The 54,663-nt window shown below is 66.4% G+C and carries 57 protein-coding genes (2 of these 57 cut by a window edge); 27 read left to right on the top strand and 30 right to left on the bottom strand.

Features of this window, described 5'->3' with window-relative positions; all coding sequences use genetic code 11:
* The 3 genes in view from NF551_RS03135 to NF551_RS03145 are tightly spaced (at most 20 nt apart) and all read right to left on the bottom strand, a layout consistent with a single transcriptional unit that may run on beyond the window.
* Positions 1–165 carry the 5' portion of a hypothetical protein gene (locus NF551_RS03135; protein WP_227897603.1) on the bottom strand. 90 nt of this gene lie to the left of the window's left edge, so 165 of the gene's 255 nt are visible here — the first part of the coding sequence; the start codon lies at positions 163–165; its stop codon lies beyond the left edge, outside the window.
* A 20-nt stretch (positions 166–185) separates the two neighbouring features.
* Positions 186–875 carry an HAD family hydrolase gene (locus NF551_RS03140; protein WP_227897604.1) on the bottom strand — a complete coding sequence of 230 codons (690 nt, stop codon included), beginning with the start codon at positions 873–875 and terminating at the stop codon, positions 186–188.
* Positions 876–1,361 carry a very short patch repair endonuclease gene (locus tag NF551_RS03145; protein WP_227897605.1) on the bottom strand — a complete coding sequence of 162 codons (486 nt, stop codon included), beginning with the start codon at positions 1,359–1,361 and terminating at the stop codon, positions 876–878.
* 127 nt (positions 1,362–1,488) lie between these two features.
* On the opposite strand from NF551_RS03145, the gene NF551_RS03150 reads away from it, so the two are divergent.
* The gene (locus tag NF551_RS03150; RefSeq protein WP_227897606.1) at positions 1,489–2,466 is read left to right on the top strand and encodes an asparaginase; all 978 of its coding nucleotides are present in this window, start codon (positions 1,489–1,491) and stop codon (positions 2,464–2,466) included.
* 124 nt (positions 2,467–2,590) lie between these two features.
* Positions 2,591–2,827: a YegP family protein gene (locus NF551_RS03155; protein WP_227897607.1), complete on the top strand. Its 237-nt coding sequence runs from the start codon at positions 2,591–2,593 to the stop codon at positions 2,825–2,827.
* 92 nt (positions 2,828–2,919) lie between these two features.
* Here the strand turns inward: NF551_RS03155 and NF551_RS03160 are convergent, their stop codons facing one another.
* Entirely contained in the window at positions 2,920–3,060 is a 141-nt protein-coding gene (locus NF551_RS03160) for a hypothetical protein (RefSeq protein WP_227897608.1), read from the bottom strand.
* 210 nt (positions 3,061–3,270) lie between these two features.
* Between NF551_RS03160 and NF551_RS03165 the strand changes: the two genes are divergently transcribed.
* Positions 3,271–4,938: an FAD-binding dehydrogenase gene (locus NF551_RS03165; RefSeq protein ID WP_227897609.1), complete on the top strand. Its 1,668-nt coding sequence runs from the start codon at positions 3,271–3,273 to the stop codon at positions 4,936–4,938.
* A gap of 67 nt (positions 4,939–5,005) precedes the next feature.
* Here NF551_RS03165 and NF551_RS03170 read toward each other — a convergent pair whose 3' ends face one another.
* The 4 genes from NF551_RS03170 to NF551_RS03185 all read right to left on the bottom strand — a co-directional run bounded on the left by NF551_RS03170 (position 5,006) and on the right by NF551_RS03185 (position 8,240).
* Entirely contained in the window at positions 5,006–5,536 is a 531-nt protein-coding gene (locus NF551_RS03170) for a hypothetical protein (protein ID WP_227897610.1), read from the bottom strand.
* Between the two features lie 180 nt (positions 5,537–5,716).
* Positions 5,717–6,622, bottom strand: a complete 906-nt coding sequence (locus NF551_RS03175) for a ribokinase (protein ID WP_227897611.1) — start codon at positions 6,620–6,622, stop codon at positions 5,717–5,719.
* Positions 6,619–7,566 (bottom strand): uridine-preferring nucleoside hydrolase UriH, encoded by a 948-nt coding sequence (gene uriH / locus NF551_RS03180; RefSeq protein WP_227897630.1) that lies wholly within the window; start codon positions 7,564–7,566, stop codon positions 6,619–6,621. The genes NF551_RS03175 and uriH overlap by 4 nt, the downstream gene beginning before the upstream one ends.
* A gap of 83 nt (positions 7,567–7,649) precedes the next feature.
* Positions 7,650–8,240, bottom strand: a complete 591-nt coding sequence (locus tag NF551_RS03185; RefSeq protein WP_227897612.1) for a GNAT family N-acetyltransferase — start codon at positions 8,238–8,240, stop codon at positions 7,650–7,652.
* Between the two features lie 110 nt (positions 8,241–8,350).
* Between NF551_RS03185 and NF551_RS03190 the strand changes: the two genes are divergently transcribed.
* The gene (locus NF551_RS03190) at positions 8,351–9,010 is read left to right on the top strand and encodes a CE1759 family FMN reductase (protein ID WP_227897613.1); all 660 of its coding nucleotides are present in this window, start codon (positions 8,351–8,353) and stop codon (positions 9,008–9,010) included.
* Positions 9,011–9,015: 5 nt separating this feature from the next.
* Here the strand turns inward: NF551_RS03190 and NF551_RS03195 are convergent, their stop codons facing one another.
* Entirely contained in the window at positions 9,016–9,813 is a 798-nt protein-coding gene (locus NF551_RS03195) for a cyclase family protein (protein ID WP_227897614.1), read from the bottom strand.
* A 179-nt stretch (positions 9,814–9,992) separates the two neighbouring features.
* On the opposite strand from NF551_RS03195, the gene NF551_RS03200 reads away from it, so the two are divergent.
* Positions 9,993–11,660, top strand: a complete 1,668-nt coding sequence (locus NF551_RS03200) for a thiamine pyrophosphate-binding protein (RefSeq protein WP_423722584.1) — start codon at positions 9,993–9,995, stop codon at positions 11,658–11,660.
* Positions 11,661–11,686: 26 nt separating this feature from the next.
* On the opposite strand, the gene NF551_RS03205 is transcribed toward NF551_RS03200, so the two are convergent.
* The 4 genes from NF551_RS03205 to NF551_RS03220 form a co-directional block, all read right to left on the bottom strand.
* Positions 11,687–12,139 (bottom strand): MarR family winged helix-turn-helix transcriptional regulator, encoded by a 453-nt coding sequence (locus NF551_RS03205; protein ID WP_227897615.1) that lies wholly within the window; start codon positions 12,137–12,139, stop codon positions 11,687–11,689.
* A 43-nt stretch (positions 12,140–12,182) separates the two neighbouring features.
* The gene (locus NF551_RS03210) at positions 12,183–12,458 is read right to left on the bottom strand and encodes a hypothetical protein (RefSeq protein WP_227897616.1); all 276 of its coding nucleotides are present in this window, start codon (positions 12,456–12,458) and stop codon (positions 12,183–12,185) included.
* Positions 12,459–12,637: 179 nt separating this feature from the next.
* The gene (locus tag NF551_RS03215) at positions 12,638–15,958 is read right to left on the bottom strand and encodes a DEAD/DEAH box helicase (protein ID WP_227897617.1); all 3,321 of its coding nucleotides are present in this window, start codon (positions 15,956–15,958) and stop codon (positions 12,638–12,640) included.
* Between the two features lie 167 nt (positions 15,959–16,125).
* On the bottom strand, positions 16,126–16,902 hold the full coding sequence (locus NF551_RS03220; protein ID WP_341482287.1) for a sulfite exporter TauE/SafE family protein: 777 nt from the start codon (positions 16,900–16,902) through the stop codon (positions 16,126–16,128).
* A 131-nt stretch (positions 16,903–17,033) separates the two neighbouring features.
* Here NF551_RS03220 and NF551_RS03225 point away from each other — a divergent pair, with 131 nt between their 5' ends.
* Positions 17,034–17,636: a rhodanese-like domain-containing protein gene (locus tag NF551_RS03225; RefSeq protein WP_227897618.1), complete on the top strand. Its 603-nt coding sequence runs from the start codon at positions 17,034–17,036 to the stop codon at positions 17,634–17,636.
* Positions 17,633–18,394, top strand: a complete 762-nt coding sequence (locus tag NF551_RS03230) for a sulfite exporter TauE/SafE family protein (RefSeq protein WP_227897619.1) — start codon at positions 17,633–17,635, stop codon at positions 18,392–18,394. Before NF551_RS03225 ends, NF551_RS03230 begins: the two co-directional genes overlap by 4 nt.
* A gap of 68 nt (positions 18,395–18,462) precedes the next feature.
* Here NF551_RS03230 and NF551_RS03235 read toward each other — a convergent pair whose 3' ends face one another.
* Entirely contained in the window at positions 18,463–19,854 is a 1,392-nt protein-coding gene (locus tag NF551_RS03235) for an MBL fold metallo-hydrolase (protein ID WP_227897620.1), read from the bottom strand.
* Between the two features lie 224 nt (positions 19,855–20,078).
* Between NF551_RS03235 and NF551_RS03240 the strand changes: the two genes are divergently transcribed.
* The 4 genes from NF551_RS03240 to NF551_RS03255 all read left to right on the top strand — a co-directional run bounded on the left by NF551_RS03240 (position 20,079) and on the right by NF551_RS03255 (position 23,923).
* Positions 20,079–20,606: a gluconokinase gene (locus NF551_RS03240; protein WP_227897621.1), complete on the top strand. Its 528-nt coding sequence runs from the start codon at positions 20,079–20,081 to the stop codon at positions 20,604–20,606.
* A 32-nt stretch (positions 20,607–20,638) separates the two neighbouring features.
* Positions 20,639–22,042: a GntP family permease gene (locus tag NF551_RS03245; protein WP_227897622.1), complete on the top strand. Its 1,404-nt coding sequence runs from the start codon at positions 20,639–20,641 to the stop codon at positions 22,040–22,042.
* A gap of 72 nt (positions 22,043–22,114) precedes the next feature.
* On the top strand, positions 22,115–22,876 hold the full coding sequence (locus NF551_RS03250) for an SDR family oxidoreductase (protein ID WP_227897623.1): 762 nt from the start codon (positions 22,115–22,117) through the stop codon (positions 22,874–22,876).
* A 9-nt stretch (positions 22,877–22,885) separates the two neighbouring features.
* The gene (locus NF551_RS03255; RefSeq protein ID WP_227897624.1) at positions 22,886–23,923 is read left to right on the top strand and encodes an L-idonate 5-dehydrogenase; all 1,038 of its coding nucleotides are present in this window, start codon (positions 22,886–22,888) and stop codon (positions 23,921–23,923) included.
* A gap of 17 nt (positions 23,924–23,940) precedes the next feature.
* Here the strand turns inward: NF551_RS03255 and NF551_RS03260 are convergent, their stop codons facing one another.
* From NF551_RS03260 to ppk2, 3 genes are all read right to left on the bottom strand, one after another.
* On the bottom strand, positions 23,941–25,962 hold the full coding sequence (locus NF551_RS03260) for an HNH endonuclease (protein WP_252604979.1): 2,022 nt from the start codon (positions 25,960–25,962) through the stop codon (positions 23,941–23,943).
* 234 nt (positions 25,963–26,196) lie between these two features.
* Positions 26,197–26,943, bottom strand: coding sequence for a FadR/GntR family transcriptional regulator (locus tag NF551_RS03265; RefSeq protein ID WP_227895468.1), 747 nt, complete (start codon positions 26,941–26,943; stop codon positions 26,197–26,199).
* A gap of 53 nt (positions 26,944–26,996) precedes the next feature.
* On the bottom strand, positions 26,997–28,016 hold the full coding sequence (gene ppk2 / locus NF551_RS03270) for a polyphosphate kinase 2 (RefSeq protein WP_227895467.1): 1,020 nt from the start codon (positions 28,014–28,016) through the stop codon (positions 26,997–26,999).
* Between the two features lie 108 nt (positions 28,017–28,124).
* Between ppk2 and NF551_RS03275 the strand changes: the two genes are divergently transcribed.
* Complete coding sequence (locus tag NF551_RS03275; protein WP_423721560.1) at positions 28,125–29,063, top strand: GmrSD restriction endonuclease domain-containing protein; 939 nt, start codon at positions 28,125–28,127, stop codon at positions 29,061–29,063.
* Between the two features lie 522 nt (positions 29,064–29,585).
* On the opposite strand, the gene NF551_RS03280 is transcribed toward NF551_RS03275, so the two are convergent.
* Complete coding sequence (locus NF551_RS03280; protein ID WP_227895466.1) at positions 29,586–30,536, bottom strand: CAP domain-containing protein; 951 nt, start codon at positions 30,534–30,536, stop codon at positions 29,586–29,588.
* A 194-nt stretch (positions 30,537–30,730) separates the two neighbouring features.
* Here NF551_RS03280 and NF551_RS03285 point away from each other — a divergent pair, with 194 nt between their 5' ends.
* Positions 30,731–31,252 (top strand): GNAT family N-acetyltransferase, encoded by a 522-nt coding sequence (locus NF551_RS03285; protein ID WP_227895465.1) that lies wholly within the window; start codon positions 30,731–30,733, stop codon positions 31,250–31,252.
* Here NF551_RS03285 and NF551_RS03290 read toward each other — a convergent pair.
* Positions 31,249–31,692 (bottom strand): nitroreductase family deazaflavin-dependent oxidoreductase, encoded by a 444-nt coding sequence (locus NF551_RS03290; protein WP_227895464.1) that lies wholly within the window; start codon positions 31,690–31,692, stop codon positions 31,249–31,251. The genes NF551_RS03285 and NF551_RS03290 overlap by 4 nt on opposite strands.
* A 44-nt stretch (positions 31,693–31,736) precedes the next feature.
* Positions 31,737–32,648 (bottom strand): tRNA glutamyl-Q(34) synthetase GluQRS, encoded by a 912-nt coding sequence (gene gluQRS / locus NF551_RS03295; RefSeq protein ID WP_227895463.1) that lies wholly within the window; start codon positions 32,646–32,648, stop codon positions 31,737–31,739.
* Between the two features lie 114 nt (positions 32,649–32,762).
* Between gluQRS and NF551_RS03300 the strand changes: the two genes are divergently transcribed.
* Entirely contained in the window at positions 32,763–33,638 is an 876-nt protein-coding gene (locus NF551_RS03300; RefSeq protein WP_227895462.1) for an LLM class flavin-dependent oxidoreductase, read from the top strand.
* A gap of 49 nt (positions 33,639–33,687) precedes the next feature.
* Positions 33,688–34,131: a nucleoside deaminase gene (locus NF551_RS03305; protein WP_227895461.1), complete on the top strand. Its 444-nt coding sequence runs from the start codon at positions 33,688–33,690 to the stop codon at positions 34,129–34,131.
* A 37-nt stretch (positions 34,132–34,168) separates the two neighbouring features.
* On the opposite strand, the gene NF551_RS03310 is transcribed toward NF551_RS03305, so the two are convergent.
* The gene (locus NF551_RS03310) at positions 34,169–34,891 is read right to left on the bottom strand and encodes an MBL fold metallo-hydrolase (protein ID WP_227895460.1); all 723 of its coding nucleotides are present in this window, start codon (positions 34,889–34,891) and stop codon (positions 34,169–34,171) included.
* 210 nt (positions 34,892–35,101) lie between these two features.
* Between NF551_RS03310 and NF551_RS03315 the strand changes: the two genes are divergently transcribed.
* Positions 35,102–36,565, top strand: a complete 1,464-nt coding sequence (locus NF551_RS03315; RefSeq protein WP_227895459.1) for an alpha/beta hydrolase family protein — start codon at positions 35,102–35,104, stop codon at positions 36,563–36,565.
* A gap of 3 nt (positions 36,566–36,568) precedes the next feature.
* Here NF551_RS03315 and NF551_RS03320 read toward each other — a convergent pair whose 3' ends face one another.
* From NF551_RS03320 to NF551_RS03340, 5 genes are all read right to left on the bottom strand, one after another.
* Complete coding sequence (locus tag NF551_RS03320; protein ID WP_227895458.1) at positions 36,569–36,982, bottom strand: VOC family protein; 414 nt, start codon at positions 36,980–36,982, stop codon at positions 36,569–36,571.
* Positions 36,983–37,117: 135 nt separating this feature from the next.
* The gene (locus NF551_RS03325) at positions 37,118–37,552 is read right to left on the bottom strand and encodes a VOC family protein (protein ID WP_227895457.1); all 435 of its coding nucleotides are present in this window, start codon (positions 37,550–37,552) and stop codon (positions 37,118–37,120) included.
* A gap of 25 nt (positions 37,553–37,577) precedes the next feature.
* Positions 37,578–38,057: an SRPBCC family protein gene (locus NF551_RS03330; RefSeq protein WP_227895456.1), complete on the bottom strand. Its 480-nt coding sequence runs from the start codon at positions 38,055–38,057 to the stop codon at positions 37,578–37,580.
* A complete protein-coding gene (locus NF551_RS03335) occupies positions 38,054–38,560 on the bottom strand; it encodes an SRPBCC family protein (RefSeq protein WP_227895455.1) in 507 nt (168 codons plus the stop codon). Before NF551_RS03335 ends, NF551_RS03330 begins: the two co-directional genes overlap by 4 nt.
* Positions 38,557–38,922: an ArsR/SmtB family transcription factor gene (locus tag NF551_RS03340; protein WP_227895454.1), complete on the bottom strand. Its 366-nt coding sequence runs from the start codon at positions 38,920–38,922 to the stop codon at positions 38,557–38,559. Before NF551_RS03340 ends, NF551_RS03335 begins: the two co-directional genes overlap by 4 nt.
* Before the next feature lie 299 nt (positions 38,923–39,221).
* Between NF551_RS03340 and NF551_RS03345 the strand changes: the two genes are divergently transcribed.
* The 7 genes from NF551_RS03345 (at position 39,222) to NF551_RS03375 (ending at position 45,711) form a co-directional block, all read left to right on the top strand.
* On the top strand, positions 39,222–39,533 hold the full coding sequence (locus NF551_RS03345) for a hypothetical protein (RefSeq protein ID WP_227895453.1): 312 nt from the start codon (positions 39,222–39,224) through the stop codon (positions 39,531–39,533).
* A 39-nt stretch (positions 39,534–39,572) separates the two neighbouring features.
* Complete coding sequence (locus tag NF551_RS03350; protein WP_227895452.1) at positions 39,573–40,076, top strand: DinB family protein; 504 nt, start codon at positions 39,573–39,575, stop codon at positions 40,074–40,076.
* 157 nt (positions 40,077–40,233) lie between these two features.
* Complete coding sequence (locus NF551_RS03355; RefSeq protein WP_227895451.1) at positions 40,234–41,034, top strand: DUF4190 domain-containing protein; 801 nt, start codon at positions 40,234–40,236, stop codon at positions 41,032–41,034.
* Positions 41,035–41,145: 111 nt separating this feature from the next.
* Positions 41,146–41,643, top strand: coding sequence for a thiol peroxidase (tpx, locus tag NF551_RS03360; protein WP_227895450.1), 498 nt, complete (start codon positions 41,146–41,148; stop codon positions 41,641–41,643).
* Positions 41,644–41,797: 154 nt separating this feature from the next.
* On the top strand, positions 41,798–43,249 hold the full coding sequence (locus NF551_RS18950; protein ID WP_269438988.1) for a hypothetical protein: 1,452 nt from the start codon (positions 41,798–41,800) through the stop codon (positions 43,247–43,249).
* Between the two features lie 55 nt (positions 43,250–43,304).
* Entirely contained in the window at positions 43,305–44,177 is an 873-nt protein-coding gene (locus NF551_RS03370; protein WP_227895449.1) for a DUF4190 domain-containing protein, read from the top strand.
* Positions 44,178–44,295: 118 nt separating this feature from the next.
* Entirely contained in the window at positions 44,296–45,711 is a 1,416-nt protein-coding gene (locus NF551_RS03375) for a DUF4190 domain-containing protein (RefSeq protein WP_227895448.1), read from the top strand.
* A 169-nt stretch (positions 45,712–45,880) separates the two neighbouring features.
* Here the strand turns inward: NF551_RS03375 and NF551_RS03380 are convergent, their stop codons facing one another.
* Both NF551_RS03380 and NF551_RS03385 read right to left on the bottom strand, forming a co-directional pair.
* Complete coding sequence (locus tag NF551_RS03380; RefSeq protein WP_227895447.1) at positions 45,881–46,471, bottom strand: rhodanese-like domain-containing protein; 591 nt, start codon at positions 46,469–46,471, stop codon at positions 45,881–45,883.
* A 99-nt stretch (positions 46,472–46,570) separates the two neighbouring features.
* A complete protein-coding gene (locus NF551_RS03385) occupies positions 46,571–47,164 on the bottom strand; it encodes a hypothetical protein (protein ID WP_227895446.1) in 594 nt (197 codons plus the stop codon).
* Positions 47,165–47,503: 339 nt separating this feature from the next.
* Between NF551_RS03385 and chvE the strand changes: the two genes are divergently transcribed.
* The 4 genes from chvE (at position 47,504) to NF551_RS03405 (ending at position 51,982) form a co-directional block, all read left to right on the top strand.
* Positions 47,504–48,625 (top strand): multiple monosaccharide ABC transporter substrate-binding protein, encoded by a 1,122-nt coding sequence (gene chvE, locus NF551_RS03390; protein WP_227895445.1) that lies wholly within the window; start codon positions 47,504–47,506, stop codon positions 48,623–48,625.
* 89 nt (positions 48,626–48,714) lie between these two features.
* Positions 48,715–50,283 carry a multiple monosaccharide ABC transporter ATP-binding protein gene (gene mmsA / locus NF551_RS03395; protein ID WP_227895472.1) on the top strand — a complete coding sequence of 523 codons (1,569 nt, stop codon included), beginning with the start codon at positions 48,715–48,717 and terminating at the stop codon, positions 50,281–50,283.
* Positions 50,280–51,488, top strand: a complete 1,209-nt coding sequence (gene mmsB, locus NF551_RS03400; protein WP_423721550.1) for a multiple monosaccharide ABC transporter permease — start codon at positions 50,280–50,282, stop codon at positions 51,486–51,488. Before mmsA ends, mmsB begins: the two co-directional genes overlap by 4 nt.
* A 23-nt stretch (positions 51,489–51,511) precedes the next feature.
* Positions 51,512–51,982, top strand: a complete 471-nt coding sequence (locus NF551_RS03405) for a hypothetical protein (RefSeq protein WP_227895444.1) — start codon at positions 51,512–51,514, stop codon at positions 51,980–51,982.
* 43 nt (positions 51,983–52,025) lie between these two features.
* Here NF551_RS03405 and NF551_RS03410 read toward each other — a convergent pair whose 3' ends face one another.
* Together NF551_RS03410 and NF551_RS03415 are read right to left on the bottom strand one after the other, a co-directional pair.
* Entirely contained in the window at positions 52,026–53,606 is a 1,581-nt protein-coding gene (locus NF551_RS03410; RefSeq protein WP_227895443.1) for a serine hydrolase domain-containing protein, read from the bottom strand.
* A protein-coding gene (locus NF551_RS03415) for a M20/M25/M40 family metallo-hydrolase (RefSeq protein WP_227895442.1) crosses the window boundary here: on the bottom strand, positions 53,599–54,663 show its 3' portion. 246 nt of this gene lie beyond the right edge of the window; the window shows 1,065 of its 1,311 coding nt (coding positions 247–1,311); the start codon falls outside the window, past its right edge; its stop codon occupies positions 53,599–53,601. The genes NF551_RS03410 and NF551_RS03415 overlap by 8 nt, the downstream gene beginning before the upstream one ends.

Genomic DNA, 54,663 nt, shown 5'->3' on the forward strand with positions numbered 1-54,663 from the left:
CGGGACGGTACCTGCGGCATGTGTTCCCTGTTCCTCGCGGATGTTGCCCGCGGGCTGCTCCGTTTCTCCAGGCGTCCGCGGTGCCCCCGTGGGCTCGGGCTGCGGGGCGCTGGGACCCAGGGGATCCTCGGCGTCGTTGGCGGGTCCGGTCGGTTCAGTAGTCATGGGGTGTCCTTTCGGGTCGTTTAGCTGGCCGACTGCTGGTTCAGCAGGCTGTCCTGCAGACTCTCCAGCAGGTCCCTCGGGCTGGCGTAAACCTGTTTGGCGCCGGCCTCGAGCAGCTCCGCTTCGCTGGTTCCGCCGCAGGTGAGTGCGATCGTCGGGATTCCCAGTTTGGCGGCAGACCGCACGTCCCAGACGGAGTCGCCCACAAAAACTGTCTCCTGGGCCTGCAGCCCGGCGGAGTCCAGGGCCGCCTGGAGGATGTCCGGAGCGGGCTTGCTCTGCTCGGCGTCGGAGGAACTGGTAGCGCCGGTGATGGCGTCGTCGGCATCGATCGCGGCGCGCAGCGCGTCCAGATCCGCGGAGGAGGCAGAAGATGCCAGGACGACGGCGAGCCCGTCGGAGGCGACTTTGCGCAACAGCTCTGCCGCGCCGTCGAACGCCCGAAGGGAGGGCCAGGACGCGGAGAAGAGCGCACCGTGGCTCGAATCGAGTTTCTCCTCTTCCTCCGCGGACGGATCACCATCCAGCAGGTGGCTGACGAGCTTGTCACCGCCCATCCCGATAGCCCGGTGGATGGCCGCCATGGGAATGTCATAGTCCAGCTGGCGGAAGGCCTGCCACCAGGCCACTGTATGGAGGTAATTCGAATCAACCAGCGTGCCGTCCACGTCGAAAAGCACGCCGCGCAGGGCCTGGGTTGTCTCCGGCATTCAGTTCCCCTTCGGTTGGGTGATGGTTGCGGGCGAGTCTAGCGGGGATGATTCGGCAGCGCCCGGTGGGCCGAGGAAAGCCAGCAGCTGCGACTCAAGCACGGATGCATTGCGCATTTCGCATTCCCAGACCACCAGGGCTTCCCAGCCGGCATCGTTCAGTGCCTGGAGGGCGGCGGCGTCCCGGGCGAGCGTCCTGGCCCGTTTCGCGGCCCAGAACTCAGGATTCGTTGCCGGTGCGTGCGTCCCGGCGGGACAGGAATGGGTGTGCCAGAAGCATCCGTTGACGAAGATGACTTTGCGCCTGCCCGCGAAGACCAAGTCCGGCTTTCCCGGCAGGCTTCCCCCGCGCGTGGCTCCGTGCAGCCTGAACCGGTAACCGGCGCGGTGAAGCAGGCGCCGGATCAGCAGTTCGGGTTTGGTGTTCTTGGAGCGGATCCGGGACATGTTCCGGCTGCGCTGCTCCGGAGAGACCGTATCTGCCATGCCGCCAGTCTAGGATGCCCGCCGGCTTTGCCGCCCCGGGCTCCGCTAAAGCCGGGAACTCCTAGCCATGGCGTTCCGGCGGGCATAGCTTTGGCTGTAGTGATGCCGGCGAGAGGACAGCGGTTCAATGGCCCACATCAGGATTTTGGCGACCGGAGGAACCATTGCCTCAAGGTCCGGACAGGACGGAGCGTCCTCTGCGGAACGTGCTGAGAAGCTGGCGGCCGGGCTCTCCGGCCGGCACAGCTACTCGGCCCAGGACGTCACCAACGCCAACAGCTACCAGCTGCGCCTGGGTGAGGTTCGGCTGATCGCGGAGGCCGTCCACGCTGCGGTCATGGACGACGGTGTGGACGGCGTCGTCGTCACGCACGGCACAGACACCATGGAAGAGACAGCCTTCCTGCTGGACCTGGTGCACGACTCACCCAAACCGGTGGTCTTCACCGGCGCCCAACGGCCCGCGGACAGCAAGGTGGCAGACGGTCCGGGCAACCTGGAGGACGCCGTCACGGCTGCGGCGGCTCCCCAGCTGCGGGGCTGCGGGGTCCTGATCTCCTTCGCGGGGGAGATCCTTGGCGCACGCGGAACCCGGAAACTGCATACCCTGGCGGAGAGTCCATTTGGCGGCGGCGTTCCGGTGGCGCATTTCGTGGCGGGAACGCTGCACGTCACCGCCGTGCCGGTTCGGCAGAAACCCCTGCCGCTGCCCGGCGAAGACTTTGACAATGCCCGGGTGGAGATCATCGAGTGCGCCCTCGGAACCACGCCGGAGCTGTTCTCCTACGCCGTGCGGTCCGGAGCCAACGCCGTCGTCCTGGCTGGTACGGGTACGGGTAACGCCGGAGCCGGCTTCGCCGAAGCAGTCCAGGACGCAGTGCGCGCCGGGTGCCCGGTGATTCTGTGCAGCCGGGTGCCGGCGGGAGGCGTGGTTCCGGCCTACGGTGCCGGCGGCGGAGTGAACCTGGTCCGGGCCGGTGCCATCCCGGGCGGAGACCTGGGTCCGTCCCAGGCGCGGATGCTCGCCGCACTGCTGACCTCCCTGCCCGCTACCCAGGACGAAATCCTGCAGGCACTCACCACGGGGGCGTCCCGTGGAGCCTAAAGGTCCCGATCACAAGGTCTCGATCACGCAACGGCTGCCAAAGTTGCCGGGAAAGGGGTCCGAAAACTCGTCAGCCGACTTACCATTAATCGCACTGAAGGTACCCCTTACAAGGAGGTAAGAGATGTCGGGCTACTTCAAGCTGGTTGACGCCCACGACGGCGCATTCCGGATCAAGCTCATTTCCGGTGACGGAGCACTGATGGCAGTCTCCGCAATGTTTCCTACGAAGGAAGCTGCTGCGGCAGGGATTGAGCAGCTCCGTGAGATTGCCGGGACCGGGCCAGTGGTGGACCACAGCAAGGATGCCGACGTAATAGCTGACGCGAACAGGAACAGCGGCACGGCGAAAGCATCGTAAGTCCGCCGCTGATTGAGGTCTGTCCCTGGCCTTTCGTGCCCGGCGCCCCACACGCCGGGAACGGGAGGCCTTTTACTGTTTAACCCTGCAGGTCAGGTGCCCTGCGGGTCCTCGTCTTCACCTTCGGCCGGTTGCTGTGACCTTTCCTGTCCGGTTCCCGGATCGACGTTCGTGTCACCTTCCGCCGGGCTCTCGTTGTGGGTACGTTCCTCATCGTGTGGATTCGTGCTCATGAGTTCCTCCATCCTCGGTAAAGCGCGTCCGGTGGTGGCGGCAGCTTCCCGTCAATGCCGGAGCTGGCCGGATGGCCGATGTGTTCAAGTCTAGGAATCGCCGGGCGCTTGCGACAGGCCCTACGGGGAGTGCAGCCAGTCCCGGGGCACTGTCACAAGCGCCGGACAGCCCCTAGGCAGGACGGCGTACCTGCCGGTAGCGTTTGCCCGATGCAGCCAAAAGACGCAGATGTCATAGTGGTGGGGGCCGGGCTGGCGGGCCTGGTAGCAACGGCCGAACTCGTGCACGCAGGGCGCTCCGTGCTCCTTGTGGAGCAGGAAGGCGAACAGAGCCTGGGCGGCCAGGCCTGGTGGTCCTTCGGTGGCCTGTTCCTGGTGGACTCGCCCGAACAGCGGCGGCTCCGGGTCAAGGATTCCGTGGAACTGGCCTGGCAGGACTGGCTGGGTACGGCCGGCTTCGACCGCGAGGAGGATTACTGGCCGCGGCGTTGGGCGGAGGCCTACGTGAACTTCGCGGCGGGAGAAAAACGCTCCTGGCTGCACCAGATGGGCCACCGTTTCTTTCCGGTAGTGGGCTGGGCTGAGCGCGGAGGCTACGGCGCCACGGGTCCCGGCAACTCCGTGCCCAGGTTCCACATCACCTGGGGGACCGGTCCCGGCGTCACCGCACCGTTTGAAGCCAAGGTGCGCGACGGCGTCGCCCGCGGCCTGGTCCGCCTGGCCTGCAACCACCGGATGGAGTCCCTCGTCACCAGTGCGGGCACGGTGGCCGGGATCCGCGGCAGCGTCCTGGGGAGAACCACGACGCCGCGTGGCCGCTTGGCCTCCCGCGACGTGGTGGGGGAGTTCGAGTTCCCGGCCGGCGCCGTCGTCGTAACGACGGGCGGTATTGGCGGCGACCATGCCTTGGTGCGGGATGCCTGGCCGGCGCGGCTCGGGACACCACCCGCGACGATGCTCAGCGGTGTGCCCCAGCATGTTGACGGGCGGGGGATCCAAGCCGCCCAGGATGCCGGCGGACGGGTCATTAATCCGGACCGGATGTGGCATTACGTGGAAGGCATCAAGAACTGGAATCCGGTGTGGCCCAACCACGGTATCCGGATCCTGCCGGGTCCGTCCTCCCTCTGGCTGGACGCTGCAGGAAACCGGCTGCCCGGTCCGCTGTTCCCGGGTTTCGATACGCTCGGGACGCTGGAGCACCTGCGTAGCACCGGTCATGACTACAGCTGGTTTGTGTTGAACAAGGCCATCATCCGCAAGGAATTCGCCCTCTCAGGCTCGGAGCAGAATCCGGACCTGACCGGCAAGTCTGTCCGTGACGTCCTCAAGCGGGCCACCGCAGGCGTGCCCGGCCCGGTCCAGAAGTTCCTGGACCATGGGGAGGACTTCATCACCGCTTCCAGCGTGCCCGGACTGGTGGCCGCGATGAACACCCTGGCCAAGTCCGCCACGGACGGCCGGGCGCCGGTGCTTTCCGCCGAGTCGGTCCTGGCGGAACTGCAGGCCCGGGACCGGGAGATCGCCAACCCCTTCAGCAAGGATGCGCAGGTGACGGCGATCCGCGGCGCCCGCACCTATCTGGGGGACCGCTTGATCCGCACCGCCGCTCCCCGGCCCATCCTGGACCCCAAGGACGGACCGCTGATCGCAGTGCGGCTCTCCGTCCTCACCCGCAAGACCTTGGGCGGACTCGAAACAGACCTGGACAGCCAGGTGCTGGGCGCCAACGGTACACCCGTTCCCGGCCTGTTTGCCGCCGGTGAAGCTGCCGGCTTCGGCGGCGGGGGCATGCACGGATACCGCTCCCTCGAGGGAACGTTCCTGGGTGGATGCCTCTTCAGCGGGCGGGCCGCAGGGCGGGCCGCCGCACGTTGACGTCCAAACGCCGCTTAAAGAAACTGGGCCGGTACCGCCGCGGCGGTACCGGCCCAGTCCCGGGTGGTTATGCCCCCGGGTTGAACTTCTTGAACTGCCGGTAAGCCTTTGACGCGTTGAAGAACTCCGTGGAGGGCTTCATCCACAGAACGACGACCGCTGCAACCGGGAGCAGCACGCCCAGGACGGTCAGTACCGCCATCAGGCCGCCGGCGCCTGCGCCGGCGAGGTTGAAGATGCCCAGGACAGCGAAAACGGTCGCTACGATTCGCGCCCAGTTGTGGCCCTTGCGGATAAACAGGGCTACCAGCAGAGCGATAGCGGTGCTGACGACAGCGAAGAACAGGGTCGTCATCAGGGCGACGCCGATGATCATGTCGAGCTCTTCGGCCGTGAACTGGCCGCCCACGGTTGCCTGGTACTCGCTGGAGTTCAACCAGGAGATCCCAACCGGGATGCTGATGATGGTCAGGGCTGCAGCGGCAATCAAGAGCCAGAAGCCCAGGTCCACCTGCTTGGGGCGAACCGGTGCCGGCGGCGCTGCCGGTGCCTGGCCGCTCGAGTACGCGTTGTAGCTGTAATTGTTTGCCGGAGGCATTTGCTCGGACATTATTCCCCTCAGAATGTTCTGCAATGCGGGTGCGTGCCGATGGCTGCAGGGGCCGCCGGCGTAGGACAGAAGACAGCATAGTTACCATCCGTCACTTCTGCCTCCCCAAAACGGCTGAGTTTCCGCGAAATCCGCCCTATAGGAGTTTTTTGACCTGCTCCGGAAGGACTAGTTCAGTGTTGCCAGCGCCGGGTAGGAGGTCTGCGCGCCGGGTCCGGCCGCGGCCAGGGCTGCGGCGCGGGATGCGAACGCCGCGGCCTCGGCGAGCGTGCTTCCACGGGCCAGGCGTGCCGCCACCGCTGCCGTGAAAGCATCGCCGCACCCGGTGGTGTCCACGGCATCCACGGGTGTTGCCGGGATCGCCTGCACGGCAGGTTGGGAGGACGGATCCAGGACTACCGACCCGCCGGCTCCGAGGGTGACCACGGCGCGGCCGATACCGCGTGTGGCCAGTGACTGGGTTACTGCTGGCCAGTCGGCCGCGGGATCGCCGATTCCGCTGAGCTGGCCTGCCTCATGGACATTCACCAGCAGGACGTCGGTCAGGGCGAGCAAATCCCGCGGAACGTCCCGGTAAGGGGAGAGGTTCAGCAGGACCTGCGCTCCGGCTGAATGCGCGCTCTCGGCCGCGGCCACGACCGTTTCGAGCGGTACTTCCAGGCTGAGGCACAGCACCGCAGCGTCCGTAAAGAGGGACGCCGGCAGGTCACTTCCCTGGAGGGTCCCGTTGGCTCCGGGGGAGACGATGATGGTGTTCTCGCCGGCAGCGTCGACCACGATCATGGCCGTCCCGGTAGCGGTCCCTTCCCGGCGGACAACTGCCGAGATGTCCACTCCGGCGCCGGCAGCCGCTTCCAGCAGCAGATCGCCGTGGCCATCGGCACCAACCGCGCCGCAGAGCACGACGTCGGCACCCAGGATCGCGGCAGCAGCCGCCTGGTTGGCACTTTTACCGCCAGGAACGATCACCAGTTCCGAACCGGTAAGGGTTTCACCGGGCTGGGGGAACCGCTCGGTGCGTACTGTCAGGTCGGCATTAAGCGAGCCGACCACCACAACCTTGTTCCCGCTCACGCCTGGACCTCCCCGATCCGTTCGAGGGCGTCGATTACCAGGTCCCAGAACCGCTCGTGGTCAAGGTCCATGGCCACCGACGTCGTGCAGTCAGCCGGTGCAGGGGCCCGGAAATCGGCCACGGTCATGCCGAGGGTCTTGGTGCCCGTCAATTCGACATCGAGCGGAACCCGGCGGGTGGTCATGACCTTTGGGTCAATCACCAGGGCCACGGCACAGGGATCGTGCACGGGAGGGGCCGCAAAGCCCTGCGCGTCGCGGTAGGACGTGCGGAAGAATTCGAGCAGTTCTCCGACGAACGTGGCCGGAGCGGTGCCGACTGCTGCGATCCGCTGGACGACGTCGTCGGTCGCGAGTGCCTGGTGCGTCAGGTCCAGCCCGACCATCGTCAGCGGCCACTTCTCGTGGAAGACAATATGGGCGGCTTCGGGGTCGATGATGATGTTGAACTCGGCCACGGCGGACCAGTTGCCGGTGTGGTAGCCGCCGCCCATCAGCACCACCTCCTTCACCCGCTGCGCGATCCGGGGTTCCTTGCGGACCGCCAGGGCAATGTTGGTGAGCGCGCCGGTGGGCACCAGGGTGACGGTTCCGGGCTCGTGGGACATCACCGTGTCGATGATCAGGTCCACTGCATGCCGGGAATCGAGCTCGATGGCCGGCTCGGGAAGGACCGGCCCGTCCAGCCCGGATTCTCCGTGGATGTCCGGTGCGGTTTCCACCGTGCGGACCAGCGGGCGGGCGCAGCCGGCGGCGAAGGGCACATCGGTGATTCCGGCGACGCGGGCCACGGAGAGCGCATTCCGCGTGACCTTCTCCAGGGTCTGGTTACCCATCACCGTGGTCACGGCCAGGAGCTCGATCTCCGGGTTTCCGTGGGCCAGCAGGAGGGCAATGGCATCGTCGTGGCCGGGATCGCAGTCCAGGATGATCTTTTGCGGCATAGCTGTGGTGCTCATGTCTTTCGGTGCGGGGGCGCCTCAACGGGCACCGGGTCTGCCCTCAATCATAGGGAACTGCGCAGCGGTCAGCGGGTGGCGAGGCGGTGCTTCAAGCCGAGCCGGACCGAGGACCACTCGCTGTCCAGGATGGAAAAGACGACGACGTCGCGCCGGGAACCGTCCACCCACAGTTCGTTGCTGCGCAGCACTCCGTCCTGCTTGGCGCCCAGCCGGGCAATAGCGGTCCGGGACGCATAGTTGTGCCAGTGCGTCCGGAACTCCACAGCGATGCAGTCGAGTTCTTCAAAGGCCCGCGTGAGCAGCAGGTATTTGGTCTCGGCATTGATCGAGGTCCGCTGCGCGCTCTCGGCAAGCCAGGTGGAGCCGATCTCCAACCGGCGGTGCTCGGCCTTGATGTTCATGTACGTGGTCATGCCGCAGAGCTTTCCGGTGTCCAGGCGGCGGATGGCCCACGGTGCCATGGTCCCGGCTGCCTGGTGTGAAAGCCGCGCCTGGACCTCCGCTGCCATTCCCACCGGAGCAGGGATCCGCGTGTACCAAAGCTTCCAGAGTTCCCCGTCTTCGACCGCCTCAACCAGCTCGGGAACGTGGGCCTCCTCCAGCGGTTCAAGCCGTACGGTGCGGCCTTGCAGGGTAACGGGCGTGGAGAAGCTCATGGGCTCATCCTAGGGGTGGCGCCGGCGGGGGAATAAGAACGGCGTACCGGCAGTTCACCCATTAGATGCAAAAGCATGAAAATAGGCAGGCGTTACCGAAAGGGGCCGTTGTGGCCAAGCGCAGGATAGTCATCATCACCGCTGGGCTGGGTGTGCCCTCTTCCAGCCGCATGCTGGCCGACCAGCTGGGCGCCGCAGCCAGGGACGTGCTGACGGAGGCAGGGATCGACGCTGCCGTCACTACCCATGAGCTGCGTGAGTACGCAGTGGACATCGCGAACACCATGGTCGCCGGGTATGCACCGCCGAACCTGGAGGCGCTGCTCAACGAAGTGATCGACGCCGACGCGCTCATTGCGGTGACGCCGGTCTTCACGGCCTCGGTGTCCGGACTCTTCAAGTCCTTCTTCGACGTGATCGACAAGGACTCGCTGGACGGCAAGCCCGTGCTGATCGGGGCCACCGGCGGCAGCGCCCGGCACTCGATGGTGCTCGATTTCGCCATGCGGCCGCTGTTCGGATACCTCCGCGCCCGGCTGGTGCCCACCGCCGTCTACGCCGCGCCGGAAGACTGGGGAGCCGGTGCTTCCGGAGCCGCCGGCCTGGACCGCCGGGTGCGGCAGGCCGGCGCGGAACTGGCAGGCCTGCTGCGCGGCGGGACCGGCCTGCAGCAGGAGACTGCTCCCGCAGCGCCGGGCCGGACTGCGGTGCACGGCTCGATGGAGTCGCTGCCGTTCGAGGAGCTGCTGGCCCAGACCCAGCGGCGGTAGAGCGGCTAAGACCGTTCCACGAAGGCGAGCACGCGTGCCGGGCTGGCAGTGCCGCCAACGATCTTCAGCGGTGACACCACAACCATGGCGCCGGTGGCCGGCAGCTGGGCGAGGTTCTGGAGCAGCGTGACGCCGTACTTGTTGTTGCCGAGCAGGTAGTAATGGGCAGGGAACGGCGGGTCGAACGCGCCCGCATTGCCCGCGTCGATCCCCACCGTCTCAACGCCCAGTCCGGCGATCGGGGTTTCCTCCGCCAGCCATTTGGCGCATGCTGCGGAAATCCCCGGCGTGTGGGAACCGGTCTCGTCGATGTTCAGGAAGGCATCGGCGTCGTCCACGAATTTGTCCCAGCCGGTGCGCAGCAGCAGCCAGCCGCCGTCGGGCAGCGCTCCGTGCTCCGCTTCCCACGCCTTGATATGTTCCGGCTCCACCAGGAAATCGGGGTCCGCCGCAGCTTCGGCGCTGAAGTCCAGGACAACGGCGGGACCGGTCAGGCGCTTGACCGGGATCTCGGACACGTCGTCGCCGTCGCGTCCCGTGACCCAGTGCGACGGCGCATCCACGTGGGTGCCGATGTGCTCACCGGTATGGATGTTGTGGTGCTTCCAGAACGGACCTGGTTCATTGAAGGCGCTGACCTCTTCGAGGCTGAAGTCGATCAGGTTCACGAACGGATCCGGCAGCTTCAGCGTCGGGATCTCACTGCTCAGGGGCGCCGTGAGGTCCACGATCTCCAGCGTTCCGCCGTCGAGGGCGCCGAGGAAGTCCTGGATCACACCGGGGTTGATGCTGTTCTGCGCCATGTTCGGGTCCTGTCCTGCGGTTGCGGAAATGTTTGCCTGAGAATACCTCCCACGCCCCGCCGGAGCGGCAAAAGCGAAGTTCTGTGCCGAATCATGACGCGGGCACGGTTGGGACTGCTGCGGGCGCATCCTAGAGTCTTGGTAGGAAGTTGCGTCAGACCCAGGCAGGAGCCGCACGGATGGATCAAATGAATGTCGCCGCGCTGGTGGGCCGCACGCTCGCCAAGTTGGGGGCCGGACACGCCTTTGGCGTGGTGGGCAGCGGCAACTTCCATCTCACGAACGCCCTGCGCGGGAACGGCGTCCCTTTTACTGCCGCGCGGCATGAAGGCGGAGCTGCCACGATGGCGGACGCCTACTCCCGGATGTCCGGATTGGTCTCGGTTCTTTCCACCCATCAGGGCTGCGGCCTGAGCAACGCCGCGACCGGAATCGCTGAAGCCGCGAAGTCGCGCACCCCCATGATCGTCCTGACAGCCGACGCCGCCGGGGCTGCTGTCCGGTCGAACTTCCGGATCGACCAGGATGGTTTCGCCCGCAGCCTCGGAGCCGTTCCGGAGCGGGTGCACTCTGCCGCCAGCGCGGTTGCCGATACGGTCCGGGCGTTCCGAACAGCGCAGAACGAGCGCCGCACGGTGGTCCTCAGCGTGCCCCTGGACGTCCAGGCCCAGCCGGCACCCGACGGCACGCCGGACCGGCTGATGCCGGTTCTTCCCGGCGGCCGTATCCGGCCCGATGCCGTGCTGGTCCGCGGACTGGCCGACTGCCTCAGCCACGCGAAGCGTCCCGTGTTTGTTGCCGGACGCGGTGCCCGGGCAGCCGGATCCGAGCTGAAGATGCTCGCCGCCCACTCGGGAGCCCTGCTGGCAACATCGGCCGTAGCGAGCGGCCTCTTCGCCGGCGAGGAGTTCAACCTCGGAATCGCCGGTGGTTTCTCCACCCCGGAAACGGCCGCACTGATCAGCGAAGCTGATCTCATCATTGGGTGGGGCTGCACCCTGAATATGTGGACCATGCGCCACGGTTCCCTGATCCATCCCGACGCCGTGGTGGTGCAGGTGGACGTGGAGGACTCAGCGCTGGGAGCGAACCGCGACATCCATCTTGGCGTGCTGGGCGACTGCGCCGTCACGGCTGCCGACGTGCTCGCCGAACTGCGGGCTGTTCGTCCGGAACCCCTCGAAAACTACCGGACAGCCGATGTTGCCGGGCGCATCGCGGCGGGTTCGCGCTGGCAGGACGTGCCGGTGCAGGACATTTCAACCCCGGAGCAGATCGACCCCCGCGTGCTGACGCTGGAACTGGACCGGCTGCTGCCCGCGGAGCGCCTGGTTTCCGTGGATTCGGGCAACTTCATGGGCTATCCCTCCACCCACCTCACCGTTCCGGACGAGTTCGGGTTCTGCTTCACGCAGGCGTTCCAGTCCATTGGCCTTGGCCTGTCCACCGCGATCGGTGCCGCACTGGCCCGGCCGGACCGCCTGCCGGTCCTGGGCACCGGCGACGGCGGCTTCCTGATGGGCATCTCGGAACTCGAAACGGCAGTCCGGCTGCGGCTCCCGCTCGTCGCGATCGTCTACAACGACGCCGCCTACGGTGCCGAAGTACACCATTTTGGTGCAGCGCCCGAGCCCGTCGATATGGCTGCCGTAACCTTCCCCGACACCGACATCGCGGCCATCGCCCGCGGCTGCGGGGCGGCGGGAATTACCGTACGCAGCACCGCCGACCTGGCGGGGGTCACCGAATGGCTGGCCGGCCCGCGGGACGCTCCGCTGGTCATCGACGCCAAGATTGCCAACGACGGCGGCGCCTGGTGGCTGGCGGAGGCCTTCAAAGGCCACTAATCCCGGCTTCTCTGCCCGGCCGAGGGTTACAGGCCGGGAGTGTCCTGGTTGTCCGGGCGATCTTCCCAGCCCAAGTTGGAAGCCATGCGCTGCAGGACGGTGACCAGGGCCGCGTATTCCTCTTCGGAGACCTCGGAGGTCAGCTGTTCCCGGATCCGCTCGACGGCGCCGCGCAGGTTTTCAAGGCTGCGGGTGCCCAGGTCCGTCAGGGCATAGGTTCCGTCATTCACTTCCACCCAGCCGCTGTCGGCCAGTTCTTCGATCAGCTCGGCCGAGGTGCCGGTTTCTACGGGCGGGAAGAAAGGACGGAGCTGGTCAGCCAGTTCCTTTTCGGTGACGGGGCCGCTGGTGAGCACATTCATCATCTGCCACTGCAGGCGGGTGACTCCGTGTTCCTCAAAGCTCGCGCCGAACTGCTCATCGACGAGCTGGTCCACCAGTTTGAGCCAAAATCCTATGGGACGTTCCTGGGTAGCCATCCCCCCACTGTACAAACCAACACGGACGCTGGGAATGGCCAGCCTAGAGGCGGGCCTGCATTCCGCAGGCAGGGCAGGGTGCAGAGCGGGCCAGCTCCACGCACACCACGCAGACGGGCAGGTGGCCGTTGTCATCCCTGAGCGGCCGGTTCGGCATTTTCTTGCCGCAGTAGGGAACCGGACGGCGGGCGCGCTGCATGGCCCGCCGCTTGCAGGGGGTGCAGAAGACGTGGACCAGCTCATCGGTGTCGTCCGTCGGGGTATCCAGCGGGCGTGTGTCCGCCACCGGCGTCGGGCGGACGGCTTCCTTGAGGCTCATGTTCCTTCCTTGGCAACACTGCAGTTGCGCAGGGCTGAGTGTCCTGCAGCATTTTCCAAGGTACCGATTTCTACAATTGGTAGAAGTTGTTTCAGCCCGTCGCGAGGCGCAAGGCGGCGCGGAAACCGTGCATTTTGCTGTGCCGGATTTCACCGGCCGCTGTGGCGCGGAACGGGGAACTACTGCAGAAGTTCCCGGATATCCTCTGCGGTCAGCGCTGAACTGAACACGGCGTCGTCGTCCATCACGGAGGAGAACAGTGCAGCCTTTTGTTCCTTCAGGGCCATGACTTTTTCCTCGATGGTTCCTCTGGCCACCATCCGGTAGACCATCACCGAGCGGGTCTGGCCGATGCGGTGGGTCCGGTCCACGGCCTGCGCCTCGGTGGCAGGGTTCCACCAGGGATCGAGCAGGAACACGTAGTCGGCCTCGGTCAGGTTCAGGCCGAATCCGCCCGCTTTCAGGCTGATCAGGAAGACCGGGGCTTCGCCGTCCTTGAACCGGGAAATGACCTCGGCGCGGTTGCGGGTGGAACCGTCCAGGTATGCGTAGGGGATTCCGGCCTCCTGAAGCCGGGCTTCGGCGAGCTTGAGGAAAGACGTGAACTGGCTGAAGACCAAGGCGCGGTGCCCCTCGGCGGTGACGTCTTCGAGCTGCTCGAACAGTGCGTCCAGCTTGGCCGAGGGGACTCCGGCGTTCTCCGGATCGACCAGCGAAGCATCGAGGCTGAGCATGCGCAGCAGGGTCAGGGAGCGGAAGACGATCATCCGGTTCCGGTCCATGTCCTGCAGCAGGCCCATGAGCTTCTGCCGTTCCCGCTGCAGGTGCGTTTCATAGATCTTGCGGTGCTTGGGGCTGAGGTCCACCTCCAGCACCTGTTCCTGCTTGGCGGGAAGATCGGACGCCACGGCCTCCTTGGTCCGGCGCAGCATCAGCGGTTTGATCCGGCGGCGCAGCCGGCCCAGCTGCTCCCGGTCCTGGGACTTTTCGATGCGGCGCTGGTACTCCTCCGCGAACTTCCGTGCGGAGGGGAACAGTCCGGGCGCCACGATGGCGAACATGGACCACAGTTCCATGAGGTTGTTCTCCATCGGGGTGCCGGTGATCGCCAGCTTGAATGGTGCAGGGAGCTCCCGGGCGCACTGGCTGGCCCGGGTGGTGCGGTTCTTGACGAACTGCGCTTCGTCCAGGATCAGCCCGTCCCATTCCTGGGCGCGGTAGGCCGCAAAGTCCAGGCGGAAGACGGCGTAGGACGTCACCACGATGTCCGCCCCTGCGATCACGTCGCCGAGTTTGCGGCGGGACTTGGAGCTGGTGTCCGCGATGGACACCGTCTTCAGTCCGGGAGTGAAGCGGGCAGCTTCGGAGACCCAGTTGGGAACCACCGACGTCGGAGCCACCACGAGGAAGGGCCTGCGGGCGGGATTTTCCCCGGCCGCGGGCGCGGAGGTTGCCGGGCTGGTCTGTGCCTGGGTTTCGCGGGCCCGGGCAATGAGCGCCAGGGTTTGCAGGGTCTTGCCCAGGCCCATGTCGTCGGCGAGCACACCGCCCAGCCCGTGCTCCCACAGGAAGGCAAGCCAGTTGTAGCCTTGCACCTGGTACGGCCGAAGCTGGGCCTGAAGTCCGGCCGGAAGCGGTACCGGGTCCACTGCCTCAAGGTCCAGCAGCCCGCTGACGGCCGAACGCCACGCGGCCGCCTGCTCGGTCTCCTCGGCGAGTTCCTCCAGTTCGGCCCACAAACCGGCCTGGTACCGGCTGATCGAGAGGCCGCCGGTGTCCCACTCCTGCAGCGCCTGGGCTTCCTCGATGAGGGCGTGGAGCTTGGCGAATTCCGGCCGGTCCAGGGACATGTACGTCTTGTCCACCAGTTGGATCTTGGTCTTCCCCTTGGCCATCGCCTTGAACACGTCCGCAAAAGGCACCTGGCGGCCGTCCACCGTGATCATGACGGCCAGGTCGAACCAGTCCCGCCGGTCAGTCTCCACCGTGGTGATTTTCAGCTGCGGAGCAGACGTCAGTTCGCGGTAGTCCGGGCGCTCACCAAGGATTTCGACCCGGATGCCGTCCGTTTTCTGCAGCTTCGGAATGGTGTATTCGCTGAACTCTGCCGTGTCGATGTCGTGCAGCACGGTGTTGCGCGGGGGACCTCCCAGCACCCGTGCGGCGGACTCCAGCAGCACGGCTTCGGCGCCGACGTCGCGTGCGGCCGGGTCGCCGGGTGAGGGCTGGGTGTCCAGGGCCATCCGGGACGAGGCGGTGCCCTGCCGGTATTCGTAGTTCCAGCCCAGGGCCAGTTCATCGCCGGGCTGGAACGCCGCAGTCAGGACCAGCATCGGCGGTTCAACTTCCGGGAACTGGACCGACTCATCGCTGCTGACCACCGGGAGGACCTGGCGGAGCTTGGGGTAGAACTTCTCCAGGAACAGGGCGGTATCCGCTTCCGGGATGGTCACCGGCGCGTTGCCTGCCAGCAGGTTCCGGTCCTGCTCGGTCAGGGTCCGCGGGCTCGGCGCCAGCAGGATGGTGCCGTTGGCTGAACGGACATACAGGCCATGGGTGCCGATGACCCCTGCCGTGTCCAGGGGGTAGGGCTGGCCGTCGATTTCCAGGCTCGGCAGCAGCTGCAGCGGAGCGGTGTCCCCCGCGGCCGTGGCGCGGACATCAAGGGCCAGGACGGCCTCGGAGCCCACCTGGACGGTGACGTCCTTTTTGGTCCCCACGAACTGCACGTCGAGTCGCTGGGCTTCCTCCAACAGTTGCCACAGCAGGGGATTGGCGAAGTCATCGAGGTAGAGCCACGAGTCGTTCTGCCCGAAATATGTCACGCCGTTGGAGCGGTGCAATGCCGGGAACTGGGAGAACCAGCGGTGCTGTTCCGGGTCCAGCTTCAGTCCGTAGGTCTGGTAGGCAAGGTTGGTCCAGGCCAGGTTGTTCTTCACCCATGCTCCGCGGGCATTGCGCACTACCGGCCGGACGCCCAGCCGCCAGGCCGGAGCCCGGGATCCGCGCCGGGCGGGCGGTCCCCACACACTGGAGGACCCGCCGTCGCGCCTGCGCAGTTCGAACTGCAGGCCGAGCGGCGTGATCTGCCGCCGCTCGGGAGTGGAACTGCCCTCAAGCAGGGTTTGCAGCGATTCCTGCCAGGCCGGCACGGCGGGTTTGGCCGGGGTGCTGCGCAGCTCCTGCCGCGCAATGAGGTGCTGGGTGTTGCTCTGCAGGGCCGCCGCCGCCACATGCTTGCAGTCGTAGCCGAGGGGGCAGCTGCAATGGTTGTCTGCCAGCCGGTAGTCACCCTGCCGTTTGGGCTCAAGCACCAGCATGGTCCGGTACGGCGTGCTGGCATGGCCACGGACCCGTGCCCGCAGGACAGCCCCCGGCGCATCCCAGTCCAGGCTCTCGACGGCGCCGCCCTTGGCGTAGCTCTGGCCGCGTTGGAACGCCGTGCCGCCCACTACGCGGATGATGTCCGTGACATCCACAAGGGGCAGGGTTTCAGGCATGGAATCATCGTCTCACGCAGGGCCGACACACCCCACGCCGCGACGAAGCGGCAGGTCGCAGAGGGGAGCGGCTCCCGTTTGGCGTTTCACGCGCGCAAAGCGGTAACATCGCCCGTAACGCAGATCACAATGGCGTGATCTGCGTGCCCTCGTAGCGGCGTTGCCGCTTATGCGCGGAAGAGGGCCGGTACGGTCTGCAGCAGCACTGCCAGGGCGACAGCAAAAATGAGGGCGGCGAAAACCCGGCTGACGACGGCGTCGTTAAGGCGGTGGGCGATTCGCGCAGCTCCCAGCGAGGCGGCCATGGCTGCCGCAGCGAAGCTGAGAGTCAATGCCCAGTCAATGGAAAGCCCGTCCAGGTGTGCGGCGAAGCCGGACGCAGAGTTGATCACGATGATGACCAGGGACGTGCCAATCGCCCGGTGCATGGGAAGGCGAAGCAGCAGGGTGAGGGCGGGAATGATGAGGAAACCGCCGCCCACACCCAAAAGGCCGGTGAGGAAACCAACGGCCAGTCCGGTGGGAATGCCGCGCAGTGCCAGCTGGCCCCAGCGGTTGGCGCCCGGCTGTGACTGGACGTTGGATACCCCGGCGGCCAGCAGCATCCGCAGTCCCGCGACGATCATGATCAGGGCGAAGAACAGCATCAGCCAGTCCTTGTCCAGGCGTGCGCCGGCGGCAGCCCCCAGCCAGGAAGCCGGAATGCCTGCAGCTCCCACCAGCAGGACCAGCGGCCAGCTGACGTCCGAACGCAGCCGGGGGAGGGCTCCTGCAAGGGAGGCCAGGCCCACGACGATCAGCGAGGTAGGCACCGCCTCGGCAGGCTCCAGTCCCACCACATAGACCAGTGCGGGGACGGCAATAATCGCTCCGCCGGCGCCGACCAGGCCCACCACGGCGCCGACCAGTACGCCGACAGCCAGGCCGATCAGCACCATGTCCATGCCCGCAACATTCCCAGACAACCTGCTGTTCGAGAAGGCTTGGGAAATGGGATACCCCCGGGGGTGTTTTGCATACCCCCATGGGTATATGGGAGCGTAGGGGTACTCCCTATTCCTTTCGAAAGGACCCCATGACTGCGACGCCTGCAGCCGTAACCTCCGTTGACGCCCAGACCCTCCGCACCTGGATGCAGGACCAGGAAGACCTGATCGTCCTCGACGTCCGCTCCGCCGCCGAGTTCGAATCAATGCACATCCGCGGCTCCTATAACGTTCCGCTGCCGCTGCTCTCGGAGCACACCGATGCCTTGGCCGAACGGCTCGGCAAGCGTGTTGTACTGGTGTGCCAGTCCGGCACCCGGGCAGAACAGGCCCGCACCCGCCTGGGCGGCGCGGGCGTCGGTTTCGCCCATGTCCTGGCTGGCGGTGTCCCGGCGTTCGCAGCAGCGAACGGCGAGGTCGTCCGCGGCCAGCAGCGCTGGGACCTGGAACGCCAGGTGCGCATGGTGGCCGGCAGCGCCGTCGTGCTGGGCCTTGCCGGCGGCCGCTTTGTCTCGCCTAAGCTCCGCATGCTTGCCGGCGGCATCGGTGCCGGCCTGACTTTCTCCGCTGCCACCAACTCCTGCGCCATGGGCATGGTCCTGGCCAAGATGCCGTGGAACCGCACTTCTTCGGAGCCCACACGGGAATCGGCAATCGAGACCCTTCCCCAGCAGGGTCCTGCGGCCTCATGACCCCCACGCTCGCCCTCGTTCTTGGCCTGTCCCTGCTCATCGGCCTCTCCCTGGGGCTGCTGGGGGGAGGCGGTTCGATCCTCACGGTACCGATCCTGGTGTACATCGCCGGTTTCGGTGCGAAGGAAGCCATTGCGGCTTCGCTGTTTGTTGTGGGGGTGACCTCCGCCGTCAGCGTCATCGGGCACGCCCGCGGAGGGCGGGTCCGCTGGAAGACCGGACTGATCTTCGGTACCGCAGGTATGGCCGGAGCCTTCGGCGGCGGCCTGCTCGGCAGCCGCATCCCCGCCGTCGTGCTCATGATCGCCTTTGCGCTCATGATGATCGCGACGTCGATCGCTATGCTCCGCGGACGCCGCAAGGTCGATCCGGATAAGGCCTACACCGACCTGCCGATTCTGCGGATCCTCGCAGACGGCGCCGTCGTGGGCCTGGTGACGGGACTGGTTGGCGCCGGCGGCGGGTTCCTGGTGGTTCCGGCACTGGCGCTGCTCGGCGGCATGCCGATGGCCATGGCTGTTGGCACGTCCCTGGTGGTCATCGCCATGAAGTCCTTTGCCGGCCTGGCAGGCTACCTGACCACCGTGCAGATCGACTGGAGCCTGACCCTGGCCGTGACTGCCATGGCGATTGTTGGGTCCTTGGCCGGCGCACGGCTGATCGGGAGGATTCCCGAGGCTGCCCTGCGGAAAGCCTTCGGCTGGTTTGTCCTGGCCATGGGTGCCTTTGTCCTGGTGCAGGAGCTCACCGGCTTGTAATACCGTTTCCTGCGCAACATACAAACCCCGGCCCGCAATATGCGGACCGGGGTTAGTTTCGCCGGGGGTTAGGAAGCGTGAGCGGCAGCCCAGGCGGGGTAGGCGCCTTCCAGCTCGACGACGTCGTACCCGGCGTTGCGCAGGGCATTGCCGACGATCGAGCTGCGCATGCCGCTGGCGCAGTACGCCACAATCGTGCCATCGGAGGGCAGCTGGTCCAGGTTCCACAGGGCGCGGCCGCCGTGCAGCTGGTGCGAGCCGGGGATGTGGCCCGCGGCGTGCTCCGTGCGGGAGCGGACGTCCAGCACCATGGCTGTGTCGAACGGGTCCAGGTCCGTGGCGGAGATGGTGGCCGGCGCGGCCTGGGGGAGTCCGTCAAGGCTGGAAACGAAGCCGGCGACGTCGTCAATGCCTACGCGGGCCAGGGCATCACGAACGGCGTGGGCCTGGGCCTGATCTGCGGTGAGCAGGATCAGCGGGCGCGTGTTTTCGGACTCGGGGTCGACGGCCCAGGCTCCGAAGCTGGCAGTCTTGCCGCCGGCGGGAATGTGCAGGGCACCGGGGACGGTTCCCTTGTGCAGGTCGGCCACGCCGCGGGTGTCCACAAAGGTGGCCTTCCCGGTCTCCAAGCGGGATGCGACGTCGGTTGCGGGGATTTCCGTGAGCGGTTCACGCGGGCCCATCACTGCCGGACCCTGCTTGTTCTGCTTCTTCATGCGGGCGAAGTAAGCGTGGGCCTCGGGCTGTCCGTCGAGGAGTTCGTTGATGAAGGCCTGCTCGTCGTTGGCTGCGAGGTAGGGGCCCCACCAGGCGTACAGGCGCTCGTAACCCACGGTGGAGGACGGGATGGCGCCCAGCGCCTTGCCGCAGGCGCTGCCTGCGCCGTGGCCGGGGTGGACCTGCACGTAATCGGGCAGGGTCAGGAACTTGTCCCGCAGGCTGGCGAACATCTGCCGTGCGCCTTCGAAGCGGGTGTCAACGCCGCCGGCTGCTTCATCGAGCAGGTCGGGGCGGCCGAGGTCTCCGGCGAAGACGAAGTCACCGGAGAGCAGGTAGCCGGCCTGGTCGCTGAAGGCGCCGTCAGTGACCAGGAAGGAGAGGTGCTCTGGGGTGTGGCCCGGAGTGTGCAGCGCCTTGATGGTGAGGTTGCCGATGGTGATCGCATCGCCGTCGAACATCCGCGTGCCCTCGAAGCCGTACTGCCAGTCGGTGCCGCCTTCGCCGGAAACGTAGATGGCTGCACCGGTGGCGGCGGCGAGCTCACGCGTGCCGGAGAGGTAGTCGGCGTGGATGTGGGTTTCCGTCACCGCAGTGATCTTCATGCCGTTGGCGGCAGCAAGTTCGAGGTAGGGCGCGACGTCGCGGCGGGCGTCAACGACGATAGCCTCGCCCAGCCGCTGGCAGCCGATGAAGTAGCTGGCCTGGGCCAGGTCCTCGTCATAGATGCGTTCGATAAGCATGGGTTCCTCCGTGGGGATGGGGTTCTGTTCCCTCCACGGTAATACCCCCTAGGGTATAAACCCAAATACCCGAGGGGGTATGTGGCGGCGAGCCCCTGGGGGCTTCAATGCCAGGGGTCGCCGCTGGGCGAGCGCAGTATGCTAGCTTGGAGCTGATAAATCTGATTTATTCGCGGCGAAGCCACAGCAAATCAGATGTAATGGAGCGTCTGAGGAGTTTGGCCATGCCGTTGGCGAACAATTCGTATCCGCCTGTCGTCGTCATGGGCGTACAGGGATGCGGCAAATCCACCGCCGGACGGGCCATCGCGGCCACTCTGGGCCTGCCGTTCCTGGACGGAGATGACCTGCACCCGGCCAGCAACAAAGCCAAAATGGCCTCCGGGCACCCGCTGACCGATGAGGACCGCGAACCCTGGCTCCGTGCCATTGGCGCTGAAATCGAGGCAGGCCTGGCGAAGGGCACTGCGACAGTGGTTGCCTGTTCCGCCCTGAAGCGGCAGTACCGGGACCTCATCCGTTCCTACGCGCCGACTGTGCAGTTCGTTCACTTGGACGGTTCGCGCGAACTGATCGCCGAACGCCTCTCCAAGCGCGACCACGAGTACATGCCGCCGACCCTGCTGGACTCCCAGTTCGCCACCCTTGAACCTCTCGGCGATGACGAGGCCGGAATCCGGCTGGACATCACGCTGAGCCTTGGCGAGATTGCCGCTGCAGCGGCAGCCGCCGTCGAACCCTCCGGGCACTAACCCGGTTCACTCACCCACCTGATAGGACAACGATGACCGATCTCGAGCTCAATTGGACGCTGGGTACGCCCGGCCTCCTGTTGATCGCCGTCGCAGCCATTGCACTGCTGCTGGTGATGATCATGAAGTTCCGCATCCACGCCTTCCTGGCGCTGATCGTGGTCAGCCTGCTCACCGCCGTCGCCACCGGTATTCCGGCCGGCTCCATTGTGCCCACGCTGCTCAGCGGCTTCGGGACCACCCTGGGCAGCGTCGCGCTGCTGGTTGGCCTGGGCGCGATGCTCGGACGCATGCTGGAAGTTTCCGGCGGTGCGGAGGTCCTGACCAACGCGCTCATCAACAAGTTCGGGCAGAAGCGGGCCTCGCTGGCGCTTTCCGTGGCCTCGCTGATGTTCGGCTTCCCCATCTTCTTCGACGCCGGCCTTGTGGTCATGCTGCCGATTATCTTCACCGTTGCACGCCGCATGGGCGGGTCGCTGCTGACCTACGCTTTCCCGGCCGCTGCCGCGTTCTCCGTCATGCACGTGTTTGTCCCGCCGCACCCCGGCCCGGTGGCAGCTACCGGGCTGCTGGGTGCTGATATCGGCCTGGTGCTGATCTTCGGCCTGCTCATTGCCATTCCCACCTGGTACCTGACCGGCTACCTCTTCGGACACTTCCTGGGCCGCAAGTTCAACATCCCCGTGCCGGCGATTCTGGATGCCCCGAAGGGTTCCGCGGAAGAGGAATTCCGTTCCGCTCCGAGCCTTGGTGCGATCGTCACCCTGCTGCTGCTTCCGTTCTTCCTCATCTTCCTGAACACCGGCCTGAACATGGCAGCCACTGCGGAGCTGGTCTCCCTGGAGGACACCTGGGTCCAGATCCTGCGTACGCTCGGTGAGACTCCGGTTGCCCTGCTCATCACCGTCTTCCTGGCGATGTGGCTGCTCGGCCGCCGCCAGGGCAAAAAGGCCACGCTCATCGAGACCGTTGTGGATTCGGCCCTCGGCCCGGTCTGCTCGATCATCCTGATCACCGGTGCCGGCGGCATGTTCGGCGGCGTGCTGCGCGCCAGCGGGATTGGCGACGCGATTGCCGGCTCCCTCGACGCCATTGGCCTGCCGGTCATCGTTGCCGGCTTCGTCATTGCCGCAATCATCCGGCTGGCACAGGGTTCCGCCACGGTGGCCCTGACCACAGCCGCTGCCCTGGTGCAGCCGGTGGTCCTGGACAATCCGGAGTTCAACGCCGTGCAGACGGTCGCGATCGTGCTGTCCCTGGCCGCGGGCTCGGTCTTCGCCGGCCACGTCAACGACTCCGGTTTCTGGCTGGTCAGCCGGTTCTTCCAGATGGACACCAAGACCACGCTGAAGACCTGGACCGTTGGCCAGGCGCTCATCGGCGTCGTCGGCTTCATCCTGGCACTGGCGATCTACCTGATCGCGTCAGGGTTCTAGCAATCCGCAACGGCCGGGAACAGCAGCTGCTGTTCCCGGCCGTTGCGCTACCACGCACCCCTGGAGGGACACATGTTTGATATTTCCGGCCGGATCGCACTGGTCACCGGATCGAGCCGGGGGATCGGGAACGCGATTGCCCGCGGGCTGGCAGGTGCCGGCGCGATCGTGGTCCTGAACGGGCTCGACGGCGACCGGCTGGAGGCAGCGCGGGCTTACCTGGCCGCCGAATTCGGACCCGGGAAGGTCTTCGCCAGACAGTTCGATGTCACCGACGCGCAGGCTGCGGCCGACGGCGTCGCCTGGGTAGAGCGTGAAGTTGGTCCCCTGGCCATCCTGGTGAACAACGCCGGAGTCCAGCACCGGGTGCCGATGCTGGACCTGGAGGTCGAGGACTGGGAACGGGTGATCCGCACCAACCTGACCAGCGCTTTCCTAGTAGGACGAGAAGCTGCACGGCACATGATTCCGCGCGGTGCCGGGAAGATCATCAACATTGCCTCGGTCCAGGCCGATCTCGCGCGGCCGACCATAGCGCCGTACACGGCATCAAAGGGCGGGATCCGGAACCTGACCCGGGCGATGACGGCTGAATGGGCAGGATCCGGGCTGCAGATCAATGCCATCGCGCCGGGATACATCCACACTGAGATGACGCAGAACCTCGTCGATGATGAGGAGTTCAATTCGTGGATTCTGGGCAGGACTCCGGCGGGTCGCTGGGGCACTGTGGAGGACATCATTGGCCCGGCGATCTGGCTGGCCTCCGATGCGTCGAACTTCGTCAACGGTCAGGTCGTCTTTATCGACGGCGGCATGACCACGGTGGTGTAGGGGGCTCTTGTGAATTCAGTTTTGGGTGTCGTGGCGCACGGGGCGGGCGACCTGCGGGTAGAACCTGTGGCGCCGGCGGAGCCGGCTGCTGATGAAGCTGTCGTGGAGATCGCCTATGGCGGGATCTGCGGATCGGACCTGCATTACTGGCAGCACGGTGCTGCGGGGGAGTCCATCCTGAAGGCGCCGATGCTGCTCGGACATGAAGTCGTGGGGCGTGTGTTCCGTGCTGCAGCCGACGGCTCGGGGCCGGTGGCGGGAACTGCCGTGGCCGTGCATCCGGCGACGCCGGGTCCAGGCGACGGGTCCAGGTATCCCGAGGACCGGCCGAACCTGTCGCCCGGCTGCACGTATTTGGGCAGCGCTGCGCGGTTCCCGCATACGGAGGGGGCCTTTGCCCGGTTCGTGAACCTTCCGGTGCGGATGCTCCGGGTGCTGCCGGAGAACCTGCCGCTGCGCCGTGCAGCACTGGTGGAACCTGCGGCTGTGGCCTGGCATGCGGTTTCTCGTGCCGGGGATGTGCGGGGCAAACGTGTGCTGGTGACTGGTTCCGGACCTATTGGAGCGCTCATTACCGCCGTGCTTCGGGCACGCGGCGCCGGTGAGATCATCACGACGGACATGCACGAGTTCCCGCTGGAGACCGCCCGGGCTGTTGGAGCCGACCGCAGCCTGCTGGCGACGGATGCCGAGGGTATTGCTGCCGTGGATGCCGACATCTGCTTCGAGTCCTCGGGCAGTTACCGCGGTCTGATGTCCGCGGTACAGGGAGCAACCCGCGGCGGCCGGGTTGTCATGGTGGGGCTGTTGCCTTCGGGGGAGCAGCCTGCGCTGATCTCCCTGGCAATCACGCGGGAACTGGAGCTGGTCGGTTCCTTCCGGTTCAACGACGAGATCGACGATGTCATTTCTGCCCTCGCCGACGGGAGCCTGCAAGCTGACCCGGTGATCACCCACGAATTTGCGGTCCAGGAGGCGCTGGAGGCGTTCGAAGTGGCCAGGGACGCTTCGGCTAGCAGCAAGGTTCTTCTGCGCTTCGACGACTGAGGGCAGGCTCCGATGGGTCAGCCGGATACATCTAGGGGAGTATCGCGTCCAGGGGAGTATCGCGTTCCGGGAGCGCCGCGTCCCAGTGGGCTCAACGGGCCTGGTCGGCTGCCCGGCAGCGGCGGTGCCGTGGAGGTGTAGGTGTGGCCGGTGGGTGTGGTGATCCGGACAATGTGCCGACCTCCGGACGTTTGGCAGGGCGCCCCGGCCGCATTCGCTGCCGCTGATTGACCCGCCGGCCCGTTCACCCCCGACGGCACCCCATTGATTGGTGTTGCGTTCCAACCGGGTGCTTCTTTGGCCTGGTTGCAGGCTTCGCAGAGTCCCTGTCCGTTGATGTAACTGGTTGGTCCGCCCGCGGCGGAGGATCGGATGTGGTCGATGTGCCGGATCGGTGCGTCGCACCAGGGAGTGCGGCAGGTTTGGTCCCTGGTGCGGATCAGCCGTGCCAGGCCTGCAGGGAATGCGCGGGCCTTGGATTCCATTGCGGCCAGTTCCCCGGAAACCGGGTCAAGATACAGGCGGCGCAGGCTGACCAGGGATGGATGCTCCGGCGGAGATTCTTGGCTGGAGGATTCCGCATCCGGCAACCCTGATGTGCCCCGCAGTTGTTGGTTGGATGAGCCTCCGACTGGTGGTGAAGCCTCTCGGCGTCCGCCTGGCGGTGAAGCCTCTCGGCCGCAGATCCCTAGTCCCAGTCCTGAACGGATCAGTTCCCTCGCCCACGAGCCGGGGACGATCCCGTACCCCGGGAAGTAGGCCGGTGCCTCTGGGAGCGATGGCCGTGCTCCGAAGGCCCGGTCCCCAGAAGATCCGTTCTCAGGGACCCCGTTCCCGTTCCCAGGGACCCCGTTCCCGTTCCCAGGGACCCCGTTCCCGCTCCCAGAGAGGCCGTTCCGACTCTCGGACGTCCCGTTCTGCATGACCGACTGCTGTGGGATCACGATCTGGGAGAGCAGGGTCCGGTCCGTGATCACCAGCTGCACCTCGACCGGTACCCGGTCCGCTGTGTCCTGGCCGGTGACGCGTTCGACGAGGGTATCGGCCATGATCTGACCCCGCCCGCGTCCGTCCCCGGATGCACGCAGGGAATCCGCTGCCCGGGACAATGCCGCATACACCGCCACTCCCTGAGCCACCGGCAGCAGACCGGTCAGGTAGGACATGGTGTCCGGCGCCGGGCGGCAGGAGACGTACCGGTCGGAGACGGCTTTGGCGTTGCGCCGGACCTGGGACGCGGGGTCAATGGTCTGGGTGATCGTGCGGATCCGGGCGATGAGTTTCCGGTCGCCGAGGCCTTCCAGGGAGGCTGGGTCCTTGCAGATCAGCTCATCGACCCGGCGCCGGTCTTCCACGTCCAGGCAGGCTGTTTCCCGGACCAGGAGCGTGGCCCGCCATTCACTGAGCACCCCGGAAGACAAAGCCGCCAGGGTGTAGGGCATTTCGTGGACCAGTGCCTTGCCGAAACCCAGGTGCCGGCTGCCCCGGTGCGGGGAATCCCGCCTCGCCAGCGCCACCTGCGATCCCACACCGCGGCCAAGATGCTCAGCCGGGACACCGGCACGGGACTGCGCCCGCCGCTGGGAGGCATCAAACGATGCCGCGGCACGGGCCTGCACCGCCGCAGCTGCAGACTTCAGTTCCTCCAGCACCCGCATCAAATCAACCAACTCGGGGTCAGCCCAGGCATCCGGGATGTCATCCGTGGTGTCCGGATCCTGGAGACAGCGCAGGCAGGCGACGACGTCGTCCAGTAACTCGTGAGTGCTGGCGGAACGAACAGCCGCCCGGCTCTCGCTGCCGAGCCAGGACGAATTCGGAACTGACGGGCCGGTCTTTTGAGGTATGGACGCCGGTAAGGAAGCGTCGAGCGCGGCAGCCCCACGGACCCCGTGAAAGAGCAAGGAGCGGGCAGGAGCCATGCCGGTAAGGGGGCCGGCGGCACGGCGGTAGGCAGCCCGTGCTCCGGGTGCTCCAGATGCTCCAGGACCCGAGGGCTTTGGCTGCTGCAACGGGGGTGCTGCTTCCATCTCCAACATGGTCGAAGGCTATGAAACGGTTTCTCGTTGAAGACCAGTAAGACCTGTCTATGTGGACAAAGACCTTTCCGCCCAGCGCGGCGCCACTATCGGGGAGGACAGGAGGAGCGGCTTCCATCGGGGAGGAAAGGAGAGCGGCAGGCTGGCCGCGCCCGCGCCGCGCCCGCGCCGCGCCCTCGCCGGGGCCTTGGCCGTACCTACGGCCAAGGCGCGCGCCCACAGCTACCCCAATAACTACCCCTCCACTACGCCCGGACGCTCCGGCTGAGTAAAGATCCGGGGTTCTTCCGCCCAGACACCCTCGACTTCAGACTTGGTCCGGCGCATGATCTGGTCCATGGCCTCGCGGGCAGCTTCAGGTTTTCCCTCCTGGACCGCGTTCGCGACGTCGACGTGCCACTGCAGTGCTTCCTCATGCGGATGGGAGGGCATGAGCCCGTAGTCGGTGCGGCCCCGGAGGACTTCGGCGATCATCGACTGCATTTGCCCGAACATCTCGTTCCCGGAAGCGGCTAGGACCAGTGCATGGAAGTGGATGTCCAGGTCCAGGAACTGCTGCAGGTCGCCGGCACGGCCTACGGCACGCATCTTGGCGGCAACAGCCATCAGCTCCGCAGCCATATCCTCGGGGGCGTGCTCGGCTGCGAGTTCGGCGGCAGCAGGCTCGACGGCGGAACGCAGTTCAGTCAGTGAGCGCAGCTGTGCACCCTTGCCGGGAACGGAGGCCAGCCGCCAGCGCACCACGAACGGGTCGAACACGTTCCAGGCGGTCTCCGGGAGAACCCGGATACCAATCCGCTTCACCGTTTCAACCAGGCCGAGGGACTGCAGCACCCGCACCGCTTCGCGTGCAACGGACCGCGAAACGCCGAGCTCAGTTTCGAGGTCTCCGGAGAGCATCGTCGACCCGGGAGCGAGCTCGCCGGAAACAATCCTGCGTCCGAGGGATTCGATGACCAGGCTGTGCAGTCGGGAACTCATGCGCGTCGTCGGGTAGCAGTCACCGTTTCATCATATGCAACAGCGGCCGTGCCTCAGGGCTGCGGCTTGACGACGGGAAACAGTCCGTCCGGCTCCTCGCCCTCCTCGTAGTGACTGGCCGCCGGACCAACGATGAGGGGATCCGGGGCGTGTGCCACGGCCCGGTCCTTGTTGGGGTATTCGACGCTGTCCAGCACGAACCGCATCGCCTCCAGCCGGGCGCGTTTCTTGTCATTCGACTTCACCACGGTCCAGGGCGCGTCACCGGTGTCCGTGTAGAAGAACATGGCTTCCTTGGCCTGCGTGTAGTCGTCCCACTTGTCCAGGCTCGCGAGGTCCGTGGGGGAGAGCTTCCACTGCTTCACCGGATCTGTTTCGCGTGCCGCAAACCGTGCCAGCTGTTCGGCCCGGCCCACGGAAAACCAGAATTTGCGCACCAGCACGCCGGAGTTCACGAGCATCCGTTCCAGTTCCGGAACCTCCCGCATGAACTCCAGGTACTGCGCCGGAGTGCAGTAGTTCATGACGCGTTCGACGCCGGCACGGTTGTACCAGGACCGGTCCATCATCACGATTTCCCCGCCGCCGGGGAGGTGGGAGACGTAGCGCTGGAAATACCACTGCGTCCGCTCCTGATCCGTGGGCTTCTCCAGGGCGACGATCCTGGAACCGCGGGGATTCAGGTGCTCATTGAACCGTTTGATCGCGCCGCCCTTCCCGGCGGCGTCGCGGCCCTCAAAGATCAGAAGCATCTTCTGGCCGGTGTCCTTGACCCACAGCTGCATCTTGAGGAGTTCAATCTGCAGCTGCCGCTTTTGCCGTTCGTAGGACCGCCGGCTGAGTTTTTTATCGTAGGGGTAGTTGTGCTGCCAGGGGGCCTCGTTGCCTTTGTCCGTAAGGACGACAGGATTCCTCGCATCCAGCTCGCCGAGTTCATCGAGTTCCGCGGCATAGTCCTCTGCGACTGAAACCCGTTCACGGCCGTTGGAATTCGCGCTGGCCTTTCCCCCGGATTTGTCCTCCGCGGGCGCCTTCTCGGAGTCAGTCTGGGTCGCGTTCTTGCCGTTGGCCATGGCCCTCCTCAGGAAGTGTGCACACCACCGAATCTACGCGGCAGCCCCGGCCAAGGGAAGGGCGCGCCGCACGCCTGCACGGCATCACCTGCGCAGCGGAGATAATTGATGGCGATGAAACACCTGCGCACCATATTGCTGTCCCTTTCCGCCCTCACGCTCCTGCTGACAGGAACAGCCTGCGTGCCGCAGGAATCACCTGCCGGCGCCATCCCGCAGCCTGCAGAAGTCCAAAGCAGCGAAGCAGGGACCACAGACGCCCAGGCGGGAACCGCGCTGGAGCAGCTGGGAACCATCGCGATCAAAGGCCGCGCCCCGAAGACCGGCTACAGCCGCGAGGAATTCGGGCCGGCCTGGGCCGACGTCGACCACAATGGCTGCGACACCCGCAACGACATCCTGGCCCGGGACCTGGTGTCTGAGGAATTCAAGCATGGAACCCAGGACTGCGTTGTCGCCTCGGGAACCTTCGCCGACCCCTACACAGGGACCACGATCAGCTTCGTGCGCGGCAACACCACCAGCACGGCCGTGCAGATCGACCATGTGGTGGCGCTGTCCGATGCCTGGCAGAAGGGTGCGCAGCAGCTCTCTGCCGAGCAGCGCAGCCAGTTCGCCAACGATCCGCTCAACCTTTTGGCCGCGGACGGTCCGGCCAATGGGGCGAAGTCGGATTCCGACGCCGCCACCTGGCTGCCGCCGAACAAGGCCTTCCGCTGCGAGTACGTCGCGCGGCAAACAGCGGTCAAGGCCGCGTACGGGCTGTGGATGACGCAGGCCGAGCACGACGCGATAGCAACTGTCCTCTCGTCCTGCCCCGAGGAACCGGTTCCGGCCCGGGAGGGCACAGCGCCGCGGACTGTGGCCGCCCAACCGGGAGCGGCTGGTCCGGGGGCAGAGGGGGCTCCGGAGGGCGCCGGCACGACGCCGGTTTATGCCAACTGCACGGCAGTCCGGGCTGCGGGAGCGGCTCCGATCCGCCCCGGGGATCCCGGCTGGGATCCGAAGTTCGACGGCGACGGCGACGGGGTCGGCTGCACGTCCTGAGAACCCCGACACTGAGAGCCCTGACGATCCCGACCCGGAAGCCTTCAACTAGCGGACAGTTCCTGTCCTGAATTTGGGTCAATGCGGACCCTAGGTGTCCTCAAAGGCGTCGTGTGTTGTTGCAGCGGCTCCTAGCGTTGTGCCCAAGCTTCTAAGCACCAGGGGCACGGAAGGGTACGTCATGGGATTGCTTGAGATAGAGCTGGCGCGGCTCGACTACCGGGAGCGTCTGGCCGACGCAGAACGGGGCAGGAGGGAGGCGGTTCGGGCCAGGTCCCTGCGGGGAAGGCCCCGGCAGGAAGCAAAGGTCGATTGGCCCGTGCTGTCATTCCACGTAGCAGGGTTCCGGTACCGGCTCTGGTTCACCCGAACGGTCTCGTTCTAGCTGCCGGTTCCTGTTCCAAACGCCAGCCATCGGCCGCCAGCTGGCAGCCGGCCTGCGGACGCACTTCGCGCCCGGCAACAGGTGCCGGGCGCGAAGTTCAGGGTGCGGGAACGCTCAACAGGGCGGGCTAGCGTCAGTTAGCGGCCGCCGCCGTGGTGCCCGCCGCCACCGCCGCCGCCGTGGTGCCCACCGCCGCCGTGGTGCCCGCCGCCGCCGTGGTGGCCGTTGTTCCAGCCAGCAGTCTGGCCGGTGTTCGGATCAGCGCCTCGTCCGGGATCGTTCCAGCCGCCGCGGTCCCCGCGGTGTCCTTCCCCACGGCCCTCGCGGCCTCCCTTCGGCCAGCAGTCCTTGCCGTCCGGAGCAGTGGGATTGTTGACGATCGGCTGCTCGGGTTCGGGACCCGGGTTCGGGACCGGTGCAGGCTCGGGAGCAGGCTCCGGGACAGGTGCCGGTTCCGGCGCGGGCTCGGGTGCAGGCTCCGGTTCCGGCGCGGGTTCGGGCGCGGGTTCGGGGACAGGCGCAGGTTCAGGCGAAGCCTCAGCACCCGGAGCAGGAACGGTTGCCGGATGGTCCGGTGAATACTGGAAGAAATTCGCCACAGCATACAATGCCTGATCCCCGTCGCTAAAGGTCACTCCAATTCCAAGCGTATTCAGATCGGGGTCGCTGAGAATCGCGTTATGGCCGGGAGAGTTTATCCACTGCTGCACAATCTCCTGGGCGCTGTGATCGGAGCGGGAAGCGATAACTTCTCCGGCCTTGCTCCATCCCGCCAGGTCGGGGGAACCGGCATAGTCCGGGTTGTGTTCGAACACCCCGGAGGAGGCCATCTGGTCCGACCAGCCCTGGGCTGTCTGGGAAACCACGGGATTGTATTGCACCGGAGCAAGTCCCTGAGCTTCTCGGAATGCGTTGATTTCCGCGAAGATCTCGGCCAGGACCTGCTCCTGCGAAGCGGTTGCGGCACCGGGCTCCATAGTCACGGCTGGAGCCAGTGAGGGCGACGCTACGGCTGCCGTACCCACTCCTCCTGCGCCAATAACGGCTGAAAGCGTAATGATGCCAAGCGATTTCTTGGTTTTATTCATAGGATGAGACCTTTCTTAGGTTGCGGTCACTATGTGGCTCATCCCCCCGCTTTTACGCTACAAAAGTGCGTCTCAAAATCACAATTCTAATTCAAATTAATGGTGTTTCAGTCATCACCCTTCCCAAGTCCAAAACAGGAACTTATAATTAGCCCGCCTAACATGTGCGGTGCGGGTTCGCTACCATTTCGCCCATGGCATCCACCCTTCTCACGCGGGACGCAACACCCGCCGACGCCGCCGCCTGCGCAGCGCTCTACGCCCCCTACGTCCTGCAGACGGCAGTGTCGTTCGAAACGGAGCCGCCCGCAGCGGAGGAGATGGCCCGGCGCATCGCCGCAGCACAGGAACGGTACGCGTGGCTCGTGGGGGAGCACGACGGCGCGGTGGCCGGCTATGCGTACGCCGGCAGCTGGCGAAGCCGGGCAGCGTACGCCCGGACAGCGGAAACCAGCATCTACGTGGCCCAGTCAGCTACGGGCACCGGTGTGGGATCTGCCCTCTACAGGGCGCTGCTGGAACGTTTGGGAAAGCTGGGCTTGCGCACCGTCGTGGCCGGCATGACCCTGCCGAACCCGGCCAGCGAGGCGCTGCATACCGCACTTGGGTTCATGCCCGTGGGAGTGTTCCGCCGAGTGGGCTGGAAGCACGGCGCCTGGCACGACGTCAGCTGGATGCAGCTGGACCTGTCCGCCGCATCCGGGGGAACGACCTAGGCTTCGACCATCCGCTCAAGCACGAACACTGGAATCTCGCGCTCAGTCCTGGCCTGGTAGTCGGCGTACGGCGGATAGGCCTCCACGGCGCGGTCCCACCAGAGCGTTTTCTCTTCGCCGGTGACTTCGCGGGCCCGCATGTCCCATTTCTGCGGACCGTCCTGCAATTCGACATGGGGATGGGACTTGACGTTGAAGTACCAGAGGGGGTGCTTCGCGGCACCGCCAAGGGAAGCGACCACCGCGTAGTCGCCGTCGTGCTCAACCCGCATCAGCGGCGTCTTGCGCAGCTTGCCGCTTTTGGCACCCTTGGTGGTCAGCAGGACCACCGGACGACCATGGAGAGTAGTGCCGCGGGTACCGCCGGAGGACTCGATTTCGGCCGCCTGGTCGCGGGAGCGTTTGGAGGTGCTGGGGACGTATTCACCGGTAAGGGGCATGCCCTCCAGTTAACACCCGATCCGGAGCGAAGGTTAGGGCGGGGCTAGCGGACCGGCGGGGTGAAGATCCACGGTTCCCGGGGGAGCTTCCGCGGATCGAACACCTCCAGCGCTTCCGGCAACGTCCCGGGCAAACCGAGTGAGTCCAGGATCATCGCCGTCGCTTCCGGCACTGGAATCCCGGCGTCGGCCAGCGCGCCGAGTGTCACGGCGCCGTCGCGCTTGGCCAGCCGCTTGCCCGTGGTGCCCAGCACCAGCGGGACGTGCACGTACTCCACCGGAGGCAGCCCCAGCAGGGATGCGAGGTACGCCTGCCGGGGTGTGGAGGAGAGGAGATCGTCGCCGCGGACCACCTGGTCGATGCCCTGGGCGGCATCGTCGACGACGACCGCCAGGTTGTAGGGCGGCACGCCGTCGTTGCGCAGCAGCACCAGGTCATCCACGGCTCCGGTGTAGTCCCCGTGCAGCACATCATGCACGGTGTACTCGTCCACGTCGGCCCGCAGCCGGAGCGCTCCCGGACGTTCGCGGCGGCGTCGTTCACGCTCTGCTTCCGGGAGGTTCCGGCAGGTCCCCGGGTACGCCCCCGGCGGCGAGTGCGGGGCGCGGGGTGCATCGGAAATCTCCGCACGGGTGCAGAAACACTCATAGACCCTGCCCTCGGCCTGCAGTTTCGCGATCGCCTCCAGATACACGGGGGTCCGGTCGGACTGGCGGATGACCTCACCGTCCCAGTCGAGTCCGACGGCGGCGAGGTCGCGCACCTGGGCAGCTTCCGCTCCGGCGCGCGCCCGGTCAAGGTCCTCAATGCGCAGCAGGAAGTTCCGCCCGGTGCTCCGGGCGAAGAGCCAGGCCAGCATGGCGGTGCGGAGGTTTCCGACGTGCAGTTCGCCGGAGGGGCTGGGGGCATAACGGCCGGCGGCGGCGGAGGACGAGGGAGACGGGACAGGAAGCACGCCTTCCAGCCTACAAACCCGCGGCCCGATCCGCTGCACGCCACCGCTGCACGATCTGCTGCACGCCGCCGCGGCTAGACTGGCGGGCACCACTGCGAGCCAGAGGAGCCTGACATGCCCGACTACGGCCGAGACCTGCTCTTCGGCGCCTTCATCACTCCGGCTGCGGCACCGCCGCAGCATGCCGTGGGCCTGGCGGTCGCCGCCGAGGCCGCCGGACTCGACCTGGCGGCCTTCCAGGACCATCCCTATCAGCCGCGGTTCCTCGACACCTGGACCCTGCTGTCCTATGTGGCTGCCCGGACCACCCGCCTGAAGCTGGTGACCGATGTCCTGAACCTGCCGCTGCGCCAGCCTGCAGTGGTCGCCCGCAGTGCGGCCAGCCTGGACCTGCTCAGCGGCGGACGGTTGGAGCTCGGCCTGGGCGCAGGGGCGTTCTGGGAGGCGATCGAAGCTGCGGGCGGGAAGAAGCTCAGCCCGGCAGACGCCGTCACGGCCCTGGAAGAGGCGATCCGGATCATCCGCGGGATCTGGGACGTCTCCACCAAGGCTCCGCTCCGGGTGGACGGCCGGATCCACCGGGTGGACGGCGCCAAGCGCGGGCCGGCGCCGGCGCACGACGTCGGCATCTGGCTGGGTGCCTACAAGCCGCGGATGCTGCGGGTCACCGGGGAGGTGGCTGACGGCTGGATCGGCTCGCTGGGCTATCTGCGCGCAGGCATGCAGGAACTGGCGGAGCTGAACGCCCGCATTGACGACGGCGCCGCCTCGGCCGGCCGCGATCCGTCGGACGTGCGGCGGCTGCTGAACATCAGCCCTTCCTCGGATACGCCGGGCTGGACGGAACGGCTGGCGGAGCTGGCCCTGGACTACGGAATCTCCGGCTTCATCCTGGCCAGCGACGATGCCGGAGAGCTTGCCAGGTTCGGACACGAGACGGCTCCAGCGGTCCGGGAAGCTGTGGCGGCGGCGCGTTCCGGCAGGAACTGATGCCGGTGCGGCTCTTCCCAGTTTTGTCGCGTCCTCCTAGGGTGGGGCCATGACGTCGGAGCTGCTGTTGCCTGCCCTGAATTCCGCCCGCAAGGGCCGGGCCGAAGGCGGAATCCCCATTGGTGCCGCGCTGTATGTCGAAGGAGCGATCGTGTCCACGGGGCGCAACCGCAGGCAGCAGCTCGGCAGCGTGATCCGCCATGCCGAGATGGACTGCCTGGAGCATGCAGGACGGCTGCCCGCCGGCGCCTACACAAAGGCCACGATGGTCACCACGCTCTCACCCTGCGACATGTGCACCGGAGCGATCCTGCTGTACCGGATTCCGCACGTGGTCATCGGCGAGAACCGCAGCTACCGGGGTGCCGAAGATCTGCTGCGGGAACGCGGGGTCCAGGTGGACGTTCTGGATGATCAGGCGTGCACCCTCCTGATGCAGGAGTTCATGGCCGAATTCCCGTCCCTGTGGAACGAGGACATCGGCGTGCTCTAGAGCGCTGCGCGCCGGCTCGGCTGCGCGCCCCGCAATGTCACGCGCCCGCACGAACCCCGTCCGCGACAGCGTCGACGGGACCGTTCCAGGGCGTGCCGTGGCCGGGCAGCACCCAGTCCACGTCTGCCAGGCCGGTGAGCCGGTCCAGCACTTCAAGGGCACGCGCGGGATCGTCCGTGAAGGGAGAAGGCTGCAGCCCCGTCTTGCCGGATAGAACGTGCCGGGTGGTGAGGGCATCGCCGACGAACAGCGCCCGGGCCGCAGGGACATGGACCGCCACGCTGCCGGGGGAGTGGCCGGGAAGTCCGATGATCCGCGGCGAGCCCGGCAGGTCCAGCACATCCCCGTCCTGGACGGGCACGACGTCGGCGAGGTAAGTGGTGCGCCACCCGCCCTTGCGGACGGTGTAGGCCAGGAACCCGGCTGTGGGCTTGAGCCGGAACCGGCCTGCAGAGGCCAGGGCCGCTTTCGCCTTTTCCGTTCCGCGCGCCCGGGCGGCGTCGTCGGCATGCACGTAGACCGGAATTCCCGTCTCGCGGCGCAGGCGTTCGGCGAAGCCGATGTGGTCGGTGTCCCCATGGGTCAGGACGATTCCCCGCACGTCACTGAGCGGGCGCCCCAGTGCGGCCAATTCGCGCTGCAGGTCCTTCCAGTGCCCGGCGAGGCCTGCGTCGATGATGGTGATCCCCTCATCGGTCACCACCAGGTAGGCGGCAACGATGTCGTTCCCGATGCGGTGCAGGTGGTCTCCAAGCAACATGTCCGTCTCCTTGCATCCGGTCTTCCGGGGCCCTGGTTCGACGTGCCTTCGCCTCAGCGCACATCCCTGGTGATTGTTGCAGCCGCACGGGCCGCTTTGGAAGCAGGCGGCCCCGCCCTGCCCTTGCCCGTTGGGCCGCCGTCGTGAAGTATGGCCGCACCGGGGGGATCAGGATCAACTGCAAAGACGCAGAAGGGATCAGACGGAACCATGCGCAAACTGACATCACTCGCAGCCGCCGTGTCACTGGCACTTATGGCAGCGCCGGCCACGGCAACAGCAGCCGAACCAGTCACGGAACTGGGCGGCACACTGGCCAACGGAGCAACCTGGGCTGCCGAAGTGCCCCGGAACTGGAACGGAAAGCTGGTGCTCTACAGCCACGGCTTCCGGCCGGGCCCGGACAACCCGGCGTGGGATCAGGGCTTCGATTCCACCGCCCAGGCGCTGACGGACCGCGGGTTCGCGGTGGCGGCGTCGTCCTACGCTACTGCGGGCTGGGCGCTGGGAACCGCGGTGCAGGACCAGCTGGACACGCTGGCTGCGTTCTCAGCCGAAGCGGGCGAACCGGCGCGGACCATCGCGTTCGGAACGTCCATGGGCGGGCTGGTCAGCAGCCTCATCGCCGAAACTCCGCAGAGCGGCGTGGACGGCGCGGTGAGCACCTGCGGGCTACTCGGCGGCGGGATCAACCTCAATAACTACCAGCTCGACGGACTCCATGCCCTTGCCGAACTGCTCCTTCCCGGCCAGGAGGTGCAGCTGACTGGTTTCCGCACGGCAGAAGAAGCCGCGGCCACTACCGGGGTGCTCCTGCAGGCAGTGCAGCAGGCACAAACGACGCCGGACGGACAGGCTCGGCTGGCGCTCGCAGCGGCCCTGATGAACACTCCTACCTGGTTCAGCGGGGACACCCCGCCGGATCCCCGGGACTATGCCGCGCAGCAGGAAGCACAGTACAACTGGCTGCTGCAGACCATCCCGTTCGTGGTCGGTGCGCGCGTATCGATCGTGACGGCGGCCAACGGGGACAGCGGCTGGAACGAGGGCGTGGACTACCGGTCGCTGCTGCAGGAATCCGCGCAGCGCCGGCAGGTGGATGCGCTTTACCGTGCCGCGGGGCTGGACCTGCGGGCGGACCTGCGGACCCTGACGGGTGAGGCGGACATCAAGCCGGACCCCGAGGCGCTGGAATGGGTGGAAGAGACCTCCACTCCGCAGGGCGACCTGCAGATACCGGTGCTGACCATGCACACCCTGGCAGACATCCTGGCGCCGGTGGAATACACCGAGGAGTACGGGGAGACGGTGCGCGAAGCCCGGGCGACGCCGCTGCTGCGGCAGGCGTATATCGAGCGCACCGGGCACTGCACCTTTACGGACGCCGAACGCGTTGCGGCCGTTCTGGCGATGGATGAACGGCTGGACACCGGACGCTGGGCCAACATCGCCGAACCCCGGCAGCTGGACCGCCGGGCCGAATCCCTGAACCTGGGTGAGGCAGACTTCATCAGGTACCAGCCGGCCGAGTTCGTCAACGACCGCAGCTGGGATCCCTGCCCGGGCCAGGGACACGGCCACGGGAAGGGCGACGGATATGGGAAGGGACACGGCCACGGGAAGGGGCACGGCCATGGAAAGGGCCACGGCCACGGACACGGCCGCGGCCGGTAGCTGCTAGTCCTGGTCGCCGAGTTCCTGGAACAGGGTCAGCTGCAGTCCGGCCGGACCGTTCAGCCGGGAGTTGAGCGATCGCCACGGGGTTTCCCGCGGCTCGGCGACCAGTTCGGCGCCGCCGTCCACCGCCCGTTGGGTGCGGGCGGCGGCGTCGTCCACTTCAAAGGCGACCCGGAGCTTGAGGCTGGGCTGGCCATCGGCCTCGACCCGGTCGATCATGCGCACCTGTGCAGGATTGGAGAGTTCCAGCGTCGCTCTTCCTGCGTCCAGGATGGTGACGCGGGCATCTCCCTCGCCCTGGTAGGCCTCCTGCTCGGGCAGGCCAAGGACGTCCCGGTAGAACGCCAGGGCGGCATCGTAATCTTCGGCTTCCACGACCAGGCGCAGCTGGCGGACAGGCTGTTGGTTTTCCATGCCTGGGCAAACCGCAGGCAGGGCGCCGCCATTCCCGCCGTCCGGCGTTAAGAGGGACTAACGCACGACGGCGGCAGGTGCCGCTCCGAGGAGAAGGCGCCTGCCGCCGTCGTACTGTCAGTTCCGGGCGTTGCGCTAGATTCCTTCACCAAACTGCGGGCGGGAGGCAAAGGGGATGAGCGGATGCTCCGCCCGGGCGCGGATCTGCTGCACTACCCACGTGTTGCCGTCCGGGTCCGCGAAGGAGAACATAGTGCCGCCGTCGCGCTCGTCCAGAACGGTGATCTCGCTGGCCTCCACGCCGCGGGAGGCCAGCTCTTCCCGGGCGGCGGCGGCGTCGGGAACCACCAGCTGCAGCCCCTTCAGGGAGCCCGGGTCCATCTCCTCCCCGCCGGGAATGCTGCCGATGACGATTGAGCAGCCCGATCCCGGGGGAGTCAGCTGCGCGAAGGCCATGTGCTCGTTGACGGTGTGGTGGTCCAGGTCGAACCCCACCTGGTCGCCGTAGAAGGCGATACTGCGGTCCAGGTCGCTGACCGGGACTTTGATGACTTCCAAGGTCCAATCCATGCTTCCTCCAAGGCTTTTGCGTGCTTCAGGCGGTCGCGAATGCCAGCAGCTGCTCCAGCTTGTCGTAGCCCGCGGCCATGCCGGATTCCATCCCCGAGGACACGAAACTATCCCTCGTTTCGAGCGATGGATAGACCGAGTGCCCCACGAGCCTGGACCGGCCGTCGGGAAGGTCCTCGAAACGCAGGAAATCCAGGCTCGCCTGGTCCGGGAAACCCTCGTACTCGAAGGTCTGCAGGATGAACTCCGCCGGACGGATGGAGTGGAAGACGCCGCGGAAGGCGTACTCCTCGGTCCCCTCGGTCTGCACGAACCGGTAGCTGCCTCCCGGGACCGCGTCAAAGACGTCGATCCGGGTGTCCAGCCGGTCCGGGCCGATCCATTCGGCATAGGTGTCCGGGTCTACGTGGGCACCGAAGACCCGGGCCGCGGGGTAATCGAATTCGCGGGTGTAATCGATAAAGGGGGCACCGTCGGGAAGGGTGACTTCCAATGCGTTGGTCATGATGCCTCCTGCGGTGTCTTGGCGCCGGTCCGGCTGGCAAGAAGCTCTTCCAGCCGCTCGTAACCTTGGACGAGGCCGCTTTCCATGCCGGAGGCGGCCATGCCGTCCCGTGCTTCCTGGGTGGGGTAGACAGCATGCACGGTGATGCGGGTGCGGCCGTCTCCCAGGTCTTCGAAGGTATTGAATTCCAGGCTGACGACGTCGGGATAGCCGGAGAACTCGAAGGTCTGGATGGCGAACTCGTTCTCCCGGACGGTGTGGAAGATGCCGGTGAAGTCATACGGAATGCCTTCGGGGCCGGTGTGCGTGTATTTGTAGGTGCCGCCGGTGGCGAAGTCGTAATGGTCCATTTCCATCTTCATGCCCCGCGGTCCGAGCCACTGGCTGACCAGGTTCGGATCGGCGTGGGCACGGAAGACATCGGCGACGGGAAAATCGATCTCCCGGGTGTAGTCGATGAAGGGGACACCGTCAGGGACGGAGAGCTGCAGTGCGTTGGTCATGATGGATCCTTTGCCTGCGGGCCGCTGCGTGCGGCCTGGTTCTGGAGCACAGCGTCGAGGCTGCGGAACTGCTCTTCGCGGACCAATCGGTAGCGGTCGATCCACGCCGTGAGTGCCTCCAACCGTGCGGGGTTCAGGTGGACGGGCCGGCGCTGGGCGTCACGCGTGCGCGTGACCAGTTCCGCCTGCTCGAGGACCTGGATGTGCTTCGAGACAGCCTGCTTGCTGATCTCGAAGGGTTCCGCCAGTTCGTTGACCGTGGCAGGGCCCCGGGAAAGCCGGGCAATGATGCGGCGGCGGGCCGGATCGGCGAGGGCCATAAAGGCCCTGTCGAGCTGTGTCTCGCCGCGCGCCTCGTCCATGCTGTGGTCCGTTCCTTGCTGCAAACTGTATTCAATGTTCTGGTTGTTCAACCTTTCGGTTGATTACGAAGCTACGCCGCCTGACAGGAGGGGTCAAGGGGCTTCCTGGAAGAATTCAGGGCTGGCCCAGCCGCGCGTCGCCGAGCGGGACGGAAGATCCGAAGTGGCTCCCTTCAGTGCGTTCCCAGCGGACGCACGGTGCTGGTTCGAGGTGAGCGGAGTAGCGTTTATACGCACTGCGGCTCTTCGCGGACGGAACGGTACGGACCCCAGAACGCGGCTACCGGTGAGGACACAACATGAGTTCCATGGATCACGGTGCAGCTTCGGGACAGCGCCGCCACAAGGAGACCGAGACCGGATTCCACTGGCCCAGCTTCGCCCTGGGCCTGGTGCTGCTGCTGTTCGTCCTGGCCCAGGGGGAAGACAACGGGGCGCCCGGCTACGTTGGCATGGCGGGACTGATCCTGCTCATCACCGGACTGTACTCGGCGGCCACGCGGCGGAAATCCTGGATGCGCCTGACCACGCCGTCGGCCGCATGGATTGTTGCAGCCGGCGGCGCAGTCCTGATGCTTGTCGCTCTGGGGCTGCGGCTCGCGGGGCTGTAATGCCCGGTGCATCAGCCCGGCCTTGGCTACGCTGGGCGGATGCTGAACGACGAACGAATCGACCCGCCCGAAGCAGCTGACGAGCGGGGGACCCTCAACGGTTTCCTGGACTACCTTCGCGCCACCGTTGTCTTCAAGGCCCAAGGCCTGTCCGACGCCGACGCCGCACGCCAGGTCCTGCCCTCCCTGCTGACCGTCTCGGGTCTGCTCCGCCACCTTGCCGACGTCGAACGCTGGTGGTTCCGGGCACAGCTGGATGGCCAGACGGGCATTCCCACGCGCTGGAGCGGTGACGATCCCGACGCCGAGTTCCGCGTTACCGAGCAGGACAGCCTCGCCGAAATCATCACCGACTACCAGGCTGCCTGCGACGAGTCCCGTGAGGTTGCCGCGCGCTACGGGCTGGAGGACATGTGCAAAGCGGACCACAGCGCCGGGCACAACCTTCGCTGGGTGCTGGTGCACATGGTCGAGGAAACCGGGCGCCACTGCGGTCACCTGGATATCATCCGCGAACTGCTCGACGGCGTCACGGGGGAGTAGCGGGCCGGTTCCGCGGCTGCCTGCTCCGGGGTGTTGTCAGTGCCGGATCCCCGGTTTGGAAGCGATGTCAGTGCCGGATCCTATGGTTGGCGGCGAAGGAACAAATTGTTCCTTGCCGGCCCACAGGCCGGTCATTCGCATCCTTTGGGGGATCACCATGGAAAACCAGACCTATACTCCTGCGCCGGCACCGCTGCCGGCCGCGCCCGCAGCAAAACCCGGCAAGGGCCTTGCCGTCACCGGCCTGGTCCTGGGCATCGTCGCCCTGGTTCTGTGCTGGGTGCCGATTCTCAACAACGTCTTCCTGTTTGTGGGACTCGCCGGACTCGGCTTTGCCATTGCAGCCCTGGTGATCGCTTCGAAGCGCAAGGCGCCGAAGGGTATGCCCATCGCTGGCCTGATCCTCAGCATCGTGGCCATCATTGGGGTTTTCGCAACCCAGGCCATGTACTCGGCAGCCCTCGACTCCGTGGTGAAGAGCGTTGAAGACAGCGCGGACGGCGTGACCACCTCCTCGGAGGAGGAACAGGAAGAAGCCACCACGGAAGCCCTTGCGGCAGGGGAATCGGCCATGGTCGGCGAATACACCGTGACCGTTTCCGGGGTGAACCTGCAGGCCACTGATCCGATCATGGCGGTGAACCAGTTCAACAGTGCGCCGACGGGCCAGTATGTGCTGGTGGACCTGTCCGTTGTGTACAACGGCTCTGAAGAAGGCGATCCGTGGATCGATCTCACCACTGAGTTCGCCGGCTCTGACGCCCGCCAGTACTCGACCAGCACCTGCAGTGCCCTCCTCGAACGGCCGAGCCACGAGGTCCCCACGCTGACCAACGGCGGCGCGGCGGAGTACCAGGTCTGCTTCGATGTTCCTGGTGAGTCCGTCTCCGGGTCAAAGATCCTGGTGGAGTCCCTGTTCTCGCTCCGGGATGACCGGGTGTACTGGGCAGCTCAGTAGCGGTTTGGATCGGATGCCCCTGCCGCCCGTCTGTGTCAGCGCAACCCGCGTCGAGACGTCACTGCAGGTCAGCGGTAAGGGGCCCCGGCCAGAACGTGATAAACACGAAGCATGGCAACCACAGCATTCAAGCAGAACCCTGTCCGCACCGCCGGTGAGCTTCCCGCCGTCGGCACCCAAGCCCCGGCCGTTGAACTGGTAGGCGCCGATCTTTCAAGCGTCACCCTTTCGGGCTTCGCCGGACGCCGGGTCGTCCTGAACATCTTCCCGAGCGTGGACACTGGCGTCTGCGCCGCGAGCGTCCGCCGCTTCAACGAAATCGCGGCAGGACTGGAGAACACCACGGTCGTATGCGTCTCCAAGGACCTTCCGTTCGCGCTCGGCCGCTTCTGCGGCGCCGAAGGCATCGAGAACGTGGTGGCCGCTTCGGCTTTCCGCAGCAGCTTCGGTGAAGACTTCGGCCTGACCCAGGCAGAGGGACCGCTGGCAGGCCTGCTGGCCCGCGCCGTCGTCGCTATCGATACGGACGGAAGCGTCCTCTACACGCAGCTCGTCCCGGAAATCACCACCGAACCGGATTACGACGCCGCAGTGGCCGCCCTCGGCTAGTTTTCCATTTGTGACGGGGCCCGTTCCGCTTTCCTGCGGGGCGGGCCTTTCGTTGTGCGGCATAGGTAACCAGCGTGCTTAGGATAGTGGCGGGGCGGCCGGTGAGCGGAGCTCATTCCCGCCCCTTGTCTCAGTCACATCGTTGGGGGAACGAATGAACAAGGAACATGGGTGGCCCGCGCCTGAGGAACGGACCGGGGAAGTAGCCGGCCGCGAATCGCCAGAAGACGGACGCCGGCCTGAAGCCGGGGACGGCGCGGATTCCGGGGTCAGCACGGAATCAGGGGACGCCGGACAACTGTCTTCGCTCGAGCCTCAGCCGGCGGAGAACCAGGCATCAGCTGCTGCGGAGGCAGAATCCGCTCCGGCGCCATCCGTTCCGTCTTACGCAGCTGGCCCAGGCTTTGCTCCGCCCGGATACGCCCCTCCGTCCGGATATGCCGCTCCGGCGGGCTACAGTGCGCCGGCCGGAAACGGCGGTCCCGTCAGTTATGGGCAGGCCCAGTCCGGAAACGGCGGTTACGGCGGTTACGGCCAAGCTCCGGCCGGTTACGCCCCTCCGTCCGGATATGCCGCTCCGGCGGGTTACAGCGCGCCGGCCGGGCACGGCGCTCCGTACGGATACGGCGGATATGCCGGACCCGGTGGATTCGGGCCGGGACAGGGCCCCGGGCCTGGAGGCCCGGCCGGTTACGGAAACGGACCGGGATACGGCAGCCATCAGCGGAAGTCACCGGGCAAAGGACTGGCCATCGCTGCCGTCTGCGTCGCCGGAGTCGGTCTGCTGTTCAGCTGGATCTGGTTCCTGAACTTCATCACCTATCTGGCCGGCGCCGTCGCCCTTGGCATGGGTATTCCAGCTCTGATCAAGGGCATCAAGGCGAAAAACGTCGCGCTGCCGTTGTCCGTTATCGCGTTGTCTTTCGCGGTGGTGGCCATGGTCGCGGCGACCATCATCAACCTCACCGTCCAATATGATTCCCCGGACACCGAGATGAATCCGGGCTATTCCCAGGGCCAGGCGGTCCCCGGACCTGTGCCTGCTGAGACGCCCGAACCGGTGCCCGCCGATGAACAGGCAACTGAACAGGCAACTGAGCGCCAAGAGCAGCCGGGCTTGCCTGACCGGGACTATTCGGCCGATATTTCCGGATCCTTCTACACGGACATCATTGAGCAGCCTGCCGCTTCAGCGGGGGAAGGTGTGCAGGTTGGCGACTACACCGTAACGCTCGCTGAAGTGGACCGGGATGCATCCGCCGAAGTGCTGGAGCGCGACCCTTCCGCAGGTGAGCCGACCCACGGGTACGTTCTCTTTGAATTCCGCGCGGTATACAACGGGTCCGCTTCCGGTGGCACCGGCCGGCCCGACTTGGACTTCACGCCAAAGTTCATTGGCGCCGATGCCCGGCTCCACAGTGTCCTGAACTGTTCCATGGATCTTGGCGTGAGCTCCTCCGACCGGCCCAGCCTGGCCCCGGGAGAGACCGGAACCTACGAAATCTGCTTCGATCTGCCCGAAGCAGCCCTGGCTGAGGACAGCAGGGTTGGCCTGCGAATGATCCTCGCCGAACGCAACGAGGACGTTTACTGGCGGTTGCCGTAGGCCGGCTGTTGCGGGACCAGCACTGAACCAGAACCAATTTCAGGGGGAAATGGGTATGCAGAATCAGACTGCGGCCGCGCCGCACGGGGACTATTACGGGTCTTACCCCGGGCCGGGCCAGGTGCTCCCGCCAGCCGGGTCTACGGGCAGGGGGCCGGCGATCGCTGCTGTTTCGGTGGCCGGGTCGGCGCTGGTGAGCTGCTGGATACCGTTCCTGAATGTTTATGCGTTCATCGCCGGCCCGGTAACCCTCGTGCTGGCGGTAGTTGCACTGGTGAGCGCGAAGAGGAAACCGCTCCTGGCCCGGGTGCTGGCAGTCGTCTCCATCGGGATGGCGGTCCTCGCCGTGGCGCTCGCCTGGTCCGTCAACTCCTGGGCCGTAAAAGCCCTCGACAAGACACCGGGATCTCCTCAGTCCCAGCAGGAAGCTGAGCAACCACGGTCCGCCGAAACCCGCGGACTGTCGGGCGACGCATCCCCTGTGCTGCCCGGCAGGGCCCTGGAACAGATCCTCGCGGAGCCGGTTGTTCCATCCGGTGTGGGGGCACAGTTAGGGGACTTTGAAGTCAGGCTTTCGGAAGTGGACCGTGATGCAACGGACAGGGTCCAGCAGCGCAGCCCGTCTTCCGTGCCGCAGGAGGGCACCTATGTGCTGTTCGAGTTCGAAATGCGCTACGACGGCGGGCTAACGGGCGAACCGGACTTCACTCTGGTGCCCGGATTCGTGGGCACTGACGGCCGCGAGTACTCGGCGGTGGACTGCTCCACGGGCTTGAGCATGGAAGGCCCAGACCATCCGGGGCTGCACGGGGAGTACAGCGGCAGCTACGACATCTGTTTTGACCTGCCCCCGGAGGCCCTGGGCGACAAGAGCAGGGTGGTACTGCGGATGCCGGCCGTGGCCGAAGAGCTTTACTGGCAGCCATAAGGCGCTGGGGAGGCTGTGACTAGGAAGTATGCAGGTAGCGGCCTTGGCTAGGATAGGGGTCGGCGGTCTCCGGACCGATCGAACTAATTTGATAACGCACGACTTTTGGGGGGAACGAATGGATAGGGACCAGGGACAGCCCGAGCCCGCGGACCGGGACAACAGCGTCGGCGGTGACAGCTCCGGCACCGAGGCTGGCGCCAGCGACAGCACCGGCGGCACTCGCGACGGCGGCACTCGCGAGGGCGGTCCGGCTGCGGAGGACCTGCGCCCGGAGGCCGGACCGGAAGGGGACCCGGAACGTCCTGCCGAGGAAGAGGCCAAGGAGACGGCATCGGCCTGGTCCGCACCCGGTGGTGTAGAACCTGAAATTGGTGGCGGACCTTCGCTGCCATACCAGGACGGGCAGATTCCTCCGGTACCCCAGTACAACCCCTATGCCCAGGTTCCCCGTATGCCTGCTGCCGACCAGGGCGGAGCCCCCGGATACCCCGGCCAGCAAGGCGGCTACCCGGGCTACCCAAGCTATCCCGGCCAGCAAAGCCAGCAAGGCCAACAGAGTCCCTACGCCAACCAGGCGGGAGCCCCCGGCTACTCGGGCTACCCGGGCCAGCAAGGGCAGCCCGGCCAGCCAGGTTCCTACCCCAACCCGGGCGGAGCCCCCGGATACCCCGGCCAGCCCGGCTACGGCAGCTACGGGCCGCCGCCGGCCACGCCGGGCAAGGGCCTGGCCATCGCGGCACTGGTGCTCGCCATCCTGGCCGTGCTCATTTGCTGGATCCCGTTACTGAACTTTGTGTCGTTCCCCCTGGCAATCGTCGCGCTCGGCCTGGCAATCCCGGCGCTCATCAAGGGCAACAAGGCCCGCAACGTTGCAAAACCGCTCTCGATCGCCGCGCTGACCGTAGCGGCGTTGTCCATCGTTACGGCCATCGTTGTGAACACCGTCGTCGTGGACTCGCTGCGGGACGCAGGTCTCTGGGAAAGCGAAAGCGAGACGGGGACGGAGTCCTTCACTGAGGTCGAGGACTACTCCGAGGAACTCACCGAAGCTGAGAAAGAGGATTACTCCTACCAGTTCACTGACTCGTACATCAGTGAAATTGCCGCAGAGCCGGCAAACGCAGCCGGCGACGAAGTGACCGTGGGTGACTACACGGTCACCCTGGTGGAGCTGGACCGCGACGCAGCGGCCGAGGTCCAGGAACGGGACCCGCAGGCCGGCGCACCGGACTACAACTACGTTCTGGCCCGCTTCACCGCCGTCTACAACGGCACCGGAGACGGACGTCCGTGGCTGGACCTGCCGCCGGAACTCATTGGAACTGACAGCAGGCTCTACACCGTCATGGGGTGCTCCAGTGGCCTCGGCCAGCGGAGCATTGACCAGGAACTGCTCAGCAAGGGGGACACCGTCACGGTGGAAGCCTGCTTCGACGTTCCCGATACCGCCCTGGGCGAGGACAGCCGCCTGGGCATGCGCATGATCCTCGCCGAGCAGGACAACGACTACGTCTACTGGCGCCTGCCGTAACCGAAGCGACGTAAGAATAGTCCTCAGACTGCTGAAACTCAATGGTGCTGGAGATACTTGAGTGCTTTACGAGGAAGAAGTCGGCTGAGGAAGAACAGGCTGTTTTAAGCTGGAAAAGGCCCGCTCCGTTGGGGCGGAGCGGGCCATCACCACGGGAAAGCGTTCGCGGCTAGCGGTCGAGGTCCGCCTGGATCTCTTCCCACGACGGCTCGGAAGCACCCTGGTTCCACGGCAGGTACGCCAGCGCCTTGCCCATCGCACAGGTGTTGGACAGCGCAGAGAAAACCAGCCCGCCGCTGATGCCCCCGGCCAGCATTCGGAACTTCGGCGACGCCACGCGGCCTGCCAGCAGGCCCAGCCCCACGAGGCTTCCGGCGGCGAAACGCACCTGGCGCTCCATATCCCAGACCTGCTTGCCTCGCACGACGGAACCGCCGGCCTTCTCGACGTCGTCCACGCTGCCGGTGAGCACCTGCCCGCCCTCCAGCCCGGCTGCGGCCAGGCGCTCGTGCGCCTGCTTGGCGCGGACACCGGACTGGCACAGGATCACGACGTCGCTGCCCAGCCGGGCGGAAAGCTCAACGGTGTGCGCAGAGAGCAGGGGCAACGGAATGTTGTGGGAGCCCGGGAGATGTGCGGACTCAAACTCGGCGGGATTGCGGACGTCGATAACCGTGAGGTTCGGGTTGTCCTCCAGCAGTGCCTTCAGAGTGGGGGCGTCGATGGTCTTGGTGGTCTCTGCGGTGGCAGCGGGGGACATTGGGATCCTTCGGAAGTGATGGCCGGAGTGAAGCATCCACCCTATGGGCCGAATCTGGGAGAAGGCCGGGGACGTTACGGAGTGTGGCCGGGCGGGCAGCTATTCCCCGATGGACCAGGGGTCCCTGCGCTGGCTCCTAAGGTCCCCTACCCGCAGAAGACGCCGGTACAGCGCGCCAACCAGGAGTACGGGGACAGCGAACATGATGACAATCAGGGCAGTGGAAGGCAGTTCGAGGAACCGTGCCATGGCCGGGGACGCCGGTGCTGCGTCGCTGTAGACATGGCGCAGGAGCATCAGCGCCGCGTGAAGCAGCGCCGGTGCGGTGACGGCAGCCGCTGCCAAAGCGCCGAGGATCCGGGACCTCGGGGAAGGTTCGACGACGGCATCCTGGGTGATCTCGTAGATCACCGGCGCGAGGACCGCGGGGATGAGCAGCCACAGCGAGGCGACGGCCAGCCCGGTCAGGAAGACGCCACGGGCGTACGACGGGGCTGCGGGCTGCGAGGTCATGACAAGGACCAGTCCAGTGACACCGACCAGGGAAATGAGTCCCGCGATGACCGGAGCTATGCGCTTCACGGCGTTCATCCCGCGCGCTTGCTGTGCCAGCCTCTCGGCTACCTCTTCCCAGTGCCGGTCTTCGCTGCCGCTGCTGTAAGCGGCTTCGCCGTCCCTGCCCAACGATGCCATGTCCCGTATCCCCCCGATCTGCTGTTTCGTCAGCAAGAATACCGGGTCTGCTGCGGGCCGGGCCGGGGAGTAAAGGGTGAAAGTTCACCTGGCCTCTTGGGTCCGTATGACAATCTGGGCCCCCGCGCATTGCGTTTGGATAACGTTCCGGGAACCCCTTGCCGGAGGGGCATGCGCGGGCATATGTTGTGCTGGCCTACAAATTGTCGGTAGGGGTACCGGCAGGGCGCTACAGCGTTGTATCCGCTCGATCCAGCCGTCCGGGTCACAAGGATGTTTCCCGTAGTCTCGCCGCGCAGTGCCCTTGCCGGCGGCAGGATCCTTTTCGAAGGTTCGACCATGAGCAAAAGAAAGAATGTTTCGGCCCTCTTCCTGGCGTTCGGACTGGCAGCAGGTATGGCGGCCTGCGCCCCGGCCGGCACCACCAACAGCGACAGCGAGGGCGGCGACGGCGTCGACTGCAATGTCGGCATCTCCATGCCCACCCGCAGCCTGGAACGCTGGATCAACGACGGCGAAGGGCTGAAGGAGAACCTTGAAGCCCGCGACTGCACCGTTGACCTGCAGTACGCAGATGACAAGACCGACCAGCAGATCAGCCAGATCCAGAACCAGGTGGCCGGCGGCGCGAAGATCCTGGTGGTCGCAGCGATCGACGGCGAAACCCTCGGCCCGGTCCTGGAGGACGCCAAGAACCAGGACGTCACCGTGATCGCCTACGACCGGCTGATCAACGGCACCGACGCAGTGGACTACTACGCCACGTTCGACAACTACCAGGTGGGCCAGCTCCAGGGCGAGTTCATCGAGGAGCAGCTGGGCCTGGCCGACGGCGAAGGCCCCTACAACCTTGAACCGTTCGCCGGCAGCCCGGATGACAACAACGCCAAGTTCTTCTTCTCCGGCGCGTGGGATGTCCTGCTGCCCTACGTGGAGAGCGGGCAGCTGGTGGTTCCGTCCGGCAAGTCCCCGGCCTCGAACGACGACTGGACGTCCATCGGCATCCTCGGCTGGGGCTCGGCGGATGCGCAGGCGGAAATGGACAACCGGCTGCAGTCCTTCTACACCGGCGGTGACAAGGTCGACGTCGTGCTTTCGCCCAATGACAGCCTGGCGCTCGGCATCGAACAGTCGCTTTCCAGCGCAGGGTACGCCCCGGGCACCGACTGGCCGGTGATCACCGGCCAGGACGGCGACGTCGCGAACATCAAGGCCATCCTGGCCGACCAGCAGTCCATGACTGTCTGGAAGGACACCCGGGAGCTCGGCGCCCAGGTGGACACCATGATCGAGCAGATCGTCAACGGGGAAGAGGTGGAGGTCACTGACACCGAGACCTACGACAACGGGGTGAAGGTGGTCCCCACCTACATCCTTGAGCCGCAGGTCGTGGTCAAGGACGATGTCCAGCCGATGCTGGTGGACTCCGGTTTCGTGGAGGCCGCCGACATCGGGCTGTAGCGGTCCCCGGCTGTAGCGGTCCCGGTTTGCGGGGCACGGCGGCGGCTGCCGCCGTCGTGCCCCACCTTCCCACTTCAGTGAGGCGAGAGATGATCGACGACGACGTCGTCCTGCACATGGACGGCATTGTGAAGGAGTTCAACGGCATCAAGGCCCTGGACGGGGTGTCGGTGTCCGTCCGGCGCGGTGAGGTGCACGGCATCTGCGGCGAGAACGGCGCCGGCAAGTCCACGCTGATGAAGGTGCTCAGCGGCGTCTACCCGCACGGCAGTTTCGAGGGAACCATCTCGCTGGAGGGCAGGCCGGTCAGCTACGGCTCGATCAATGACAGCGAGCGGGACGGGATCGTGATCATCCACCAGGAGCTGGCGCTCAGCCCGTTCCTGTCCATCGCGGAGAACATCTTCCTGGGCAACGAGGTGCAGCGCGGCGGGGTGATCGACTGGAACCAGACCAACCTGCAGGCCGCGGCCCTGCTGAAGCGGGTGGGGCTGGAGGAGAACCCGGCCACCAAGATCCTGGAGCTCGGCGTCGGCAAGCAGCAGCTGGTGGAAATCGCCAAGGCGCTGTCCAAGGAAGTGAAGATCCTGATCCTGGACGAGCCGACGGCGGCACTGAACGACGGCGATTCGGCGCACCTTTTGGGGCTCATTGACCAGCTGCGCGACGGCGGCATCACCTCGATCGTCATTTCCCACAAACTCAACGAAATCCGGGCGATCGCGGACACAGTGACGGTGATCCGGGACGGAAAAACCATTGAGTCCTTTCCGGTGGAAAACACTCCGGAAATCGAAACCCGGATTATCCGGGACATGGTGGGCCGGCCGCTGGACAGCCAGTTCCCGGACCGGGAACCGCAGATCGGCGAGGAGAAATTCCGGGTGGAGGACTGGACGGTGCACCACCCGATCGACGTGGACCGCGTGGTGGTTTCCAACGCGTCCTTCAACGTCCGGGCGGGGGAAATCGTCGGCTTCGCGGGGCTGATGGGGGCCGGACGCACCGAACTGGCGATGAGTATCTTCGGCCGGTCCTGGGGCACCGGGATTTCCGGCCGGGTGTACAAAGACGGCGTGGAAATCCAGACCCGGTCGGTGGGGGAGGCCATCAGGCACGGACTGGCCTACGTGAGCGAGGACCGGAAGCGGTACGGACTGAACCTGATCGGCTCGGTGGTGGTCAACGTGTCCGCCGCCGCGCTGGGGAAGCTGGCCCGGCTGGGCGTGATCGACAAGCACCGCGAATATGCCGTGGCGGATGACTACCGGCAGAAGATGAACATCCGCACCCCGTCCGTCGTCTCCCTGGTGGCCAACCTCTCCGGCGGAAACCAGCAGAAGGTGGTGCTGAGCAAATGGATTTACTCCGGCCCGGAGGTACTGATCCTGGACGAACCAACCCGGGGAATCGACGTCGGCGCCAAGTTTGAGATTTACGGAATCATCAATGAAATGGCGGCGCAGGGCAAAGCCGTGCTGGTCATTTCCAGTGAACTGCCCGAGCTGATCGGGCTCTGCGACCGCATTTACACCATCGCCGAAGGCAGGCTCACTGCGGAGGTTCCGCGGGCCGACGCCACGCAGGAGGAACTGATGCGGCACATGACGGTCGTCCGTAAGAAATCCGCCCGTAATGAAGGAGCACAAGGGACGTGACCACCACTACTTCCGAACAGGCGAAGACCCCGGCCCCGCCGCCCGCGGGCGGCAACGGCCGGAAACGCAGGCGGGTCGACCTGAGCCAGTACGGCATCCTCGCCGCGCTGGTGGTGATCGTCCTGCTGTTCCAGGTCCTCACCGGCGGGCGGCTGCTGTATCCGGGCAACGTCAGCAACCTCATCCAGCAGAACGCCTACGTGCTGATCCTGGCGATCGGCATGGTCATGGTGATCATTGCCGGCCACATCGACCTCTCCGTGGGGTCGGTGGTCGCCACCGTGGGTGCCATCGCCGCCCTGGCGATGAACAACTGGGGCATGCCCTGGTGGGCGGCCGTGATCATCTCCCTGGTGGTGGGCGCTCTGATCGGGGCGTGGCAGGGATTCTGGGTGGCGTTCGTGGGGATACCCGCGTTCATCGTCACGCTGGCGGGCATGCTGGTGTTCCGCGGCGTCGCATTGATCCTGCTCACGGGCGGCACCATCAGCGGCCTGCCCCGGCCGTTCATCGCCATCGGCAACGGAACCCTTCCGGCGACCGGGGTGCCGGACCTGCTCACGCTGGGCATCGGCGTCGTCGCCTCCGTGGCACTGGTGGTTCAGCAGCTCAAGTCCCGCTCCGACCTGAAGAAGCTGGACCTGCCGCGGGAGCGCACGGCGTCGTTCGTGTTCAAGAACGCTGTGGCCGTCGCCGCCATCATGTACCTCTGCTACCTGCTGGCCTACAACCGCGGCACCCCGATCATCCTGATCATCCTGGCTGCGCTGATCCTCGCGTACTCCTTCCTGCTGAACCGGACCGTGTTTGGCCGGCATATCTACGCCATGGGCGGGAACCTGAACGCAGCCATGATGTCCGGGGTGAAGACCCGCTGGGTGAACTTTATGGTGTTCGTGAACATGGGCTTCCTGGCCGGACTGGCCGCTGTGGTGAGCACGGCGCGTGCCGGCAGCGCCGTGGCCTCGGCCGGCGGCGGATTTGAGCTGGACGCCATTGCCGCCGTGTTTATTGGCGGTGCGTCGGTGCAGGGCGGTGTCGGCACGGTGGTGGGGGCCGTGATCGGCGGCCTGGTGATGGGCGTGCTGAACCAGGGCCTGTCCATCCTGTCCGTGGACGCCGCCTGGCAGCAGGTGATAAAGGGCCTGGTGCTGCTGCTGGCTGTGGCGGTCGGGTTCGCCCGGCGGGGCAGGGGTGCCCGGTAGGCGTGCTCGAGTAGGCTCGCCGCATGGGGAATCCAGCAAGCGCCTCCGGGGCGCATCATGATCTTTATCGGCGGCCCGTTGAGGGACAGACGCAGGACGCTGTGCAGGTTGTCGATGACGGGTCGGCCAGCGGGGCGGCGGACCGTTTCGCAGATCCGGCACGCGGGGATGCCACGGAGTACCTCGGCGAACCGGCAGGGGACAGGACGCCGCTGGCCCAGGCCCCGGTCCGGCAACGGGTCAACGTCCCACTGATCGCAGCCTGGGTCCTGGTTGGCCTGTTCCTGGCGGCCGGCCTGGCATGGCTCACGGGAACTCTCCCGGCGTCACAGATGCTCTACGACTCCTCGGGCAACCTGCTCACCGAAAGCTCGACCGCTATCGCGATGAACCTCAATTTCATGGGCCCGTTCCTCTTCCTCTTCGGACTGCTCGGGGCCTTCACCCTGCTCACCGTGCAAGCGGCGGCGTTCCGGCGTGGGGTGCGGTCCTAGATAGGAAGAGCCTTGGGGAAGAGCCGGCGCCCGCACCCGTCGGTCAGAGGATCCCGGATGCCGCTGTAATGTCCATCCGCTGCACCTGCGGCACTTCGACGGGGTTCAGCTGCGCTCGGCAGCACAGGTCGCCCCGCTCCCCGGGCACAATCCAGCGAAGTTCGGCCGGCGCCTCCCCGCCGGCGGTGCGTGTTTTTTCGGGATGCAGCGGCCCGGCCGCGGCGCGCAGCCGCAGCCAGTCCGCGCGACGCTCCTCCCAGGGCTGATCCTGATCCATGTTTGGGGCAAAACAGGCGCGGAGCGCCTGCTCGGACTCGTCCGTGGGGCTGGACAGCCAGGCGGTCAAGGCTTCCCGGGCAGCATGCAGTTCCGGCCAGGTTCCGGCGTCGGGCTGTTCTCCACTGTCCGCTGCAGGCGGTGGATCTGCGGGTGCCTGCGGAGCAATCCCGAGAGCGGTGTCCAGGGCACGGGTCACTGCTTCCCCAATGCGGGAGTAGGTGGCGTTCTCGAGGCCCAGGGCTATGGTGCCGGTCTCCGGATGCCAGCGCATGTGCGCACTGAATCCGGGATAGCCGCCGGAATGGGAGACGATCCGCCCCGCGGCCGGATGCTCCAGGATGTTGAGGCCGAAGCCGTAGCCGCGGCGGGTGCCGGGCAGGTCCTGCGGGCGCAGCGGTACCGGACGGTGGATCCGCTGCATCTCTGCCCGGTCAGCAAGATCCAGCGGGCCTGCTGCCAGCGGCCCGGCGGCCAGCGCGCCGGCGGCCAGCGCGCCTGCGGCCAGCGGGCCGGCAGCTGACGGATCGGCAGCATAGGCGGGGCCCGCGGCCAGCCAAGCTGCCCACCGGTGCAGGTCCCGCAGCGTGGAAAAGAGGCCGCCAATGGGCGAGAACATCCCGGGGCCGGAGAAGGGCAGCTGCTGCCAGCCACCGGGCGCACGCCGGTAGCCGCGCACAGCGGGGACGGACAGTTCGGAGGCGGAGAAGGCGGTGTCGGCCAGGCCCAGCGGACGCAGCAGGCTGCTGGTCACCAGGGTTCGGTAGTCCGTTCCCGAGGCCCTCTCAAGGATCCGTCCCAGCAGGGCGTAGCCGAGGTTTGAGTAGCGGAAGCGGTCACCGGGAGCAGAAGCCAGACGGATTCCCCCGGCCAGCAGTGCGTCGAACTGTTCCGCCGGCATGGACTCCTGCCGGTCTGCCCAGGGGTCGTCCTCGGGCAGGCCCGAAGACATGGTGAGCAGGTGCCGGACAGTGACTGGACCGGCTGCGGCAAACGCCCCGGTGAACCGAAGCTCCGGAAGCCACTCGCGGATATCCGTGGCCAGGTCCAGCCGGCCGGAGCGCCGCAGTACCAGCGCTGCCGCAGCCGTGAAGCTCTTGGTGCAGGAAGCGATGCGGAAGGCCGTCCGCTCCCCGGGCGGGGGCCCGGCGTCGTCGGCAGCGCCGCACAGCACCCGGACCGGTGACCGGCCGGGGCGCGTCACTTCGGCCACGAGCACCGGGGCGATGCCCTCCTCGAAACGTGCCTGGAACAGGGCTTCCAGCTCAGTTTCCGGCCACCTTCCCTCTCCCGGTGGCCGCCCGCCGGATTCCGCCGCCGAAGGAGCTCCGGCCACGTCGTCAGACATTGGCCAGGAAATCCTGCAGCACCTTCTGTCCGCCCCGCACCGAGGCCACCGGCACCCGTTCGTCGACTCCGTGCACGCCCTCGGGGATGCGCCCGTCGGGGTCGGCCGTGAGCGGCGCAAAGCCGTAGCACTGGATACCCAGGCGGGAAAAAGCTTTGGCGTCGGTGCCCCCGCCCATGCACATAGGCACCACCACCGCCTCCGGATCGTGCCGCACCAGGGCCTGGCGCATCGCCTCGAACCACGGGGAATCCACCGGGGACTGCAGCGGGCTCTCCCGGGTCAGGAAGCGAAGGCTGACGTCCGGGCCCAGCAGTTCCTTGACCGTAGCCAGAGTTTCCTTCTCCGTGCCGGGCAGGCAGCGGATATCGACGTCGGCTTCCGCCAGGCCGGGGATGACGTTCGTCTTGTACCCGGCGCGGAGAACCGTCGGCGTTGCCGAGCAGCGGACGGTCACCCTCGCGACCCGTCCCGCCTCGCCCATGGCATCGATCGCCGCCTCCACGCCAGCCTCGCTGGACAGGTCCGCAGTGAACCCAAGCGCCGCCGTCGTCTGCTCGATGTAGGCGCGGACCACGGGGACGAGCACCTGCGGCCATTGGTGATTGCCCAGGCGGTGCAGTGCGGAGACCAGGTTCTGCACGGCGTTGACAGGAACCGGACGGGAGCCATGGCCGGAAACACCTTCTGCGCGGACGCGGATGTGCATGGTGCCGCGCTCGCCGGCGCCCACCGGGTAGAGGCGGAGGGTACGGCCGTCTGCTCCTGGAAGCAGTGTCGCAGTGCCGCCGGATTCGCCGATCGCAGCCTCGACCCCGGCGAACAATTCGGGATGCTTAGTGGCCAGCCAGTCGGCGCCGTAGGCGCCCTTGTCCTCTTCGTCGGCAACGAACGCGACCACGATGTCGCGGAGTGGCTGCTGGCCGGATTCGGCCCAGTTCAGCAGGGTGGCCAGGGTCATGGCGGCCATGTCTTTCATGTCGGCGGCGCCGCGTCCATAGATCCAGCCGTCCCGTACCAGTCCCTCAAAGGGCGGGACGCTCCACTGCTCCGGTTC

The sequence above is a fragment of the Arthrobacter caoxuetaonis genome, assembly GCF_023921125.1.
GTDB lineage: Bacteria > Actinomycetota > Actinomycetes > Actinomycetales > Micrococcaceae > Arthrobacter_B > Arthrobacter_B caoxuetaonis.

What these genes read in the sequence shown, in the direction of transcription:
- NF551_RS03140 (WP_227897604.1), bottom strand. Translation starts at nt 875, where the DNA reads ATGCCGGAGACAACCCAGGCCCTGCGCGGCGTGCTTTTCGACGTGGAC.
- NF551_RS03145 (WP_227897605.1), bottom strand. Translation starts at nt 1,361, where the DNA reads ATGGCAGATACGGTCTCTCCGGAGCAGCGCAGCCGGAACATGTCCCGG.
- NF551_RS03150 (WP_227897606.1), top strand. Translation starts at nt 1,489, where the DNA reads ATGGCCCACATCAGGATTTTGGCGACCGGAGGAACCATTGCCTCAAGG.
- NF551_RS03155 (WP_227897607.1), top strand. Translation starts at nt 2,591, where the DNA reads ATGTCGGGCTACTTCAAGCTGGTTGACGCCCACGACGGCGCATTCCGG.
- NF551_RS03160 (WP_227897608.1), bottom strand. Translation starts at nt 3,060, where the DNA reads ATGAGCACGAATCCACACGATGAGGAACGTACCCACAACGAGAGCCCG.
- NF551_RS03165 (WP_227897609.1), top strand. Translation starts at nt 3,271, where the DNA reads ATGCAGCCAAAAGACGCAGATGTCATAGTGGTGGGGGCCGGGCTGGCG.
- NF551_RS03170 (WP_227897610.1), bottom strand. Translation starts at nt 5,536, where the DNA reads ATGCCTCCGGCAAACAATTACAGCTACAACGCGTACTCGAGCGGCCAG.
- uriH (WP_227897630.1), bottom strand. Translation starts at nt 7,566, where the DNA reads ATGCCGCAAAAGATCATCCTGGACTGCGATCCCGGCCACGACGATGCC.
- NF551_RS03185 (WP_227897612.1), bottom strand. Translation starts at nt 8,240, where the DNA reads ATGAGCTTCTCCACGCCCGTTACCCTGCAAGGCCGCACCGTACGGCTT.
- NF551_RS03195 (WP_227897614.1), bottom strand. Translation starts at nt 9,813, where the DNA reads ATGGCGCAGAACAGCATCAACCCCGGTGTGATCCAGGACTTCCTCGGC.
- NF551_RS03200 (WP_423722584.1), top strand. Translation starts at nt 9,993, where the DNA reads ATGGATCAAATGAATGTCGCCGCGCTGGTGGGCCGCACGCTCGCCAAG.
- NF551_RS03205 (WP_227897615.1), bottom strand. Translation starts at nt 12,139, where the DNA reads ATGGCTACCCAGGAACGTCCCATAGGATTTTGGCTCAAACTGGTGGAC.
- NF551_RS03210 (WP_227897616.1), bottom strand. Translation starts at nt 12,458, where the DNA reads ATGAGCCTCAAGGAAGCCGTCCGCCCGACGCCGGTGGCGGACACACGC.
- NF551_RS03215 (WP_227897617.1), bottom strand. Translation starts at nt 15,958, where the DNA reads ATGCCTGAAACCCTGCCCCTTGTGGATGTCACGGACATCATCCGCGTA.
- NF551_RS03220 (WP_341482287.1), bottom strand. Translation starts at nt 16,902, where the DNA reads ATGGACATGGTGCTGATCGGCCTGGCTGTCGGCGTACTGGTCGGCGCC.
- NF551_RS03225 (WP_227897618.1), top strand. Translation starts at nt 17,034, where the DNA reads ATGACTGCGACGCCTGCAGCCGTAACCTCCGTTGACGCCCAGACCCTC.
- NF551_RS03230 (WP_227897619.1), top strand. Translation starts at nt 17,633, where the DNA reads ATGACCCCCACGCTCGCCCTCGTTCTTGGCCTGTCCCTGCTCATCGGC.
- NF551_RS03235 (WP_227897620.1), bottom strand. Translation starts at nt 19,854, where the DNA reads ATGCTTATCGAACGCATCTATGACGAGGACCTGGCCCAGGCCAGCTAC.
- NF551_RS03240 (WP_227897621.1), top strand. Translation starts at nt 20,079, where the DNA reads ATGCCGTTGGCGAACAATTCGTATCCGCCTGTCGTCGTCATGGGCGTA.
- NF551_RS03245 (WP_227897622.1), top strand. Translation starts at nt 20,639, where the DNA reads ATGACCGATCTCGAGCTCAATTGGACGCTGGGTACGCCCGGCCTCCTG.
- NF551_RS03250 (WP_227897623.1), top strand. Translation starts at nt 22,115, where the DNA reads ATGTTTGATATTTCCGGCCGGATCGCACTGGTCACCGGATCGAGCCGG.
- NF551_RS03260 (WP_252604979.1), bottom strand. Translation starts at nt 25,962, where the DNA reads ATGTTGGAGATGGAAGCAGCACCCCCGTTGCAGCAGCCAAAGCCCTCG.
- NF551_RS03265 (WP_227895468.1), bottom strand. Translation starts at nt 26,943, where the DNA reads ATGAGTTCCCGACTGCACAGCCTGGTCATCGAATCCCTCGGACGCAGG.
- ppk2 (WP_227895467.1), bottom strand. Translation starts at nt 28,016, where the DNA reads ATGGCCAACGGCAAGAACGCGACCCAGACTGACTCCGAGAAGGCGCCC.
- NF551_RS03275 (WP_423721560.1), top strand. Translation starts at nt 28,125, where the DNA reads ATGGCGATGAAACACCTGCGCACCATATTGCTGTCCCTTTCCGCCCTC.
- NF551_RS03280 (WP_227895466.1), bottom strand. Translation starts at nt 30,536, where the DNA reads ATGAATAAAACCAAGAAATCGCTTGGCATCATTACGCTTTCAGCCGTT.
- NF551_RS03285 (WP_227895465.1), top strand. Translation starts at nt 30,731, where the DNA reads ATGGCATCCACCCTTCTCACGCGGGACGCAACACCCGCCGACGCCGCC.
- NF551_RS03290 (WP_227895464.1), bottom strand. Translation starts at nt 31,692, where the DNA reads ATGCCCCTTACCGGTGAATACGTCCCCAGCACCTCCAAACGCTCCCGC.
- NF551_RS03300 (WP_227895462.1), top strand. Translation starts at nt 32,763, where the DNA reads ATGCCCGACTACGGCCGAGACCTGCTCTTCGGCGCCTTCATCACTCCG.
- NF551_RS03305 (WP_227895461.1), top strand. Translation starts at nt 33,688, where the DNA reads ATGACGTCGGAGCTGCTGTTGCCTGCCCTGAATTCCGCCCGCAAGGGC.
- NF551_RS03310 (WP_227895460.1), bottom strand. Translation starts at nt 34,891, where the DNA reads ATGTTGCTTGGAGACCACCTGCACCGCATCGGGAACGACATCGTTGCC.
- NF551_RS03315 (WP_227895459.1), top strand. Translation starts at nt 35,102, where the DNA reads ATGCGCAAACTGACATCACTCGCAGCCGCCGTGTCACTGGCACTTATG.
- NF551_RS03320 (WP_227895458.1), bottom strand. Translation starts at nt 36,982, where the DNA reads ATGGAAAACCAACAGCCTGTCCGCCAGCTGCGCCTGGTCGTGGAAGCC.
- NF551_RS03325 (WP_227895457.1), bottom strand. Translation starts at nt 37,552, where the DNA reads ATGGATTGGACCTTGGAAGTCATCAAAGTCCCGGTCAGCGACCTGGAC.
- NF551_RS03330 (WP_227895456.1), bottom strand. Translation starts at nt 38,057, where the DNA reads ATGACCAACGCATTGGAAGTCACCCTTCCCGACGGTGCCCCCTTTATC.
- NF551_RS03335 (WP_227895455.1), bottom strand. Translation starts at nt 38,560, where the DNA reads ATGACCAACGCACTGCAGCTCTCCGTCCCTGACGGTGTCCCCTTCATC.
- NF551_RS03340 (WP_227895454.1), bottom strand. Translation starts at nt 38,922, where the DNA reads ATGGACGAGGCGCGCGGCGAGACACAGCTCGACAGGGCCTTTATGGCC.
- NF551_RS03345 (WP_227895453.1), top strand. Translation starts at nt 39,222, where the DNA reads ATGAGTTCCATGGATCACGGTGCAGCTTCGGGACAGCGCCGCCACAAG.
- NF551_RS03350 (WP_227895452.1), top strand. Translation starts at nt 39,573, where the DNA reads ATGCTGAACGACGAACGAATCGACCCGCCCGAAGCAGCTGACGAGCGG.
- NF551_RS03355 (WP_227895451.1), top strand. Translation starts at nt 40,234, where the DNA reads ATGGAAAACCAGACCTATACTCCTGCGCCGGCACCGCTGCCGGCCGCG.
- tpx (WP_227895450.1), top strand. Translation starts at nt 41,146, where the DNA reads ATGGCAACCACAGCATTCAAGCAGAACCCTGTCCGCACCGCCGGTGAG.
- NF551_RS18950 (WP_269438988.1), top strand. Translation starts at nt 41,798, where the DNA reads ATGAACAAGGAACATGGGTGGCCCGCGCCTGAGGAACGGACCGGGGAA.
- NF551_RS03370 (WP_227895449.1), top strand. Translation starts at nt 43,305, where the DNA reads ATGCAGAATCAGACTGCGGCCGCGCCGCACGGGGACTATTACGGGTCT.
- NF551_RS03375 (WP_227895448.1), top strand. Translation starts at nt 44,296, where the DNA reads ATGGATAGGGACCAGGGACAGCCCGAGCCCGCGGACCGGGACAACAGC.
- NF551_RS03380 (WP_227895447.1), bottom strand. Translation starts at nt 46,471, where the DNA reads ATGTCCCCCGCTGCCACCGCAGAGACCACCAAGACCATCGACGCCCCC.
- NF551_RS03385 (WP_227895446.1), bottom strand. Translation starts at nt 47,164, where the DNA reads ATGGCATCGTTGGGCAGGGACGGCGAAGCCGCTTACAGCAGCGGCAGC.
- chvE (WP_227895445.1), top strand. Translation starts at nt 47,504, where the DNA reads ATGAGCAAAAGAAAGAATGTTTCGGCCCTCTTCCTGGCGTTCGGACTG.
- mmsA (WP_227895472.1), top strand. Translation starts at nt 48,715, where the DNA reads ATGATCGACGACGACGTCGTCCTGCACATGGACGGCATTGTGAAGGAG.
- NF551_RS03405 (WP_227895444.1), top strand. Translation starts at nt 51,512, where the DNA reads ATGGGGAATCCAGCAAGCGCCTCCGGGGCGCATCATGATCTTTATCGG.
- NF551_RS03410 (WP_227895443.1), bottom strand. Translation starts at nt 53,606, where the DNA reads ATGTCTGACGACGTGGCCGGAGCTCCTTCGGCGGCGGAATCCGGCGGG.